Source organism: Caballeronia sp. PC1 (assembly GCF_021353155.1).
Taxonomy (GTDB): domain Bacteria; phylum Pseudomonadota; class Gammaproteobacteria; order Burkholderiales; family Burkholderiaceae; genus Caballeronia; species Caballeronia cordobensis.
Genome location: NZ_JAJUBH010000001.1, coordinates 3,024,318 through 3,080,809, shown reverse-complemented (window position 1 = coordinate 3,080,809; position 56,492 = coordinate 3,024,318). Strand labels below are relative to the sequence as shown.

Sequence of the window (56,492 nt, the reverse complement as noted above, 5' to 3'; positions counted from 1 at the left end):
GAAGGCGCGCAAAAGGCGATGCCGGCCGTTGTGAACGTGTTCTCCAGCAAGGACGGCAATCTGCCGCCCGATCCGCGTGCGAAAGACCCGCTATTCCGCTACTTCTTCGGTGACAAGAACAAACGCAAGAGCGACGAGCCGCCGGCGTCGAATCTCGGCTCCGGTGTCATCGTCAGCTCGGAAGGTTACATTCTAACGAACCAGCATGTGGTCGACGGTGCGGATCAAATCGAAGTCGCCCTGGCCGATGGCCGCACGTCGAGCGCCAAGGTGATCGGCGTCGATCCCGAAACCGACCTCGCCGTGCTCAAAATCAACATGACCAACCTGCCGAGCATCACGCTCGGGCGAATGGACCAGACGCGTGTGGGCGATGTCGTGCTCGCGATCGGCAATCCGTTCGGCGTCGGCCAGACGGTCACGATGGGCATCGTGAGCGCGCTCGGGCGCAATCACCTCGGCATCAACACGTTCGAAAACTTCATCCAGACCGACGCCGCCATCAACCCCGGCAACTCCGGCGGTGCACTGGTGGACGTGAACGGCAACCTCCTCGGCATCAACACCGCGATTTACTCGCGCAGCGGCGGCTCGCTCGGCATCGGCTTCGCGATTCCCGTGTCGACCGCGCGCAGCGTGCTGGAAAGCATCATCACGACCGGCACGGTGACGCGCGGCTGGATCGGCGTGGAACCGCAGGACGTGACGCCGGAAATTGCCGAGTCGTTCGGGCTGGACCAGAAATCCGGCGCGATCGTCGCGGGCGTGCTGCAAGGCGGCCCGGCGGACAAAGCGGGCATCAAGCCGGGCGATATCCTCGTGTCGATCAACGATGACACGATCACCGATACGACGCGTCTTCTGAACGTCGTGGCGCAGATCAAGCCGGGCACGTCCGTGAAGGTTCATCTGATGCGCAAGAACAAGGAGCTCGACGTCAACGTGATGATCGGCAAGCGTCCCGCGCCGCCGCGCGCACCGCAGATGCCGGAAGACGACGGCGATCAGGGCGACCAGAACGACGAGTAATCCGCGAGTCCGGTAAAACAAAAAGGCAGCTTCGATCGCTCGAAGCTGCCTTTTTTCATGCCGAATTCATGCCGCTCGGCGCGACGATTAGCCGCACCCAAGGCCGCTATTCCGCCGCGGCTTCCCCGCTTTTGATCTCTTCCTTGCCGACCACCAGCCGCGCCGCGATGATGCCCAGCTCATAAAGAATGACGAGCGGAATCGCGAGAATGAGCTGCGAGAAAACATCGGGCGGCGTGACGACCGCGGAAATGACAAACGCGCCGACGATCACGTAAGGACGGACCTGCTTCAATTTCGCGATCGACACGACGCCCATGCGCGCGAGCAGCACGACGACGATCGGCACTTCGAAGGTCACGCCAAACGCGATGAACATCGTCAGGACGAAGCTCAGGTAATTGTCGATATCCGTCGTCATTTCCGCGCCGAGCGGCGCGTTGTAGTGCGCCATCACTCGGAAGATCGTCGGGAACACGACGAAATACGCGAACGCCATGCCGCACAGGAACAGCGAATAGCTGCTGAACACGAGCGGCGCGACGAGCTTCTTTTCGTGCTGATACAAGCCCGGCGCGACGAACGCCCAGATCTGATACAGCACGATCGGCAGCGCGATGACGAACGCGACGAGCATCGTGACCTTCATCGGCACGAAGAACGAGCCGGTGACGTCGGTGACGATCATCTTGCCGTCGGCCGGCAGGTTCTGCATCAGCGGGCGGGCCAGCAGCTTGAAGATGTCCGGCGCCCAGTACACCAGCGAGACGAACACGACGATGACCGCAGCGCCCGCGCGAATGATGCGGTCGCGCAATTCGACCAGATGCGATATGAACGTCTCTTCGACGGGCTCTTCTTTGGGTAATTGCGGGTCGCTCACGCCGGCCCTCGGTTATTCATGGAAGGAAATGGGGATGGAAGCGCGGCTCGCTCAAAAGAACTTCGTCTGCCGGCGCAACGTGGCGGGCGTGTGACGCGCGACGCGCGCCGCGCCCGACTGGACCCGGGTGCGGCGCGCGGTCGTGCGCTTGTACCAGTTGGGCAGCGCGCTTTGCTTGACGCGCCAGTTCTTGCGCTTCACTGGCGTCGAGGTCGACGTGCTGGCCCAAGGCTTGTCCGATGCGGCGCCGCCGGCGGAATCCGCCTCGCCGCCCGCAATGCTCGGCGTGACCGACGAGCCTTCCTTGAACGCATCGTTCAACTCCGACTCGTGGCGCTTGAGCGTGTCGTGAATCGACGACTGCACGTTCGTCGCCGCCGTTTCGAACTCGGTGCGCATTTTCTTCAGCTCATCGAGTTCCATTTCGCGCGCGACTTCCGACTTGACGTCGTTGATGTAGCGCTGAGCGCGCCCAAAGAGCGCACCCGCCGTGCGCGCGACGCCCGGCAGGCGCTCCGGCCCGAGGACCACCAGCGCCACGACGCCGATGACCGCCATTTTGGTCAGACCGAGATCGAGCATTGAACGAGAAGTGGATGGTTGCGGTCGGCGGCCGAATTAACGGTAGTCGCCCGAGCGGGACTTGTCCTTTGCCTCGACGTCCACCGCGCCGTTACGCGGCAGTTCGCGCTGGTCGGCTGCGTTCGCCCGATCGGCCGGCGTTTCGCCCTCGCGCATGCCGTCCTTGAAACCCTTCACCGCGCCGCCCAGATCGCCGCCGATATTGCGCAACTTCTTCGTGCCGAAGACGAGCGCCACGATCAACAGAACGATCAACCAATGCCAAATGCTTAACGAACCCATGATGAAAACTCTCCGTGATTCCGCCCCGAATTGGGTACCGGGGACGGAAGATCGGCCTTTCGACCGAGCCGAGGCAGATCGCCTCAGCTTCAACTATCGATTTTGCTCGCCCAATATTTCATTGGAAAGGAGAATGCCGACAAAGAATGCGGCTTACCCCATTCGGCGCCACGGGCGCTCGCCGGCTAACAAATGCGCGTGGATGTGATACACCTCCTGCCCGCCGCCCGGTCCGGTATTAATTACCGTGCGAAAGCCCGTGTCGCCCCCCGTGTAGGACACACCCAGGTCTTTCGCCAACCTTCCGACGAGACTCACCATTCTACCAAGCAGCGGACTGTCACTTTCTGTGCAATGAGAAAGTGTTTCAATATGCTTCCGCGGAATCACCAGCACGTGCACCGGCGCAGCAGGATTGATGTCGTTGAACGCGACAAATTCATCGTCTTCGTAGACTTTTGTGCTCGGAAGCTGTCCGGAAGCGATCCGGCAAAAAATACAGGTGTCTTGGCTCATGGACTTGACGGTTTTCGTTGTCGGATGTGATTAGAACCACGCGGTCGCGTCGAGCGTCTTGCCCTCGTAGAGGAACAGCCAGCCCTTGATGATCCGATAAAGCGTCCAGATCCAGGTCGCACCGATGACCAGAAAGCCGAGGCCGAGCACCCAGATCAGGGCGAAACCGACGACGTGCCCGAGCAGCGACCACCAGAACGTGCGGATCTGCCACGTGAAATGATCTTCGCACGGCGTGCCGACGGCATCGCTGCGCTTGACGTAGTTGAGGATGATGGCGACGAGGCCGGTGAGCCCGCCCGTCAGCCAATAGACGGCGTACAGCGCATAAAGCACATGGGTGAACGTGCGAATATTGCGCAGACGTTCCGGATCGGTCGAATTCTGAATGACAGGCGGATAAGGTTCGTACGGCCGGTTCATGCTTGACCTCCTTCGCAAATGCGAGACGCTCGTCAGCCGCCGTTCTGCTCGCGCTCGCGCGACTTGCGCAGCGCTTTCTCTTCGATTCCCGACAAGCCTTCACGACGTTCGAGTTCGGCGATGACGTCGGCGGGACTCAGATCGAAATGCGACAGCGTCACGAGACAATGAAACCACAAATCGGCGACCTCGCTGACCAGTGCCTTCGGTGCGCCGCCGTGACGCGCGTCCTTCGCGGCGAGCACGACTTCCGTCGCTTCCTCGCCGATCTTCTTCAGGATCGCGTCGTCACCTTTATGAAAGAGTCGGGAAACGTAGGATTGTTCCGGATCGCCGCCCTTGCGGCTGTCGATGATGGAAGCGAGTCGCAACAGCGTGTCCAGCGTGGTGTCTTGCGTCATTTGTAGATGCTTTCTGGGTCTTTCAGCACGGGTTCGACCGCAACCCACTCGCCGCTCTCGGCCGTGCCTTCGAATTTCTGGAAAAAGCAGGAATGGCGGCCCGTGTGGCACGCGATACCCGAGACCTGTTCGACCTTGAGCAGCACGACGTCTTCGTCGCAATCGAGGCGCACGTCGTGCACGTGCTGCACGTGGCCCGATTCCTCGCCCTTGAACCACAGGCGCTGGCGCGAGCGTGAAAAATACACCGCGCGTTTCAGTTCGATGGTTTTCGCGAGCGCCTCGCGATTCATCCACGCGAACATGAGCACGTCGTTGGTCGTGTGTTCCTGCGCGATCACTGGCACAAGGCCGTTCGCGTCCCACTTCACTTTGTCGAGCCAGCCGGCTTCTGCGTTCATCGGCTTACGTCCTTACCGAAATGCCGTGATCGGCCATGAAGCGCTTGGCTTCGCCGACCGTGTGCTCGCCGTAGTGGAAGATGCTCGCGGCGAGCACCGCGTCCGCGTGACCTTCGACGATGCCGTCCGCCAGATGCTGGAGCGACCCGACGCCGCCCGATGCGATCACCGGCACCGGCACCGCGTCCGACACGGCGCGCGTCAGGGCGAGATCGAAGCCGGATTTGGTGCCGTCGCGGTCCATGCTGGTGAGCAGGATTTCGCCCGCGCCGTATTCGGCCATCTTGCACGCCCACTCGATCGCATCGATGCCGGTCGCCTTGCGGCCGCCGTGCGTGAAGACTTCCCAGCGCGGCGTTTCGCCTTCGCCCGACACGCGCTTCGCGTCGATCGCGACGACGATGCATTGCGAACCGTGCTTGTCCGACGCGTCGCGCACGAGCTGCGGATTCGCGACCGCCGACGAATTCATGCTGATCTTGTCCGCGCCCGCGTTGAGCAGCCGCCGTACGTCTTCGACCGCGCGCACGCCACCGCCGACCGTCAGCGGAATGAACACCTGCGACGCCACCGACTCGATAATCGGCAGAATCAGATCGCGTTGATCGGAGGTTGCGGTGATGTCGAGGAAAGTGAGTTCGTCCGCGCCCTGATCGTCGTAGCGCCGCGCGATTTCGACGGGATCGCCCGCGTCGCGCAATTCGACGAAATTGACGCCCTTCACGACGCGGCCAGCGGTCACGTCGAGACAGGGAATGATGCGTTTAGCGAGAGCCATTTTCTGTGGTGTCACGAAGTAGAAGCAGCCGGGCGTGCCCGGCCATGCTCGCGCCGCGAGAATAGTTAAGCGCCGTCCGGTTCGCGCAGCGCGTCGGCACGCGTCTGGGCGGCCGTGAAATCGAGATCGCCGGAGTAGATCGCGCGGCCGCAGATCACGCCTTCGATGCCCTCGCCCTCGACCTCGCAGAGCGATTCGATGTCCGCGATGTTCGACAGCCCGCCGCTCGCGATCACCGGAATCTTCACCGCCTGCGCGAGGCGCACGGTCGCGTCGATGTTGATGCCCTGAAGCATGCCGTCGCGCCCGATGTCGGTGTAGATGATCGATTCGCAGCCGTAGTCCTCGAACTTGCGGGCGAGATCCACGACTTCGTGGCCCGTCAGCTTGCTCCAGCCGTCGGTGGCGACCTTGCCGTCCTTTGCGTCCAGCCCGACGATGATATGCCCGCCGAACGCGCTGCACGCGTCCCGCAGGAAGCCCGGATTCTTCACCGCCGCGGTGCCGATGATCACGAACGACAAACCGTCGTCCAGATAGCGCTCGATAGTTTCCAGATCGCGGATGCCGCCGCCCAACTGCACGGGAATCTCGCTACCCACTTCTTCGATGATCGAGCGGATCGCATCGCCATTTCGCGGTTTGCCGGCGAACGCGCCGTTCAGATCGACCAGATGCAGTCGTCTCGCGCCGCGATCGACCCAATGTCGGGCCATTGCCGCAGGATCTTCTGAAAAAATGGTCGCCTGGTCCATATCGCCCTGCTTGAGGCGCACGCACTGACCGTCCTTAAGATCGATGGCCGGAATGAGCAGCATAGGTATCGCGTAGTTTCTGGGTGGAGTTGATCAAAACGGCGCACGCGCGGTGTTACGCGCCCTTCGCGCCGTCTCGCTAGTGTAGTACAAGTCTTGCAACGGTCATGCGCCGGTCGTAATAGGCGAAAACGCTAGCGGGCGCGCCGTTTCACGGGTTCCAGTGCACGAAATTGCGGTACAGGCGCAATCCGGCATCCGCGCTCTTTTCGGGGTGAAATTGGGTCGCGAAGATATTGTCGCGCGCCACCGCCGATGTGAATGCGCCACCGTACACGGTTTCGCCGGACGTGTGCGCCGGATTCGCCGGCACCACGTAATAGCTGTGCACGAAGTAGAAGAACGCGCCGTCCGCGACGCCGTCCCAGATCGGATGCGCCTGCGTCTGGCGCACGCGGTTCCAGCCCATCTGCGGCACCTTGAAGCGAGATCCGTCGTCCTGAAGCAGACCGTCGAGCTGGAAGCGCACGACCTTGCCCGGCAGCAGGCCGAGGCCTTTCGTGTCGCCTTCCTCGCTCCAGTCGAAGAGCATCTGCTCGCCGACGCATACGCCGAGCATCGGCTTTTCGCGCGCCGCCTGCATCACCGCTTCCTGCAGGCCGGATTCGGTGAGATGGCTCATGCAGTCGCGCATCGCCCCCTGGCCCGGCAGCACGACGCGATCCGCGGCGTGAATGCCCTGCGGCTGATCGACGATCGCCACGTTCGCGTCGGGTGCAGCCTTTTTCAGCGCCTGGTAGACCGAGCGCAGGTTGCCCATTCCGTAATCAACAATCGCAATCGAAGTATTCATTTCAAAGATGGCATCAAGGCCTTCAACCCGTCGACGATGAACTCCACCGCCAGCGCGGACAACATCAAACCCATGAGACGCGTGCCGATATTGATCCCGGTGCGCCCGACCACGCGGGCGATCGGCTCGGCGAGATTCAGCGCGCCGAAGCACAGCCCCGCGATGATCGCGCCCAGCACGACGAGCCCGAAACGGTCATACCAGTGCTGCGCATTGGCCGCATAGACGATCACCGTGCTGATCGAGCCGGGGCCGGTAAGCAGCGGAATCGCGAGCGGCACGACCGCGACGCTGTTGCGCTCCTCGGCCTCCATGCGTTCTTCCGGCGTCGAGCGCGCGTTGCCGACCTGCGCGTTCAACATGCTGATCGCCATGAGCAGCATGATGATGCCGCCGCCCACTTCGAACGACCCGACCGAAATGCCGAAGAACGCGATGATCTGCTGCCCGAGCAGCGCGGTCACGGCGATCACGCAGAACACCGAAATGGACGCGACGCGAATCGTGTTGCGCCGCTCGATGTCGGATTGCTGCGAGGTCAGGCTGAGAAAAAACGGTATCGCGCCGATCGGGTTGATCAGCGCGAGCAGCGATATGAACGACTTGAACAGATCCATCGTGATCCCGACGCGCGTGCTTGAAACAGCGAAAGCGCCGAGCGCCGTTCAGAGACTGCCTTTGGTCGACGGAATCTGCCCCGCCGCGCGTTCATCGACTTCGCAGGCCATGCGCAGCGCGCGGCCGAACGCCTTGAACACGGTTTCGACCTGATGATGCGCGTTGATGCCGCGCAGGTTGTCGATGTGCAGCGTCACGCCCGCGTGATTCACGAAGCCGCGGAAAAATTCGATGGTGAGATCGACGTCGAACGTGCCGATACGCGCGCGCGTGAAAGGCACATGGAATTCGAGCCCGGGCCGGCCGGAAAAATCGATCACGACGCGCGACAGCGCCTCGTCCAGCGGAACATACGAATGCCCGTAGCGGCGAATGCCCTTGCGGTCGCCGATAGCCTTCGCGATGGCCATTCCGAGCGTGATGCCGGTGTCTTCGACCGTGTGGTGATCGTCGATATGGAGGTCGCCGTGCGCTTCGATGTCGAGATCGATGAGCCCGTGACGGGCGATCTGGTCGAGCATGTGATCGAGGAACGGGACGCCGGTGGCGAGCTTCTGCTTGCCGGTGCCGTCCAGATCGAGCTTCACACGGATCTGCGTTTCGCTGGTGTTGCGAACGACTTCCGCAATGCGCATGGTGATTCCTTGAGACTTTTCGAAAAGTGGGGGTCAGTTCGGTGCGAGCTTTTTCAGCGCCGCGACCATCTGCTCGTTTTCCTCGGCCGTGCCGACCGTCAAACGCACGCAGTTAGTGAGCAATGGATGCATTTTACCCACGTTTTTTATCAAAACCCGCGAAGTCAGAAGGGTTTCGAAAGCAACGGCGGCGTCCGGCACGCGCACGAGCAGGAAATTGCCCGCGCTCGGATAGACGGTCATGCCGGGCAGCGCGGCCAGGTCGCGCGCGAGTTTCGTGCGTTGCGCGCGCAGTTCGGCTGCTTGCGCGTCGAGCACGTCGAGGTGATCGAGCAGGAAATCGGCGGTGGCCTGCGTCAGCACGTTGATGTTGTAGGGCGGGCGCACCTTGTCGAACTGCATGATCCACGCGGGCCGACCGGCCATATAGCCTAGCCGGATGCCCGCGAGGCCGAGCTTCGAGACGGTGCGCATCACGACGACATTGTCGAAATCCGCCGCGCGCGGCAACCAGGTCTTTTCCGCGAACGGCTGATACGCCTCGTCGATCACGACGAGACTTTTTCGTGCCGCCGCGATCACGCGTTCGATATCGGCGTCGTCGTAGAGCGTACCGGTCGGATTGTTCGGATACGCGAGATAGACGAGCGCGGGCGCGTGCTCGTCGATGGCGGCAATGAGCGCATCGGCGTCGAGCGTGAAGTCGGCCTTCAGCGGCACGCCGATGAATTCGAGGTGCGCGAACTTCGCCGACATTTCGTACATCACGAAGCCCGGCACCGGCGCCACGACCTTCGCGCCCGGCGTCGAGCACGCGACCGACATCATGGTGATCAACTCGTCGGAGCCGTTGCCGAGCAAAACGTCGCAGGCGTCGGGCACGTGCATCGCGCGTTTGATCTTGGCGAGCAGTTCCGCGGGGCGCGGCGCCGGATACCGATTCAGTGCGACGCCGGCGAGATGGGCGCCCAGGCGTTCGGCGAGATCGGCGGGCAGCGTGTAGGGATTTTCCATCGCGTCGAGCTTGATCAGGCCCGTTGAATCGGGCACGGGATAGCTCGTCATCGCGAGTACGTCGGGACGAATGATGTCTTGGGCTGTCGTCATGATTTCCCGGCGCTCTCCCGCCGGTTTTCAATGGCGGCTCTCAGGCCGCCTCGTTCCGTGGAGTCGGCTTTATCTCAGCCGATGTTTTTCATTCGGTATTCGGCGCTCTTCGCATGCGCCTGCAAGCCTTCGCCGTACGCGAGTTCCGCCGCGATTTCGCCGAGCGTCTGCGCGCCGTCCGCGCTCACTTCGATCACGCTCGAACGCTTCATGAAGTCGTACACGCCGAGCGGCGACGAGAAGCGCGCCGTACGCGACGTAGGCAGCACGTGATTCGGGCCCGCGCAGTAATCGCCGAGGCTTTCGCTCGTATAGCGGCCGAGGAACATCGCGCCCGCGTTGTGGATCTGCGAGGCCCACTGATGCGGATCGAGCGCGGAAATCTCCAGATGCTCCGGCGCGATATCGTTGGCGATCGCGCAGGCTTCAGCCATGTCCTTCACCTTGATGAGCGCGCCGCGATCTTCGAGGGAGCGCTGAATGACTTCGCGGCGCGGCATCGCGGGCAGCAGCTCGACGATCGCATCTTCGACGCGCTGAATGAAGTTGTCGTCGGGGCACAGCAGGATGGATTGCGCGAGCTCGTCATGCTCGGCTTGAGAAAAGAGGTCCATCGCGACCCAGCGCGGATCTGTGGTGGCGTCGCAAATCACGAGGATTTCGGACGGACCGGCGATCATGTCGATGCCGACCGTTCCGAACACGCGGCGCTTCGCCGACGCGACATACGCATTGCCCGGGCCGCAGATCTTGTCGACGGCGGGCACGGTTTGCGTGCCGTACGCGAGCGCGGCCACGGCCTGCGCGCCGCCGATCGTGAACACGCGATCCACGCCGCCGAGCAGCGCCGCCGCGAGCACGAGCGGATTCTTCACGCCGTCGGGCGTCGGCACGACCATCACGATTTCCTTCACGCCTGCGACGCGCGCCGGAATCGCATTCATCAGCACCGACGACGGATACGCCGCCTTGCCGCCCGGCACGTAGATGCCCGCGCGATCGAGCGGCGTAACCTTCTGGCCGAGCACGGTCCCGTCTGCTTCGGTGTAGTGCCAGCTATGGCTGCCGCACTCGATACGCTGCTTTTCGTGATAACCGCGCACGCGCGCCGCAGCCGCTTCGAGCGCCGCGCGCCGTTTGGGTTCGAGCCCTTCGAGCGCGGCTTCCATTTCGGACAGCGGCAGTTCGAGCGCCGCGACGCTCGCAGCCTTCAGGCGATCGAACTTGTTGGTGTATTCGAGCACGGCCTCATCGCCGCGCGCTTTGACATCGGCGAGAATCTGCGCGACCGAGCGCTCGATCGCTTCGTCTTCGCTCGCCTCGAATGCGAGGACCGCGCGCAGCGCCTTTTGGAAACCATCGGTGCTGGAATCGAGTTTGCGAATCTTGATGGACATGCTGGTTTTCCGTTTTGCTTGTGGCGCGCCGCAGTGTGCGGCTCGCCTAATTGCCTGTGCCGGCTCTCTGGGCCGTGGCGCGCTCGAAGGCGTCGAGGTAGGGCGTGAGCGCCGCCCGCTTCAGCTTGAGCGCCGCCTGATTCACGACGAGGCGCGACGAAATCTGCATGATCTCTTCGACTTCGACGAGGTTATTCGCCCGCAGCGTGCCGCCTGAGCTCACCAGATCGACGATTGCATCGGCCAGTCCGACGAGCGGCGCGAGCTCCATCGAACCGTACAGCTTGATCAGGTCGACGTGCACACCCTTCGACGCGAAATGCTGGCGCGCCACCTCGGTGTACTTCGTCGCGACCTTGAGGCGCGCGCCCTGGCGCACCGCGTTCGCGTAATCGAAACCGGCCTTCACGGCCACCGACATCCGGCAACGCGCGATGTCCAGATCGATCGGCTGATACAAGCCGCCGCCGCCATGCTCGATCAGCACGTCCTTGCCCGCGACCCCGAAATCCGCCGCGCCGTATTCGACGTAGGTCGGGACATCGGTTGCGCGCACGATGATCACGCGCAGGTTCGGGTTCGTGGTCGGCAGAATCAGCTTGCGCGAGCTTTCCGGATCTTCGGCCACCTGCACGCCGGCCGCCGCGAGCAGCGGCAGCGTTTCCTCGAAGATACGCCCTTTCGACAGCGCGAGCGTGAGCGGAGCGCGCGGCTCCACCGACGACGACGTCTGCGGCAGCGAACTCATTGCTCGCTCCCGCTGCCCTTGATGCGGCGTACGTTCGCGCCCACGGCGGTCAGCTTCGCTTCCATGCGGTCGTAACCGCGGTCCAGATGGTAGATACGGTCGATGAGCGTTTCGCCGTCGGCGCACATTGCCGCGATCACGAGGCTTGCCGATGCGCGCAGATCCGTCGCCATGACTTTCGCGCCGGAGAGCATCTCGACGCCCGACACGAGCGCGGTGTTGCCGTCGATGGTGATGCGCGCGCCCAGACGGTTCAGCTCCTGCACGTGCATGAAGCGGTTCTCGAAGATCGTCTCGACGACTTGCGACGTGCCGCTCGCGATCGTGTTGAGCGCCATGAACTGCGCCTGCATGTCGGTCGGGAACGCCGGATATTCCGACGTGCGGATGTTCACCGCTTCGGCGCGCTTGCTCATGCGCACGCGCATCCAGTCGTCGCCTTCCTCGATGCTCACGCCCGCTTCGCGCAGCTTGGCCGTCACGGCGTCGAGCAGATGCGAGCTCACACGGCGCAGCATGACATCGCCGCCCGCCGCCGCGACCGCGCACAGGAACGTGCCCGCCTCGATGCGGTCCGGCACGACGTCGTGCTTCGCGCCGTGCAGCTTGTCCACGCCCTGAATCACCAGACGATCCGTGCCGATGCCGTCGATCTTCGCGCCCATCTTCACGAGCAGATGCGCGAGGTCGGAGACTTCCGGCTCGCGCGCCGCGTTCTCGATGACGGTTTCGCCTTCGGCCAGCACCGCCGCCATCAGCAGATTTTCCGTGCCGGTGACGGTGATCATGTCCGTGATGATGCGCGCGCCCTTCAGACGCTTCGCACGCGCCTCGATGAAGCCGTGCTCGATGTTGATCTCGGCGCCCATCGCCTGCAGGCCCTTGATGTGCTGATCGACCGGACGCGCGCCGATCGCGCAGCCGCCGGGCAGCGACACCTTCGCCTCGCCGAAGCGCGCGACGAGCGGCCCGAGCACGAGAATCGACGCGCGCATGGTCTTCACCATTTCGTAAGGCGCGACCAGCTTGTCGACCTTCGACGCATTCAGCGTGACGCGCCCGTCGCCGGACACTTCGCACTGCACGCCCATCTGGCGCAGCAGCTTGAGCATCGTGCGCACGTCCTGGAGATTCGGCACGTTCGACAGATGGACGTCGTCGGCGGTGAGAAGGCTCGCGCAAAGAATGGGCAGAGCCGCGTTCTTCGCGCCCGAGACGGTGATTTCGCCAGAGAGCTTCGCGCCCCCCGTGATGACCAGTTTATCCATGCTTGCTTGTCCTTCTACCGAGCTGCCTGCGGTGCCGTTCTGGGCGCCGCCGTTGTCTTGAATGAATCGCACTCTTTACTGCCTTTGTCTACCGGTGATGCCGGATGTTGCTGAAGATGAGTCGTATGACCTGATTGGCTTCGCCGGGTGGACTCAGGCCGCTTTCCACTCGTCGGGGGTGAGGGTTTTCATGCTGAGCGCATGAATCTCCTCGCGCATGCGCTCGCCGAGCGCTGCATAAACCAGTTGATGACGCGCGATCAGCCGCTTGCCGACGAACGCGTCGCTCACGATGGTCGCGAAAAAATGCTGGCCGTCGCCTTCCACTTCGAGATGCTGGCAGGCGAGACCTTTGGCGATGTAGTCCTTCACTTGCTCCGGAGTCGGCAACATGAAAGTCTCCTTGAATATTAGTGACGCAGCTTGTAGCCGCTCGCGAGCAAACGCACGGCGATCAACGCCAGCACCGCGAGAAATCCGCCGACGATGCCGAGGCTCACCAGCGGATTGACGTCGGACAGGCCGAAAAAGCCGTAACGGAAGCCGTCGATCATGTAGAAGAACGGATTCAGATGCGACACCGCGCGCCACAGCGGCGGCAGCGTATGCGTCGAGTAGAACACGCCGGAAAGAAACGTGAGCGGCATGATCAGGAAGTTTTGAAACGCGGCCAGCTGATCGAATTTGTCCGCCCAGATGCCCGCGATCAAACCGAGCGTGCCGAGAATGCCCGAACCGAGGATCGCGAACGCAATGATGTAGAACGGCGCGGAAAAAGACATCGGGATGAACCATATCGTCACGATGAACACGCCGAGACCGACACTCAGCCCGCGCACGACCGACGCCAGCACATACGCGAAAAACATTTCCCAGTGCGCGATGGGCGGCAGCAGCACGAACACGAGATTGCCCGTGATCTTCGACTGGATCAGCGACGACGAGCTATTCGCGAACGCGTTCTGCAGCACGCTCATCATCACCAGGCCCGGCACGAGGAAGCTCGTGTAGCCGACACCCGGATACACCTGCACGTGCCCCGACAGCGCGTGGCCGAAGATGGTGAGATACAGCAGCGCCGTGACCACCGGCGCGAGCACTGTCTGAAACGAGACCTTCCAGAAGCGCAACAGCTCCTTGTAGAACAACGTCTGGAAACCGCTCATGAAAGTCCCTCGACCACTTCCGGCTCGTTCATCACCTGCACGAATACGTCTTCGAGATCGGCCTTGCGCACTTCGATTTCGTCGAACGTGCAGCCGGCCGCGCGGCATTTCGCGAGAATCGGCTCGACATCGTCGTAGGTCGCGAGACGCAACAAATGCTGCGTGCCCGACACCGCGTGCGGATCGACTTCGAGCGAACGCAGCTCGGCGGGCAGCGCGCCGTTCGACAGCCGCAAATATAACTGCATGCCCGAGAACCGCTGCAGCAACGCGCTCGTGCGCTCCAGCGCCACGACTTCGCCGCGACGGAGCATCGCGAGGCGGTCGCACAGCGATTCGGCTTCTTCCAGATAGTGCGTTGTCAGCACGATCGTGTGGCCTTCGCAATTCAGGCGCGAGATGAACTTCCAGAGCGTCTGGCGCAGTTCGACATCGACGCCGGCGGTGGGCTCGTCGAGCACGATCACAGGCGGCCGATGCACCAGCGCCTGCGCCACGAGCACGCGGCGCTTCATCCCGCCGGAAAGCGCGCGCGTGTTGACGTCGGCTTTCTCGGTGAGATCGAGATTGGCCATGACTTCGTCGATCCAGTCGTCGTTGTTGCGCAAGCCGAAGTAGCCCGACTGGATGCGCAGCGACTCGCGCACGGTGAAGAACGGATCGAAGACGAGCTCCTGCGGCACGACGCCGAGCGCGCGCCGCGCCGCCCGGAAGTCGCTGACGACATCGTGGCCGCGCACGGAGATCGTGCCGCTATCGGCGCGCGCCAGGCCGGCCAGAATGCTGATCAACGTGGTTTTGCCGGCGCCGTTGGGACCGAGCAAGCCGAAGAACTCGCCCTCTTCCACCGTGAGGCTCACGCCTTTGAGCGCCTGGAGATCCTTGTAGCGCTTCCTGACGTTTCGGATTTCTATGGCTGACATGTGGACAGTGCGCGCGCCTCGCACGGCCGCGCCTCGATTGTGCGGAGATTCGCGTGACGATCCCGGCTCAGACAAAAAGGGCCGGGTACGGCCGCGAAAAAAACGTTTGATTATAGGACAAAGCGCTTGACGCCGACTTCGGAGTGATCCCGATTGCAGCGGCGGCGCGCGTCGCCGCCTTCTGCGCTGCGGTCAGAGCAGCATCAATGTCGGAAGGTGAGGAGCGTATCGACGCCGTAGGCTCGCGCGAGACTCGCAAGCCCGGAAGGAAGGTTGACGACGCCGAACGCAGCGCCGCGCGCGGATGCGGCGCGCTGCCATGCGAGCAGCACGGCGAGCGCGGAGGAGTCGAATTGCGTGAGCGGCGCGCAATCGACTTCGGTCGCGCCTGCCGCGATGCGCGACAGACCCGCGTCGAGCGCGGCCTTCGCGCTCTCGTGGGTCAGGGTCGCGGCCGTCTGGAAACGGCCGCCTGTGGCTTGCGTGCTCACGATGCCTTGGCGCCCGCGAGTTGCTGGTTACGCTGCGTCAGGAATTGCAGCAAACCGCCCACGCCGTTCTGCGAGATCTGCTCGTTGAACTGCTGCTGATACGCCTGGATCAGCCACGCGCCGAGCACGTTGATGTCGTACACGCGCCAGCCTTGCGCCGTCTTGTACAGGCGGTAGTCGAGCTCGACCGGCTGACCGTTGTTCATGACGACGGAGCGAACCACGACGTCGGTGTCGTCCGGACTCGCACGGAACGGCTTGTATTGAACCGTCTGGTTGCGCACCTGCGCGAGCGCGCCCGAGTACGTGCGAATCAGCAGAATCTTGAATTGCTCGACGATCTGCTTTTGCTGTTCCGGCGTAGCCGAATTCCAGTTGCGACCCATCACGAGGCGCGTCGTGCGCGTGAAGTCGGTGTACGGCAGGATCTTTTGGTTGACGAGTTCGGTGATCTTCTGAATGTCGCCCGACTGGATCTTCTTGTCCGACTTGATCTCGTCGAGGACTTGCTGCGTGACCGTCTTGATCAGCACGTCGGGCGCGCTGCTATCGACGGCTTGCGCCGACGCCGCGCCGCAAACCGCCATGAACATCGCAAAGAGGGGAAGAAGCAAAAGTTTTTTCATCACAGATCCTGCAAAAGTAGAGGCTTCGGTTTGAGCGCGCCGCCTGAAGCGAGTTCAGGCGGAACAGCAGCCAAAGCGTAAGAAATGTCGTTAGATATGTTACCGCGCGTTAGGAAAAACCCGCTCAACGCAAGCGGAATGAAGGGAATCCCGATGGCGGAACGTACTGATTGCCCGGCACCGTATGGCCCGATCCGCTCGCCGGCGCGGGCGCCGCAGCGCCTGAAGCTGGCGCCACCGGAGCCGTCGCGGATGCGCCTTCCGGTGTCGCCGCGCCGTCCGCGTCGCCGTAATTCGGCAGCGGCGCTTCGCCGTAATCCGGCGCGTTGTCATCGCCGCCGCTGATCAGATATTGACGGCGTTGCAAATACGCATTGCGCACGAACGAATATTTGTCGAGCGCGGCGTCGGAAAGCACATCGGTTGCGCCCAGAAGATTCGCGCGCACGTTAATAAGATTCACGCCATACAGCGCCCAGCTCACAGAATCCGGACTCACGTAAGTCAGCGGGTTGCCGAAATAATCGACGACGAGACCCGAGGAATCGCGTACCGTGCTCGGCCCAAGCAGCGGCAGCACGAGGTACGGACCGGACGGCACGCCATAGTGGCCGAGCGTCAGGCCAAAATCGCCGGCGTGCTTTGGCAGCTTCGCGACCGTTGCGACGTCGAACAGGCCGCCGACGCCGAATAGCGTATTGATCGCGACGCGCATGATGTCCGACACGCCGTCCGCAATCTTCAACTGCAGCAGATTGTTCGCGGCGATGTACACGTCGCCGATATTCGAGAAGAAGTTGGTCACGCTGTTGCGCACCGGCTCCGGCACGGCCCACACGTAACCCTGCGCCACCGGCTTCAACGCGTACTGATCAACCTTGTCGTTGATCGTGAACATCGTCCGGTTGTAGCTCTCGAACGGGTCGCCCTTGGTGGGCGTCGTCACCGTCGCGCAACCGGCGAGCGCAACGACGCTCGCCATGAGGACTGCACGCCGAATCCCGATCGCCTGCATGTGTCTTCTCCTTATTGAGCCGCGCCCGAAGCGCCCGCAGCGCCCGCAGCGCCCATCGCGCTCGCCGCGCCCGGAAACGCGGGCGCCGGTGCGGCAGGCGTTGCCGGCGCCGACGACGACTTCGACGCGCCCGAATCCGCCGCCTTGTTGTAGAGGAACTGGCCAATCAGGTTTTCGAGCACCACGGCCGATTGCGTCATCGTGATGGTGTCGCCGTTCTTGAGCATCTGATCGTCGCCGCCCGGCTCAAGACCGATGTACTGCTCGCCAAGCAGACCCGAAGTCAGGATCTTCGCGGACGAATCTTTCGGAAACTGATACTCCTGATCGATATCGATCGTCACGACGGCCTGATACGTATTCGAATCGAAGCCGATGCCGCCGACGCGCCCCACGGTCACGCCCGCGCTCTTCACCGGCGCACGCGCCTTCAGCCCGCCGATGTTGTCGAACTTGAGTTTCACCGCGTAGGTTTTCTGGAACGACAGCGAGCTCATATTGCCCGCCTTCAGCGCGAGAAACAGCAGCGCCACGAAACCGAGCACCACGAAGAGGCCGACCCAAAAGTCGAGAGCAGTCTTTTTCATCGTCTTCCCAAAGAGAATCTTTGCGCAGATGGCGCGTGGCGGTCTGTGCCGCTCACCACGCCGCGCCGTTACCTGGCGCTTGACGCGCGGTCCATTAGCTGAACATCAGTGCGGTCAGCAGGAAATCGAGCCCGAGCACGGCGAGCGACGCGTAGACGACGGTTTTGGTCGTCGCGCGCGACACGCCTTCCGGCGTCGGCCTCGCCTCATAGCCCTGGAACAACGCGATGAACGTCACCGCGAAGCCGAACACGATACTCTTGATGACGCCGTTGCCGACATCGCGCCACACGTCCACGCCGCCTTGCATCTGCGACCAGAACGCGCCCGGATCGACGCCGATCAGGATCACACCGACGACATAGCCGCCGACGATGCCGACCGCGCTGAAAATGGCGGCCAGCACCGGCATGGCGACGATGCCCGCCCACATGCGCGGCGCGACGACGACTTTCAGCGGATCGACCGCCATCATTTCCATTGCGGTGAGCTGCTCGCCCGCTTTCATGAGGCCGATTTCGGCTGTCAGCGAAGTGCCCGCGCGACCGGCGAAAAGCAGCGCCGTGACCACCGGGCCGAGTTCGCGCACGAGCGAGAGCGCGACGAGCAGGCCGAGCGCCTGTTCGGAACCATAGCGGCTCAGCGTGTAATAGCCCTGAAGCCCAAGCACGAACCCGACGAACAGACCCGACACCGCGATGATGACGAGCGAATAGTTGCCGACGAAATGGATCTGTTTCGTGACGAGGCGCGGGCGGCGCAACAGCGAAAAAAATTCGAACACGAGGCGCAGGAACATGCGCGTCGCGTAGCCTGCGGTGCCGAAACCGTCGAGCACCCAGCGTCCGAGCGCGCTGATCATGCCTGCCCTCCGATGCCGAAATCCGCGGCGAGCGGCGTGCTCGCGTAGTGAAACTTGAAGGGGCCGTCCGGCGTGCCGTCGATGAACTGCCGCACGGTCGGGTCTTCCGATGCGCGCAGTTGCGCGGGCGTGCCTTCGGCGTGAATGCCGCCATTCGCGATGAAGTACACGTAATCCGCGATCGCGAACGATTCGGGCACGTCGTGCGTAACGAGAATGGAGGTGGCGCCGAGCGCGTCGTTGATCGTGCGGATGAGCTGCGCCGTGATGCCGAGCGAAATGGGATCGAGGCCGGCGAACGGCTCGTCGTACATCATGAGTTCGGGATCGAGTGCGATGGCGCGTGCGAGCGCCACACGGCGCGCCATGCCGCCCGAAATTTCCGACGGCGCGAGATCGCGCGCACCGCGCAGACCGACGGCATTGAGCTTCATCAGCACGAGATCGCGGATCAGCGCTTCCGGCAGGTCCGTATGTTCACGCAGCGGAAAAGCCACGTTTTCGAACACGGTCTGGTCCGTGAAGAGCGCGCCGAACTGGAACAGCATGCCCATCTTGCGGCGCAGCGCGTACAGGCCTTCGCGCGTTTGCGCGCCGACGTCCTTTGCGCCGAACAGCACCTGACCGCGGCTCGCTTTCACGAGGCCGCCGACGAGGCGCAAGGTCGTGGTTTTGCCGCAGCCGGAGCCGCCCATGACCGCGACGACCCGCCCACGCGTGAAACGCATGTTCAGATTCGACAGAACGAGCCGGTCGCCGTAGCCGAAATCGACGTCGCGTAGCTCCAGCAGAGTCTCGGAGGAAGCAGGCACTGGGTAAGAGATTCCGTTGACGCAAGACCGCGAATTATAGGGCCTGCGCGCAATCGGTGCTTTGCCTAAGCCTGCGCTCCCTTACATTTCGGAATTTTCACCGTTGACATGCAAACATCTGTCGCAACGAGGAAACCGCCGAGGCCGTGTCCGGCGCTTCGGTCACCGCGCGCACGACCGCCGCGCTGCCGACACCCGTCGCGAGCACGTCGGGCATGACTTTGGCGTCGATTCCTCCGATCGCGACGAGCGGCACGCGGCCCGACAGCAGTTGCACGTAACGGGCGAGCCGCTCAAGGCCTTGCGGCTTGGTCGGCATGACTTTCGTCGTGGTCGGATAGACAGCGCCGAGCGCGAGATAGCTCGGCCTGAAATGCAGCGCGCGCAGCATTTCGAAGTAGCCGTGCGTCGACAGGCCGAGCCGCAGACCGGCCTTCGCGATCGCGGCCAGATCGGCCGTCTGCACGTCTTCCTGACCGAGATGCACGCCGTAAGCGCCCGCGGCGATCGCCTCGCGCCAGTGATCGTTGATGAACAACTGCGCGTCGTGTCGCCGCCCCGCTTCGACCGAGCGTGCGATTTCGCGTTGCAGGTCGGCGGCATCGGCGGTCTTGCGGCGCAATTGCGCGGTACACACGCCGAGATCGAGCACGCGTTCGACCCATTCGGCGCTCGGCAGCACCGGATACAGCCCGAGCCGGTCCGGGCACACGGGGAAACGTCCTTCGAGCGCCGCGGGCAGATCGGCCACGCGCGGGAACGTCGCGAAATCGACGGGCCACGCGTCGGCCTTGTTCTCATCGCCCGCGCGCCAGGCGAGCGCCAGCGTGAGCGCGTCGTGCGGCTCGAAGTTGCAGTCGAGGAACGCGGCGAGCGCAGCCAGCCAATCATCCGACCATTCGCCCTCCAGCGCGAAAATTTCGCCGCCGCGGCGCAGCGTCACGCGCCCGCCGTGCGCGTCCAGCACCGCCGCGCCGCTTTTCGCGAGACGCGCCGTATCGGCGTCATGCGCTTCGGTGAAAACGATCAGATCGGTCGCCGACGGCGCTTCCGGCGCGGTCAGGCAAACGCGCCAGCGCGTTTCCGCCGCGGGCCACGCGCCCAGGCGCGCGCGAATCCGTTCGGCGACTTCGGTCAGTTCATCGGCGGGCGGCCAGAACACTTCGCGATTCAGCATGCTCATGCCGCGCCTCCGTCCTGATGCCAGAACGGCATGCCGACGACCGGCGTGCTCGCCTGCGCGCTGTCGCGCTCTGCCATCGGTCCGGCGAGGAACGCCATGCGCCCCGCTTCGACGCCGAGCGCGAAGGCGCGCGCCATCTGCGGCGGAAACGTCGCCTGCGATACGGCCGTATTGAGCAGCACGCCGTCGAAGCCCCATTCCATCACCTGACACGCGTGCGACGGCACGCCGAGACCCGCATCGACGATCAGCGGCACGTCCGGCAGCCGCTCGCGCAGCGTGCGCAAGCCGTACGGATTCGTCACGCCTTTGCCGGTGCCGATCGGCGCGCCCCACGGCATCAGCGCCTCGCAACCGGCATCGAGCAGACGCCGGCCGATCACGAGATCTTCCGTGCAGTACGGCAGCACTTTGAAGCCGTCGCGGATCAGCTTGCCCGCCGCTTCGACGAGCCCGATGGGGTCGGGTTGCAGCGTGTAGTCGTCGCCGATCAGTTCGAGCTTGATCCACGGCGTCTCGAACACTTCGCGCGCCATGTGAGCGGTGGTCAGCACTTCATCGACGCTCTGGCAACCCGCCGTATTCGGCAAGAGCGCGACGCCGTGGCGCTTGAGCACGTCGAAGAAGCCGGCTTCGCCCGTCTCCGACTGGCGGCGCAGCGCGACCGTCACCATGCCTGGCCGCGCGGCGTCGATGGAGTCGGACAGCGATTGCAGCGACGGATAACGCGACGTGCCGAGCAGCACGCGGCTCGGAAACGCTTCGCCGTAAAGCGTGAGCAGGTCGGCGGTTGGAATGGTCATGGTTCGATCCTTCGGTTCGTGATTCAGCCGCCCGCAACGGGCGACACGACATCGAGCTTGTCGCCGGACGCGAGCGTTTTCGTGGCATGCTCGCCGCGCGCGACGAACTGGCCGTTCAACGCGACGGCGAACGGCGGCTTCGCGCCGAACGCGGCGAGCGCCTCGGTGACGGTGGTCGCATCGGGCAAATCGAAAACGCGCTGATTGATATGGATGTTCATGGTGCTTTCCTGAGTGCTAGAGCGCGGCGACGGCCGTTTCGTCGTGAAGCAGTTCGGGCCAGCGCGCGGCGTCTCGAAATGCCGTGAAGGCGTCGTGGTCGGCAACCTCGCCGGAATTGAGCGCCTGCGCCAGGTGACACGCGCTATCCGCGACTTCCGGCGCGATCATGAAACCGTGCCGGTACAGGCCGTTCACGCGCAAGGTCCGCGCCCCGTCCCAGACAATGGCCGGGCGATGATCGGGCAAGGTCGGCCGGCAGTGCGCATTCAGCTCGAGAATGCGCGCCTCGCCGAAACCCGGATGCACGGCGAACGCCGCGCTCAGCAGTTCGAGCGCGGAACGCACCGTCACCGGCGACATGTCTTCGCCTTCGACCTCCGTCGCGCCGATCACATACACATCGTTCTCCTTGGGCGCGATATAGAGCGGATAGCGCGGATGCAGCAGCCGCACAGGCCGCGACAACCCGATACCCGGCGCGTGCACACGCGCGACTTCACCGCGAATGCCGCGCAGCGCGGGCCACGCGGGCTTGCCGCCGAGCCCCCGGCAATCGATGATCCAGCGCGCGTCCGGCATGGCATCGACGGCCGTATTCCAGTGCGTGCGCACGCCGCGCGCGGCAAGCCCGGCCGCGAGCGCGGCGAGCGCCTGACGATTGTCGAGCTGTCCCTCATTCGGCAACATCCAGCCTTGCGGAAAACGCGTTCCGAGCGCAGGCTCGGCTTGCGCGAGCTGCGCGCCCGCGAGCTTGATGAAACCGCCGTCGAGCAGAGCGGGCGGCGAATTGGCGCGCAACCGGCGCTCGAAAAGCGGCGCCTCGGCGCGATCGGCGCCGTGCCAGACGACGAGCGTGCCGTTGCGCTGAAAGAACACCGGCTCGGGCAATTGCGCGATGAGCTTCGGCCAGCGTTCCAGCGACGCCGCCCCGAGCCCGACGACGAGCGGCTCCGCGCTCGCCGCCTCCGCGAGCGGCGCGAGCATCGCGGCGGCGACCCACGCCGCCGACTGCGTGCCAGCCGCGTCGCCGCGTTCGTAGAGCGCGACGTCATGCCCCGCGCCCGCGAGCTGCCAGGCGACGAGCCGCCCGACGAGCCCGCCGCCCACGACGGCGAATTCCGGCCGGCGCGCGGCGGCGCCCTGTTCGATCCTGTTCAATTCGATGTCTCCTTAGTGCGCCGGTGCGGCAAGAGGAGACGGCGTTCGCGATCTCGACCGTGCGGACATGGCGCCACATCACAAGGACGAAATCAGCGGAGAAAGCGGCTCGGCGTGATTCGGCACGCGCCGGGCGCAAAGGGAGGACTGAAAGAGACGGAAGAAATGGCGCGAACGGTGCGCGATTTCCGGAAACTTCCCTCGCCGGTATTACCCGGATCGGGTGCAAAGGGTCTCTCTCAGCCTCGCCGCGCTGACCGCCATATTGGCCGCCGATGCACGCGAAGCACCCCTGTTTCGTCGAGGATCATTAAAACATGAAAGCCGAACCCGCTGCAAACCGGGATTGCCCGCCTTTTATCGTGCCCCGCGGCACTCTGGCACAATGCCGCGAACACGGTTCGCCGAACCATCGCGTGAAATTAAGCGGGCGTTAAGAGAATCCCGGAACAATTTGCCGAGCCGGAATGGGCCGTCCCATTCGGCCGCGAACGTAAAAATCGGGCGCCTCGATGCGCATCAGCAGGAAGCTCATGACCAACACTCAAATCGAAAACACGCAGCAGAAGGCCGACGAAGTCTCCGCGTGGAGCCTCATCAAGCCCTATTGGATTTCGGAGGAGCGAGGCGTCGCGTGGGGCCTGCTCGTCGCGATCATCGCCATCAACATGACGGTCGTGTGGATCAACGTGCGGCTCAACAGCTGGAACGCCGACTTCTACAACGCGCTGCAAAACAAGAACGTCAAGGATTTTCCGCATCTGCTGCTGATCTTCACCGGCCTCGCGTTCGCGTACATCCTGCTCGCGGTGTACGGCCGATATTTGCGCCAGATGCTCGCGTTCCGCTGGCGGCAGTGGCTCACCAACCGCTTTCTGGAGCAATGGCTCGGCGACAAGGCGTTCTACCGGATCGAGCGCGACCGCCTCGCCGACAACCCCGACCAGCGTATTTCCGACGACCTGCAATCCTTCGCCACGACGACGCTTTCGCTGTCCCTCGACCTGCTTTCGACGCTCGTCACGCTCGTCACCTTCATCACGATTCTCTGGACCATCGCGGGCGCGCTGACGTTTTCGCTCGGCGGCACGCCGATCACCATTCCGGGCTATATGGTGTGGGCCGCCGCGCTCTATGCGATTCTCGGCTCGCTCATCATCCAGAAGGTCGGCCATCCGCTCGTGTCGATCAATTATCAGCAACAGAAGGTGGAGGCGGATTTCCGCTTCGGCCTGATCCGCGTGCGCGAGAACGCCGAGCAGATCGCCTTCTACGACGGCATCTCGACCGAAACCGCCAACGCGAAGACCATCTTCCAGCGCATCCGCGACAACTGGTGGATGATCATGAAGTACACGAAGCGCATGACCTTCGTGCTGAGCTTCTACGGGCAGATCGCGATCATCTTTCCGATCATGGTCGCGGCGCCGCGCTACTTCGCGGGCGCGTTCTCCTTTGGCGTGCTGATGCAGATTTCGTCGGCGTTCGGCACGGTCAGCGATTCGTTTTCCTGGTTCATCAACAGTTATTCGACACTGGTCGAATGGCGCGCCACGGTGAATCGTCTGCGCGAATTCAAGCGCGTAATGCGCTCCACGCATATCCGCGAGGAAACGTCGCCGGCGACGGAACACGGCGGCATCAATCTGCATTACACGAGCACGCCTTCGCTCACGACCAACGGACTCATGCTCGCGCTGCCGAACGGCACGCCGCTCTCGCGTGTGGCGAACGTATCGATCGAGCCGGGATCGCGCTGGCTGGTAGTCGGGCCGTCGGGATCGGGCAAGAGCACGCTGATGCGCGCGCTCGCGGGCCTGTGGCCGTTCGGCGACGGATCGATCGACGCGCCCGTCGACGCGAAGATGATGTTCATTCCGCAAATGAGCTATCTGCCGATCGGCACGCTGCGCGCGGCGCTGTCGTATCCGTCGCCGGGCGGCACGTTCAGCGACGACGAATCGCGCGAAGTGTTGCGTCTGTGCAATCTCGAAGGGTATGCGGACCGGCTGGAAGAAAACGCGCATTGGGCGCGCAGTCTTTCGCCAGGCGAGCAGCAAAGGCTTGCCGCCGCGCGCGTGCTGCTGCACAAGCCGGATTTCGTGTTCCTCGATGAAGCGACCAGCGCGCTCGATGCCGAGAACGAACTGCACATCTACAACACGCTCGTCGAGCGACTGCCGAAGGCGGCGATCCTGAGCGTGGCGCATCGCGAATCCGTGGCGATGTTCCATGACTACAAGATCGAGATCGAGCGGGCGATGGCGGAGGCTTGAAGCGTCCGCGCTGGCGGCGCAGGCAGAAATCAGGAGCGGGCCATGCGTGGCCCGCTTTTCTTTTTGCATGCTGCAAAGGAACTTGTCAGATTTGCCGACAATTTTGCCAATTACCTGTCAGCAAGCTCGCTGAATTCGAAGATGATGCGCGTTTCCCGAGCGCCGGGCACCCGCGCGCGACGCACCATCCGAAGAATTCATGAACCGTATCGAACCCGGAAGCAATGAAAGAGAGCACGTCAAGCTCTCGGCGTGGCAACTCATCAAGCCTTATTGGGTGTCCGAAGAGAAGCATGTCGCGTGGGCGCTGCTCGTCACGATCATCGTCATCAATCTGACGATCGTTTATCTCAACGTCTGGCTGAACGACTGGAACGGCAGGTTCTACGATGCGTTGCAGAACAAGAACGTCCACGACTTTCCGCATCTGCTCCTGAGCTTTTCCGCACTCGCTTTTTGCAGCATCGTGCTCGGCGTCTACGGACGGTATTTGCGGCAAATGCTGCAGTTCCGCTGGCGGCAATGGCTCACGAACCGGTATCTGGAGCAATGGTTCGGGGACCGCGCGTTCTACCGGATCGAGCGCGACCAACTGATCGACAACCCGGACCAGCGCATCAGCGACGATCTCCAATCGTTCACGGATTCGACGCTTTCGCTCTCGCTCGATTTGCTCTCGACGCTCGTCACGCTGATTTCCTTCGTCACGATTCTCTGGACGCTGGCGGGCGCGCTGACGATCACCGTGTTCGGCAAGCCGCTCGTCGTTCCGGGCTATCTCGTGTGGGCGGCGGCGATTTACGCGCAGGCGGGCTCGCTTCTGATCCAGCGGGTCGGACGTCCGCTCGTGGGCCTCAATTACCGGCAGCAGAAGGTCGAGGCGGACTTTCGCTTCGGGCTGATTCGCGTGCGCGAGAACGCCGAGCAGATTGCGTTCTACAACGGCGGCGCACCGGAGACGGGACACGCGCGGCAGACCTTCCACAGCATTCGCGATAACTGGTGGCTCATCATGAAGTTCACCAAGCGCCTCACTTTCTCGACGAGTTTCTACGCGCAGGTCGCGGTCGTCTTTCCGTTCGTCGTGGCGACGCCGCATTATTTCGCCGGTGCATTCACGTTCGGCATGCTGATGAAGATCACGGGCGCGTTCGGCACGGCCAGCGATTCGTTCTCGTGGTTCATCAACAGTTATGGCGCGCTGATCGAATGGCGCGCGACGATCAATCGTCTGCGAGACTTCCAGAGTGTGATGAGCGCGGCGCACCGTCATTCGATGCAGCGCGGCGGCATCACCTTGAATCAGACGAAGGCGCTCGCGCTCTCGACACACGGCGTGACGCTCGCGCGTCCGACCGGCGCGCTGCTTTCGCGCGTTCCGGATGGGTCGGTCGAACCGGGCTCGCGCTGGCTGATCACGGGACCATCGGGCTCGGGCAAGAGCACGCTGATGCGCGCGCTGGCAGGCTTATGGCCGTTCGGCGGCGGTACCGTCGATATTCCCGCCGACGCGAAGATGATGTTCGTCCCGCAGACGAGCTATCTGCCGATCGGTAGTTTGCGCGCGGCGTTGTGCTACCCGTCGGCCGAAGGCGCGTTCAGCGACAACGGAGCGCGCGACGTGCTGCGGCTGTGTCATCTCGACGCGTATGTGGATCGGCTGGGTGAAAACGCGCATTGGGCGCGCTGCCCGTCGCCGGGCGAGCAGCAAAGGCTCGCGGCTGCGCGCGTGCTGCTGCACAAGCCGGATTTCCTGTTCCTCGACGAATCGACCAGCGCGCTCGACCCCGCGAACGAACAACACATCTACACGACGATCGTCGAACGGCTGCCCAATGCGGCGATCGTGAGCGTCGCGCATCGGGAAGCGGTCGCGCGGTTTCATGATCGGCGGCTGGAGATTGGGGTGGGCGAGATGGAGAAAGCGTGAGCCTCACGCAAACAAAAAGGGCGGATGACCTCGCAGTCATCCGCCCTTTTCTTAGCGCCGCCCCTTACCGCGGCAACTCGCTAGACCCCATCAAATACGCATCCACCGACCGAGCGCACTGCCGCCCTTCGCGAATCGCCCACACCACGAGCGATTGTCCGCGGCGCATATCGCCCGCCGTGAACACCTTGTCCACCGACGTGTAATACGCCTTGTCGCCTTCGGTCGCGGCACGCACGTTGCCGCGCGCATCCTTTTCGACGCCGAACGCGTCCAGCACCGGCGACACCGGCTGCGTGAAGCCCATCGCGAGCAGCACGAGATCGGCCTTCATTTCGAATTCGGAGTTCGGCACTTCGACCATCTTGCCGCCCTTCCACTCGACGCGCACCGCGATCAGCTTTTCAACCTTGCCGTTCTTGCCTTCGAAGCGCTTCGTCGCGACCGACCAGTCGCGCTCGCAACCTTCCTCGTGCGACGACGACGTGCGCAGCTTGATCGGCCAGTACGGCCACACGAGCGGCTTGTTCTCTTCCTCGGGCGGCTGCGAGAGCAGCTCGAACTGCGTCACACCCTTCGCGCCATGCCGGTTCGACGTGCCGACGCAATCCGAACCTGTATCGCCGCCGCCGATCACGACGACATGCTTGCCCTTCGCCAGCAGTTGATCCGTGAGCTTGTCGCCCGCGTTGACCTTGTTCTGCTGCGGCAGGAATTCCATCGCGTAATAGATGCCTTCGAGCTCGCGCCCCGGCACCGGCAGATCGCGCGGCGTTTCCGAACCGCCCGCGATCACGACCGCATCGAACTGTTCCTTCAGCTCTTCCGGCGTAATGGTTTCCTTCGCCGTGTTGGCGATGTATTCCGGCAGCGCATCGCGGCCGATGAACACGTTGGTGCGGAACGACACGCCTTCCGCTTCCATCTGGCGCATGCGGCGATCGATCAGCCACTTCTCCAGCTTGAAATCGGGGATGCCGTAGCGCAGCAGACCGCCGATGCGATCGTTCTTCTCGAACACGACGACTTCATGACCCGCACGCCCGAGTTGTTGCGCGGCGGCCAGGCCAGCCGGCCCCGAACCGACGACGGCCACTTTCTTGCCCGTCTTGTGCTTCGGCGGCTGCGGTACGACCCAACCTTCCGCGAACGCCTTGTCGATGATCGCGTGCTCGATCGACTTGATGCCCACCGGATCGTCGTTGATGCCGAGCGTGCACGCCGCTTCGCACGGCGCCGGGCAGATGCGGCCCGTGAACTCGGGGAAGTTGTTGGTCGAGTGCAGCACGTTGATCGCGCTCTTCCAGTCCTGCTGGAACACGAGATCGTTGAAGTCCGGAATGATGTTGTTGACCGGGCAGCCGTTGTTGCAGAACGGAATGCCGCAGTCCATGCAGCGCGCGCCTTGAACCTTCGCGTCTTCATCGGTCAGCGCGGCGACGAATTCCTTGTAATGCTTGACGCGGGTCAGCGGTGCTTCGTACGCCTCGTGGCGGCGTTCGAACTCGAGAAAACCGGTTGCCTTGCCCATTTCTTTCTCTATGTACAGTGAGGGACTCGCTTCCCGATGCGCTCGCATCGGGAAGGCCTTCTATCTTTTAAACCCGGCTTTAAGCCGCGATGGCGTCCTTGGACTTCTTCGCGCCCATCTCCGTGAGCGCGCGCTTGTACTCGGTCGGGAACACCTTGACGAACTGACGGCGCGCCGAATCCCAGTTTTCGAGCAGCGACTTCGCGCGCGGCGAGCCGGTGAACTGGAAGTGACGCTCGACGAGGCCCTTCAACAGCGCTTCGTCCGTCTTGCCGGCGTGCCACAGCGCGCGGTCCACCGTGCGTTCCTGTTCCGCCTGTTGCAGAACCGGATCGAGCGCGACCATCGACTTGTTGCACTTGCCCGCGAATGCGCCGTCCGGGTCGTACACGAACGCGATACCGCCCGACATGCCCGCCGCGAAGTTGCGGCCCGTCTCGCCGAGCACGACCACCGTGCCGCCCGTCATGTATTCGCAGCCGTGATCGCCCGTGCCTTCGACGACCGCCGTCGCGCCCGAGTTGCGCACGCAGAAGCGCTCGCCCGCGACGCCGCGGAAGTACGATTCGCCTTCGATCGCGCCGTACATCACCGTGTTGCCGCAGATGATGTTTTCCTCGGACTTGCCGCGGAAGTCGTTGGTCGGGCGAATGATGATGCGCCCGCCCGAGAGGCCCTTGCCGACGTAGTCGTTGCCGTCGCCGACGAGATCGAGCGTCACGCCCTTCGCGAGGAACGCGCCGAAGCTCTGACCCGCCGTGCCCTTCAACTGGATGTGGATCGAGTCGTCGGGCAGACCGTCGTGGCCGTGCTTCTTCGCGATCAGGCCGGACAGCATCGCGCCGACCGTGCGGTTCACGTTGCGCACCGGCTGAATGAACGACACATGCTCGCCCTTCTCGATCGCCGCCTTCGACTTCTCGATCAGCACGTGATCGAGCGCCTTATCGAGACCGTGGTCCTGCACATCCACATGTTTGCGCGCGACGTCTTCGGCCACCGGCACCTGATAGAAGATGCGCGAGAAGTCGAGACCCTTCGCCTTCCAGTGCTCGATGCCCTTCTTCATGTCGAGCAGATCGACGCGGCCGATCAGATCGTCGAACTTGCGGATGCCGAACTGCGCCATGATTTCGCGCACTTCTTCCGCAACGAAGAAGAAGAAGTTGACGACGTGTTCCGGCTGGCCGGAGAACTTCGCGCGCAGCACCGGATCTTGCGTCGCGACGCCGACCGGGCACGTGTTCAGATGGCACTTGCGCATCATGATGCAGCCTTCGACGACGAGCGGCGCGGTCGCGAAACCGAACTCGTCCGCGCCGAGCAGCGCGCCGATCACGACATCGCGGCCGGTCTTCATCTGACCGTCGGCCTGCACGCGGATACGGCCGCGCAGGCGGTTGAGCACGAGCGTCTGCTGCGTTTCGGCCAGACCCAGTTCCCACGGCGTGCCCGCGTGCTTGAGCGACGAGAGGGGCGACGCGCCCGTGCCGCCGTCATGACCCGCGATCACGACGTGATCCGCCTTCGCCTTCGCGACACCGGCGGCCACCGTGCCGACACCCACTTCCGACACCAGCTTCACCGAAATGCTCGACGACGAATTCACGTTCTTCAGATCGTGAATGAGCTGCGCCAGATCTTCGATCGAATAGATGTCGTGGTGCGGCGGCGGCGAAATGAGACCGACGCCCGGCACCGAATAACGCAGCTTGCCGATGTAATCCGACACCTTGTGGCCCGGCAACTGACCGCCTTCGCCCGGCTTCGCGCCCTGCGCCATCTTGATCTGGATCTGATCCGCCGACGACAGATACTCCGCCGTCACGCCGAAACGGCCGGACGCGACCTGCTTGATCTTCGAGCGCAGCGAATCGCCCTCTTTCAGCGGAATGTCGGTCACGACTTCCTTGCCGATGATCGATTGCAGCGTGTCGCCGTTCTTGATCGGAATACCGCGCAGTTCGTTGCGGTAACGCGTTTCGTCCTCGCCGCCTTCGCCCGTGTTCGACTTGCCGCCGATGCGGTTCATCGCGACGGCCAGCGTGGCGTGCGCTTCGGTCGAAATCGAGCCGAGCGACATCGCGCCGGTCGCAAAGCGCTTGACGATTTCCTTCGCCGATTCCACTTCGTCGAGCGGAATCGCCTTGGTCGGCGCAACCTTGAACTCGAACAGGCCGCGGAACGTCATGTGACGCTTCGTCTGGTCGTTGATGATGTGCGCGTATTCCTTGTACGTCTGATACGAATTGCTGCGCGCCGAGTGTTGCAGCTTGGCGATCGCATCCGGCGTCCACATGTGTTCTTCGCCGCGCACGCGGTACGCGTATTCGCCGCCCGCGTCGAGCATGTTCGCGAGGACCGGGTTGTCGCCGAACGCATCGCGATGCAGGCGAATCGCTTCTTCCGCCACTTCGAAGATGCCGATGCCGCCGACCTTCGACGCCGTGCCCTTGAAATACTTCTCCACGAGTTCCGACGACAGGCCGACCGCTTCGAAAATCTGCGCGCCGGTGTAGGACATGTATGTCGAAATGCCCATCTTCGACATGACCTTCAAGAGGCCCTTGCCGACCGCCTTTGTGAAGTTGTAGATGACCTTGTCAGCCGAGAGATCGCCCTTCAAGCCTTCGGCCATGTTGGCGAGCGTTTCGAGCGCGAGGTACGGGTGAACGGCTTCCGCGCCGTAACCCGCGAGCAGCGCGAAGTGATGCGTCTCGCGCGCCGAGCCCGTTTCCACGACGAGACCCGTGCTCGTGCGCAGGCCGTGCTGCACGAGATGCGAGTGAATCGCGGACGTGGCGAGCAGCGCCGGAATCGCGACGTTGTCGCGGTCCGCCTTGCGGTCCGACACGATCAGGATGTTGTAGCCCGACTTGACCGCATCGACGGCTTCCGCGCACAGCGACGCGATGCGCGCCTCGATGCCTTCCTTGCCCCACGAAGCCGGATAGACGATGTTCAGTTCATAGGAGCTGAACTTGCCGCCCGTGTACTGATCGATCGCGCGGATCTTCGCGATGTCCTTGAAGTCGAGCACGGGCTGCGACACTTCGAGGCGCATCGTCGGGTTGATGTTGGTCGTGTCGAGCAGGTTCGGCTTCGGGCCGATGAACGAGACGAGCGACATGACGAGGTTCTCGCGGATCGGATCGATCGGCGGGTTCGTCACTTGCGCGAACAACTGCTTGAAGTAGTTGTAGAGCGTCTTGTTCTTGTTGGACATGACCGCGAGCGGCGAGTCGTTGCCCATCGAGCCGACGGCCTCTTCGCCCGATTGCGCCATCGGCGCCATCAGGAACTTGAGGTCTTCCTGCGTATAGCCGAACGCCTGCTGACGGTCGAGCAGCGCGGCGGCTTCGCGACGCTGCGTTTCGACGTCTTCCGCCTTCGGCTCGATCTCGTCGAGCTTGATGCGCACGGCTTCGATCCAGCTCTTGTACGGCTTGGCGTTGGACAGGTTGTCCTTCAGTTCCTTGTCCTGGATGATGCGGCCCTGCTCCATGTCGATCAGGAACATCTTGCCCGGCTGCAGACGCCACTTCTGCACGATCTTCGATTCGGGAATCGGCAGCACGCCGGATTCCGATGCGAGGATCACGAGATCGTCGTCGGTGACGAGATAGCGCGCCGGACGCAGGCCGTTACGGTCGAGCGTCGCGCCGATCTGGCGGCCGTCCGTGAACGCGATCGCGGCGGGGCCGTCCCACGGCTCCATCATCGCGGCGTGGTATTCGTAGAACGCGCGGCGGTTGTCGTCCATCAGCGTGTGCTGCTCCCACGCTTCCGGGATCATCATCATCATCGCGTGGACGAGCGGGTAGCCGGCCATCACGAGGAGTTCGAGACAGTTGTCGAACGACGCCGTGTCCGACTGGCCCGGGTAGATCAGCGGCCAGAGCTTCGGCAGATCGTCGCCGAGCACGTAGGAGGCGATCGCGCCAGTACGCGCGTTCAGCCAGTTGACGTTGCCCTTCACAGTGTTGATTTCACCGTTGTGCGCGATCATGCGGTACGGGTGCGCGAGCTCCCACGCCGGGAACGTGTTGGTCGAGAAGCGCTGGTGCACGAGCGCGAGCGCGGAGACGACGCGCTCGTCCTGCAGATCGCGGTAATACACGCCGACCTGACCCGCCAGCAGCAGACCCTTGTAGACGACCGTGCGCGAGGACATCGACGGCACGAAGTATTCCTTGCCGTGCTTGAGCTTGAGCGCCTGAATGCGGTGGCTCGCCGTCTTGCGGATGATGTACAGCTTGCGCTCCAGCGCGTCCGTCACGACGATGTCCTTGCCGCGCCCGATGAAAATCTGGCGGATCAGCGGCTCGCTCGCCTTCACGGTCGGCGAAATGGGCATGTTCGAATCGACGGGCACATCGCGCCAGCCGAGCACGACCTGGCCTTCGGCCTTTACCGTGCGCTCCAGCTCCTGCTCGCACGCGAGACGCGACGCGTGTTCCTTCGGCAGGAAGATCATGCCGACGCCGTATTCGCCAGCCGGCGGTAACGTCACGCCCTGCTTGGCCATTTCTTCGCGATAGAAGCCGTCCGGCACCTGAATCAGGATGCCGGCGCCGTCGCCCATCAGCGGATCGGCGCCGACCGCGCCGCGGTGGTCGAGATTCTCCAGAATCTTGAGACCCTGCTGAATGATCTCGTGGCTCTTTTTCCCCTTGATATGGGCGACGAAGCCGACGCCGCACGCGTCGTGTTCGTTCGCAGGGTCGTACATGCCCTGCGCGGCGGGAAGCGAACCGGCTACCGGCTGCTGATGATCGTTCATGGGGACACCGTCTCTACTGTGAGGGGCCAACTCGGCCGTTGAACCATTTTCTTGTTGCCCGCGACGGATTCTTTCAACTTGATGTGTCACGAAGCACGGTCGTGCGCGGCACGCTGCACCGCGGCAATTGCCGGAGATCGAAATATACGCGACGAATCAAAAAGATGGAAATAAAACTTGAGGATCTGGCGCTAATTATCGTTATGGTGCAAAATAGTCTCAATTAAACGGGGACGCATCAATCTTCGTAAAAAAGAAACGGCGCCCGGTCAAAATCCGAGACGCCGTTTCGTTTGTTGACGCAGCCTTGCCGCCCAGACCTCTATTGAGGCTGTGGGGTTTCGCGAATTTTGCGCGGGCGGCCGCGCGGCAGCGGCGACACCCTGCGATTGGCCGCGTGCGACGCCCATTCGCGATAGGCGTCGCTGCCGAGCACCCAGCCTTTGAGTGTCGCTTGCAGGAGACGGTTGGCCTCGCGCTCGTCGAGCGGCTGTTCGCACAACTCCTTGTAGGCATGCTGGCGTTCGAACGGCGTGTTCCCGAGCGACCAGAAAAGAGGATGGTCGGTGATGAGGCCGTCGAGCGCGAGCCCGACATGATGACGGAAGCTGGACCACTTGTAGTCCTGCGGCACCGCGACGAGTTGCGCGCGCACCGGCGCCATTTCGACGACGCGCGTGGCGAGCAGAAAGTAACGCTCGCCTTCGATGACCGTGGCACGGTAGCGCCCTTCCCAGAGCGTGCCGCGCCGCATGTATCGGCGATTGAAGTGCGCGACGTAGCGACGCCCGACCGCCTGCATCGCTTTGGGCAGGCTGGCTTCGTCGCGTGGCGTGACGAGCAGATGCACCGCTTGCGGCATCAGCGCATAGGCGTGGATGGAGAGGTGGTGATCACGTGAAGCAGTCCTCAAGCAGTCGATGAAGAGCTCGTAGTCCTGGTCGTCGACGAAGGCGGGTTGCTGGTCGAGACCACGCAGGATGACATGCTGCGGCTGTTCGGGAACGTAGAGTCGTGCAAGCCGTGCCATTCTGGATTTTCCGTTGATCGCGTTTGTGTTACCCCATTCGGGGGCCTCTCGGAGCCGTTGCGGCGGCATGGACGAAACACATGCAAGCGCCGTGCAACGAGGCCCCAAAGCCGCTCTTTGCCCTAGGGAAAATGCTCTACGGCACCGCTATGGTTAATGTGAAATGTTGTGTTCATAATGAGCGTGCTTTTTCGGAGGAGCACAAATTGAAAATAAAACAAGTCATCACGGGGATCGCGGCATTAGCGTGTGTGTCAACGGCGGCACATGCGCAATCTGCTGGGTCCATCTACGTAACTGGAGGCTGGTTTCACTTTGCCCCGCAAGACAGCAGCGGTCCGCTCAAAGAAACAAGTGTAGGCGGATCTCCGGTCAATATCGATGTTCCCGGCACGGGCGCCGGCATTTCCAGCGCTGATACCGCCGGCTTCACCGTAGGTTACTTCGCCACCGATCACATCGCCGCGGAACTCGAGATGGGCATTCCGCCCACCTTCGACCTGAAGGGCACCGGCAACCTCGAGCGGTTCGGCACGCTCGGCAGCGCGAAGCAATGGAGCCCGACGCTGCTGTTCAAATACTTCTTCAATGCTCCTCAGGCGAAGTTCCGTCCGTACGTTGGTATTGGCGTGACGCGCACCTGGTTCACCGACGCGCAAATCACGAACCAGCAGTTCGAAGGCTCGGTCCTGCATGGTCCGACCACCGTCGACACGGATAGTTCGTGGGCGCCCGTGTTTAATGTCGGCGCGACGTACAATTTCACAGAACACTGGTTCGCCGGTTTCTCCGTGTCGTTCATTCCGTTGAAGGCCACGGCGAAGTTGAACACGCAGGCGCAAACGCCCGTCGGCACGCTGAATGTCCAGTCGCAAGCGAAAATCACGCTCAACCCGATCGTCACGTATTTGCGCGTAGGCTATCGCTTCTAAATTGAAATTCTTCGCGGGCAACTAGCGTCGATTATTCGTTGCCAGCGCGAAAAGAAAGAAAGCGCCGGCATGATTCATTCATGCCGGCGCTTTGTATTCGCGCCTTGTAAATGTGACCGTCACGGGAAGAAATAGCTTGCAGTTCTTACGTGCCAATATCTGAAACGGCGCGCCACGTTCGCGCTCATAAGGCATTGTGCAATGACGAAGCGTCGGCATCGAATTTGCTGCATGATGAGTTTCCCCGCCGTCATTGTGCGGGCCATCCACGATTCATCCATCGACGGAGCGATCTATGAACGCACTGCCTAATACGCGAGACGCCATCGGAGATTCATGGAGCACGACGAGCCGCCGCGCGCGCCGCATGGCGCGTCATGGCCGTGAAGCAGCCGAGGATATCGGCACCGAACTCCGTACGCTCCTGAGCGAACTCGAGAGCACGCTGGCCGAAGGAACATCGGCCGATGCCGCCGCGCTACGCGCGCAAATCGGCGAACGCCTCGACAGCGCGCGCGCACGACTGAACGACACGCATGCCGCGCTGCGCCAGCGCGCGGGCGCCGTGTTCGAAGACGCCGACGCCTACATCCACGAAAGGCCCTGGCAGACGATCGTGCTCGTCGGCGGGCTGGCGCTCGTCGCGGGCGTGCTGCTCGCGCGCGTGCGCTGACGTTTCAGCCCGGCGGCGCATCCAGAAAGTCCGCGCCGATGATGTCGATGCGATCCGTGCAGATTGCATCGACGCCCCACTGCGCGAGCAGACGCGCGCGCGCCGGATCGTTCACCGTGTAGGCGAGGATACGCAAGCCCGCATCCTTGATTTGCGCGACGAGCGCTTCATCGAGCGCGCGATGGCTCGCGTGCAGCGACACGCACGCCAGCGCCGCCGTCTGCGCGCGCCAGTTCTCGGGAACGCGTTCGTAAAGCATGCCGCGCGGCAGCGTCGGCGCGATATCGCGCGCGGCTTCGAGCGCCGCATACGAAAACGACGACAACAGCGGCGCGGTTTCGGCATCCGCCCACAGGCGCGCCGCCTCGCGCGCTACAAGCACGCCCGTTTCCACGTCGCGACCCTGACTCGGCTTGATCTCGATGTTCGCCGCAAGCCCATGCTGCATGCACCGCTCATGGACTTCGGCGAGCGTCGGCATGCGCGCATTCGCGAATTCCGCACCGAACCACGAGCCCGCGTCGAGCGCGCACAACTGCGCGTAGGTCAGCGCCTTCGCCGCGCCGCGGCCGTTCGACGTGCGATCCACCGCGTCGTCGTGCAACAGGAAGACGACGTCGTCGGCGGAGAGCTTCGCGTCGAACTCGATCATCGTGTGGCCGAAACGCGCGCCCACGTCGATGGCTTCGAGCGTGTTCTCGGGCGCGAGCTTGCCGCCGCCGCGATGCGCGACGATTGCGGGATAAGGCCAGGTTCTCATCGCATCGACTCCTTTGCTTTAGTTCGCGCGCAGGCCGGTGGACGGATCGAAGAAATGCAGATGCCGCGCAGGCAATGACACGCTCAGGCGCTCGCCGCGCTGCGGCCGGTGCTCGTGCGGCAAGCGCGCCGCCACATCGTGCTTGCCCCACTTGCCGTGCGCGAGATTGTCCGCGCCGAGCAGTTCCGCCGAATCGACATCGAGCGTGACGCTTGCCGCGGCATCCGCGCCTGGCGTCATATGTTCCGGGCGAATGCCGATGATCCACTCGCGCCCGTGCAATGCGCTGCTGACGCCGGATAGGGGCAGCGAAGGCCCATCGCCCGCGACGACGAAAGCCGAGCCATCTTCCGACACGCGCCCTTCGAGCAGATTCATGGCGGGCGAACCGATGAAACTCGCGACGAACACCGTCGCCGGACGCTCGTACACTTCGGTCGGCGCGCCGATCTGCTCGGCATGCCCTTTGTTCATGACGATGACGCGCTGCGCCAGCGTCATCGCTTCGATCTGATCGTGCGTGACGTACAGGCTCGTCGTCGCGAGACGCGCATGCAGGCGCTGAATTTCGAGGCGCATCTGCACGCGCAGCTTGGCGTCGAGATTCGAAAGCGGCTCGTCGAACAGGAACACCGCGGGCTCGCGCACGATCGCGCGGCCCATCGCGACGCGCTGGCGCTGGCCGCCCGACAACTCGCGCGGCTTGCGTGCAAGCAGATGTTCGAGTTCGAGGATGCGCGCGGCGTTCGTCACCCGTTCCTCGATGATCTTCTTCTCGAAACCGCCGATTCTGAGCGCGTACGCCATGTTCTGCGCGACACTCATGTGCGGATAGAGCGCGTAGTTCTGAAACACCATCGCGATGTCGCGATCCTTCGGCTCCAGTTTGTTCACGACCTTGCCGCCGATTTCGATGGCGCCGTCGGACACGGACTCTAGACCCGCGACCATGCGCAGCAGCGTGGACTTGCCGCAGCCCGAAGGGCCGACCATCACGACGAACTCGCCGTCTTCGATCGCCACATCGATGCCGTGCAGCACGTAGTTCGTGCCGTCGTACGTTTTCTTGACGCCTTTCAGATTCAACGCAGCCATGTGTTATTTCTCGGAATCGACGAGGCCGCGCACGAACCAGCGCTGCATCGTCAGTACGACGGCAAGCGGCGGCAGCATCGCGAGCAGCGTCGCGGCCATCACGTAATGCCATTCCGTCGCGGTATCGCCCGACGCGATCATGCTCTTGATGCCGACCACCGCCGTTTGCAGCGACACCTGATTGGTGATGAGGATCGGCCAGAGATACTGATTCCAGCCGTAGATGAAGGTGATGACGAAAAGCGCCGCAATGTTCGTCTTCGAAAGCGGCAGCACGACGTCCCAGAAAAAGCGCAGCGGCCCCGCGCCGTCGATGCGCGCCGCTTCCATCAATTCGTCGGGCAACGTCATGAAGAACTGCCGGAAGAGAAACGTGGCGGTCGCGGAGGCGATCAAGGGCAGCGTCAACCCGGCATACGTGTTCGACAGATGCATCGACGAAACGACTTCGACCGTCGGGAAGATACGCACTTCGACCGGCAGCATCAGCGTGATGAAGATGAGCCAGAACGCGAGGTTCTTCATCGGAAAGCGGAAGAAGACGATAGCGTACGCGGAGATGATCGACACCGTGATCTTGCCGATCGAGATCACGAGCGCCATCACGAGGCTGTTCATCAGCATGAGGCCGAACGGCGCCGCCGCATTGCCGCTGCCTCGCGTCCAGATATGCGCGATGTTCTCGAAGAGATGCGAGCTCGGCACGAGCGAAAGCGGCACGCTGAATACTTCCTTCGAGTTCATCGAGGCCGCGCAAAACGCGACGTACACGGGAAACACGATCAGCGCGACGCCCAGCAGCAGCACCGCATGACAGAAGATATCGAAGCCGCGGCGGTTTTCGATCATGAGTATTGCACCCTGCGTTCGACGAAACGGAACTGCACGATCGTCAGCCCGACGACGATCGCCATGAGCACGACGGACTGCGCGCCCGAACTGCCGATGTCGAGCCCCTGGAAACCTTCCGCGAAAATCTTGTAGATGAGCGTCTTGGTCGATTGCGCGGGACCGCCGCCGGTCGCGGCATCGATGACCGGGAAGGTATCGAAGAACGCGTAGACGAGATTCACGACGAGCAAAAAGAAAGACGTCGGCGACAGGAGCGGCAACGCAATGCCGAAGAAGCGCCGCACGGGGCCGGCGCCGTCGATGGCGGCCGCTTCGATCAGCGATTGCGGGATCGCCTGAAGCCCCGCGTAGAAGAACAGGAAGTTGTAGCTAACCTGCTTCCAGACGGAGGCGAGCACGACGAGAAACATCGCCTGCGTGCCGTTGAGCGCGTGATTCCAGACAACGCCCTGCTTCGCGAGCGCGTAAGTCACGAGCCCGATGCTCGGATTGAACAGAAACGACCACAGCACGGCCGCGATCGCAGGCGCGACCGCATACGGCCAGATGAGCAGCGTCTGATACGCCTTCGCCCCGCGCGTCACGCGATCGGCACACGCGGCGAGCAGCAGCGAGATCACGAGCCCCGACACGGTGACGAGCGCGCAGAAGATCATCGTCGTGTTGAACGACGACAGATACAGCGGATCGGCGAAAAGCTGTTTGAAGTTCGCCAACCCGACGAATTCGCTCGACGTGCCGAACGCATCCTGGCTCTGCGTGGCCTGCCAGAGCGCCTCGCCCGCGGGCCACAGAAAGAACAGCGCCGTGATCGCGAGTTGCGGCGCGACGAGCAGATACGGCAAGACGCTCGTATCGAAACGAGAGCGTTTTTCCATGCGCTAGATCCTTAACCGGCGCCCGCGCGGCAAACGCGGGCGCGCGCGTGTTAGTTGCCGGTCTTCTCGAAGCGGCGCAGAAGTTCGTCGCCGCGCTGCACCGATGCATCAAGCGCTTGCTGCGGCGTCTTCTTTTCCGCCCAGACCTGTTCGAGCTCTTCATCGACGATGGTGCGGATCTGCGGCATGTTGCCGAGGCGCAGGCCCTTCGTGTACGGCAGCGGCGGCTTGTTCATCATCTGCTTGATGGCGATGTCCGCGCCCGGATTCTTGTCGTAGAAGCCCTGCTTCTGCGTCAGTTCATACGCGGCCTGCGTGACCGGCAGATAACCCGTGTCCTGATGCCATTTCGCGGCGACTTCCGGCGTTGCCAGATACGCGAGGAACTTCGCGACGCCCTTGTAGACGGCCGGATCCTTGCCCGACAACACCCAAAGGCTCGCGCCGCCGATGATCGCGTTCTGCGGCGCGCCCTTCACGTTCGCGTCGTAAGGCATCATGCCGACACCGTAATCGAACTTGGCGTATTTGGCGATGGTCGCACGCGAGCCCGACGAGTTCGTGATGATTCCGCAGTCGCCGCTATAGAACTTCGACACCGGCTCGTCCTTGCGGCCTACGTATGTGAAGTTGCCTTCCTTCGCCATCTTCTGCAGGAACGTGATGTGCGCGACCTGCAGCGGCTTGTTGAACTCGAGCTTGGCGTCGAGGCCATCGAAGCCGTTGTTCTTCGTTGCGAACGGCGCGGCATGCCACGCGCTGTAGTTTTCGAGCTGAATCCAGCTTTGCCATCCCGACGAATAACCGCACGAGTAACCCGCGGCCTTCAGCTTCTTCGCGTCGGCTTCGACGTCGGCCCAGGTCTTCGGCGGCTGGTTGGGATCGAGACCGGCCTTCTTGAACGCGTCCTTGTTATAGTAGAGAACGGGTGTCGAGCTATTGAACGGCATCGAGATGAGATGGCCGGTCTTCGCGTCGCTGTAATAGCCGGCGATGGTCGGCACGAACGCCTTTTCGTCGAGCGTCACGCCCGCCTGCTTGAAGACATCGGAGACGGGAATGACGGCCTTTTTCGCCTGCATCATCGTCGCGGTGCCGACTTCGTAGACCTGCAGGATCGCGGGCGCATTGCCGCTGCGATAGGCCGCGATGCCCGCCGCGAGCGTCTGGTCATACGTGCCCTTGAACACGGGAACGATCTTGTAATCGCTCTGGGACTTGTTGAAGTCGGTGGCGATGTCGTTCACGCGCTCGCCGAGCGCGGCTTCCATCGCGTGCCAGAACTGGATTTCCGTCGCGGCGTGCGCGGCGGTGGCCGCGCCGAACATGAGAACGGCGGCCGCCGGGATCGAGTGGAACAAGGGCTTGCGGCTCATCGATGAGTCTCCTTTTAGACGATTCGCGCTTCAAAACGCGCGATCTTAGTTGTTGTCGATGACAAACAGGCGTTGATACTCTTTTAATGCATAGCGGTCCGTCATGCCCGCGATGTAATGCGCGATGAGGCGCGCCTGCGAGCTGTCGTGGCTCAATGAGGGCGCATCGTTGGCCGATTCCTCCGCCACCGGCAAACGCGCCTGATACGCCGGCGGCAAGAGGCGCGGGTCGTCGGTGAAGGCTTCGAAAAGGCCCGTCACGACGCGCTTCGCCTTGTTCGCCATGCGCATCACGCGGTAGTGCCGGTACAGGTTCTTGAACAGGAAGCGCTTGAGCTGCGCCGCCTGGGCCGCGACTTCATCGCTGTGCGCAACGAGCGATGGGGCGTTGCGCACGTCGTCCAGCGATTGCGGCGCGACGCGTTCGAGATTGCGGTTCGTCGACTCGATCAGATCGACGATCAGCGTATTGATGATGCGGCGGATCGTTTCGTGAATCAGCCTGCGCCCTTCGATGTTCGGGTAATCGGCGCGCGCGGCGTCGAAATGCGTGTGCCACAGGCTCACTTCGGAAAGCTGTTCGAGCGTGATGAGTCCGGAGCGCAGGCCGTCGTCGACATCGTGATTGTTGTACGCGATCTCATCCGCGACATTCGCAATCTGCGCTTCGAGCGAAGGCTGTTTGCCCGTGAGAAAGCGCTCGCCGAGATCGCCGAGCCGGCGCGCGTTTTCGCGCGAGCAATGCTTGAGAATGCCTTCGCGCGTTTCGAAACACAGGTTCAGGCCGTTGAACGCGCCGTAGTGCTCTTCGAGCTGATCGACCACCGCGAGGCTTTGCAGGTTGTGCTCGAAGCCGCCATGATCGCGCATGCATTCGTGCAGCGCGTCCTGCCCGGCGTGGCCGAACGGCGTGTGGCCGAGATCGTGCGCGAGCGAAATGGCTTCGACGAGATCTTCGTTCAGCCGCAGATTGCGCGCCACCGACCGCGCGATCTGCGCAACTTCGAGACTGTGCGTGAGCCGCGTGCGAAACAGGTCGCCTTCATGATTGACGAAGACCTGCGTCTTGTATTCGAGCCGGCGAAACGCGGTCGAATGCACGATGCGGTCGCGGTCGCGCTGGAACTCGGTGCGCGCGGCGGGCGGCGACTCATGAAAGCGCCGTCCGCGCGATTGCGACGAGTGCGCGGCATACGGCGCGAGATGCGCTTCGAGCGCGAGCGATGACGGCGCGCCTGGCGGAAGTTGCTGTTCTTTTTCGCTCACCGGCTGCTCCGCTTCGTCGTGGTTCTGGCCGCCGCTCGCGCGGATCAGACGCTGGCTGCGAGCGTCGCGCGCACGGCCTGATCGGGCGCGCTCGTGATCTCGGTCGCGCCGAAGCGGGTCAGCAGAATGAATTTGATCTCGCCGGCTTCCGCTTTCTTGTCGACTTTCATCAGATCGACGTAGCGGTCGTCGCCGAGCCTGGGCGCCGTGACCGGCAGCTTCGCCGCTTCGATCACGCGCACGAGACGCTGGCGCGCGGCTTCGTCGAGCTTGCCGAGGCGCACGGACAGATCCGCCGCCATCACCATGCCGCAGCCGACCGCCTCGCCGTGCAGCCATTCGCCGTAGCCGAGGCCCGCCTCGATCGCGTGGCCGAACGTGTGCCCGAAATTGAGGATCGCGCGCTGCCCGCCTTCGCGCTCATCCGACGCCACCACCGACGCCTTGATCTCGCACGAGCGCTTCACCGCGTACGCGAGCGCGTCTTCGTCGAGACGATTGAGCGCGTCGATATTCGCTTCGATCCATTCGAAGAAACCGGCGTCCTTGATCGCGGCCGTCTTGATGACTTCGGCGATGCCCGCGGCCAGTTCGCGCTCCGGCAGCGTGGATAGCGCACCGATATCCGCGATGACGGCTTGCGGCTGATAGAACGCGCCGATCATATTCTTGCCGAGCGGATGATTGATGCCCGTCTTGCCGCCGACCGACGAATCGACTTGCGAAAGCAGCGTGGTCGGCACCTGAATGAAGGGCACGCCGCGCATGTAGCACGCCGCCGCGAAGCCGGTCATATCGCCGACGACGCCACCGCCGAGCGCGATCAGCGTCGTCTTGCGGTCGGCGCGCCCGGTCAGGAGCGCATCGAAGATCGTGTTGAGCGTTTCCCAGTTCTTGTGCGCTTCGCCGTCGGGCAGGACGACCGTCGTCACTTTCTTGCCGAGCGGTTCGAGCGCCGCGCGCAACTGTTGGCCGTAAAGCGGATCGACCGTGGAATTCGTGACGATCGCCACGGAGGCGCCCTTGATATGCGGCGCGAAAAGTTCCGTGCGGCCGATCAGGCCCGCACCGATATGAATGGGATAGGCGCGCTCGCCCAGTTCGACGCTGACTGTATTCATGGCGGACATGTGATCTTCAGGCCGGCTTGACGACGCCGGCCACCTCCAGTTGCATCAGGACCATGTTGACGAGCGCGTTCACGGTCGGCCGCCCCGTTTCGACGACGAAGTGCGCGCATTCGTGATAAAGCGGATCGCGCGTCTTGAAAAGCGCCTCGAGCTTGCCGCGCGGATCTTCGGTCTGCAGCAGCGGGCGATTCTTGTCGCGCCGCGTGCGCTGCCAGAGATCGTGCGGATTCGCGCGCAGATAGATGACGATGCCGCGATTCTTCAGATGTTCGCGGTTCTCCGGGCGCAGCACCGCGCCGCCGCCCGTGGCGAGCACGATGCCGTTTCGCTGCGACAGCTCGTCGATGACGTTCGCCTCGCGCTGGCGAAAGCCCGCCTCGCCTTCGAGTTCCCAGATCACCGGGATGCGGGCGCCCGTGCGCGCCTCGATCTCCAGATCCGAATCGATGAACGAGCGCTGCAGACGGCGCGCAACCGCGCGGCCCACGGTGGTTTTACCCGCCCCCATGAGTCCGACGAAAAAAATGTTCGCGTTCGCGTGCCCTTCCTGCAACTCGGTTTCCTTCCAGTTCGATGCAATTTGTTCGTGCGGCAGCTTAAGGGCAAACCGCCCGCTTTGTCGAGTCGCGCCGCCTGTGCGGCCGGGCTCAACCGCCGCTCGGGAGCACATGCGGCGTAATCAGTATGACGAGCTCGCTTTTCGAGCTGCGCCGCGCGTCGTGACGGAACAGCCAGCCGATCAGCGGCAGTTTCGACAGGCCGGGCACGCCGGTCACGTCGCCGCGCGCGTCGTCGGAATAAATGCCGCCGATCGCGACCGTCCCGCCGTTTTCCACTTCCACGCGCGTCTGCACGTGCTTGGTGTGGATGGCCGGGCCGTTCGCCGTCTGCTCGCCGAGACTGTCTTTCGTAATGTCGAGATCGAGGATGACGTGGCCATGCGGCGTGATCTGCGGCTCGACCTCCAGTTTGAGCGTTGCGCGCCGAAACTGCACGCCCGACATGCCGTTGCCGACCTTCGCCTGATACGGCACCTCCATGCCCTGCTCGACGACCGACTTCACCCTGTCCGCCGTCACGACGCGAGGACGCGAAACGATCTGCCCGCGCCCTTCCGACTCCAGCGCGCTCAGTTCGATGTTGAGCAGCCGCGTGGCCTGCGCGACGAACAGCGTGAGCCCGGCCGTCGCCGCGTCGAAGCCGTTGATCGGCCCCGCCGACAGATCGTATACCACACCGTCCTTGACGCCCGCGAGCCCACGCGCCGGATCGCCCTGCGCCGCGACGCCCAGTTTCACGCCGAGATTGCGCGACAGCCCCGCTTCGCCCTCGACGATTTTCGCCTCGATCATCACCTGCGGCATCGGCTTGTCGAGCAGCGCGATCAGTTCGCCGATCTGCTGGATGCGCGCGTCGAGATCGGTGACGAAGAGCAGATTCGTGCGCGCATCGGCCATCGCCGAGCCGCGCTTGGACGGCACGCGCTGAGTGCCCGAGCCCGTCAGCATCTTGCGGAGATCTTCCGCGCGCGCATAGCGCAGCACGAACGTACGGCTCGCGAGCGGTTCGAGCTCCGCCGCGCGCGCGTGCGCCTCGAAGCGCAGCTTCTCGCGCGCGGCGAGTTCCGCGACGGGCGCGACCCAGATCAGGTTGCCGCGCTGCTCCATCGCCAGGCCGTTGACTTCGAGCAATGTGTCGAAGGCGCGCCGCCACGGCACGGCGACGAGATTCATCGACACCTGCCCACGCACCTTTTCGCTCGCGACGATATTCAGGCCCGTGAAGCGCGCAAACGCATGCAGCGCGGCACTCAGGTCGGCATTCTTCAGGTCGAGCGTGATCGGCTTGCCGTCGTTCGTGGCGTTCTGCTCGCCGCTCAGGCGTTGGGGTTTGGGCAGCGGCACCGGCGGACCTTCGAGCGCGTCCGATGATGCCGCTTCCGACACCGCTTCCGCCGCAGGCTTCCCGGCCGCGGTCAGCGCCGCGGGCGGCGGCGGAGCCGGGTCGATCGCGAGCTGGTCCGCAGGCTGCGCATCGAGCAATGCGGGAAGCGGCGGCAGCGGCGCGATGGCGTTATCGGCAGAGTCGGCGTTTTCGGCGGCCAGCGACGCATGCGCAAGCAACAGCGCCGCCGCTCCCGGCGCGACGACCCTTCGTAAAAACAGCGCGAACCGGCTCACTTGCGATCCTCCGCGAAGCTCAGCTTGCGCGCGACGCCATCGTTGCCGGCGAGTTCGACCTCGCGCGGCACGACGCGCCCGAGCCATTCGTCGCCGATTTTTTGCCCCGGCGCGAAGGCGTCGAAATCGCGGCCGCTTTGCAGCAGCGCGATGGCGCGGCGGCGTCCGACGAAGGTGCCGACGAGCAACAGGTCGCCGCCCTGCATGGCCGCCTCCGCGCCGCCGAACGGATCGACCACGAACGCGTTCGCGCGTGGCGTCGCGGCAGGCGCTACGGCGGGCAGTGTCTCGTAGATGCGCAGCGTCGCTTCGACGGCGAGCGCGGCGGCCTGCCGCCTGATCTGCACGTTCTCGGGCACGACGAGCCGTGGCAGGCCGGCGAGCGCGTCGAGAAAACGTCGCATTTCCCCGAAGGCGCCGTCGGCGCGCAGTTTGAGCGCGCGCTCCGGGAACGGCTCGCGCGCCTTCGGATCGGCGCTCTGGGTCGCGACCGGTTCGATGCTCGTCACGCGCAATCCGTTCTGCGCGGCGAGATCGGCCACGGCACGCAACGCGTCGGCGGCGCTCCAGTGTTCCGGCTCCAGCCGGCCCGATACCGCCCGCGCACGCAACCCGGGCAGCGCTTCGGCGATGCGACCCATGTCCTGCGCTTTCGCTTGCGCCGCCGTCAACGCGGCGCGGCTCGCTTCGAGCTGGCTCGCGTCGGTCATGCGCCACGCTCGCAGCCCGAGGCCGAACACGAGCGCGCCCAATGCGACGGCGACACAAGCGGTTCGAAGCCACGACCATTCGTCGAGCGGACGCATGATGGCGTGCGCGCCGCGCGATGGCTTCCCGGCCGGGAGATTCATCAGCATCGTGCTCATGGCCGGCTCCCCCGCGCGGTCGCCAATAGGGGCCGCGCCTGCCGCACCGCGGCCTGATCCCGCGAACGATCCGACGCGTAACGCACGAGCGCGACGAACTCGAAATGCGCCGGACGCTCATCGGCGGGCGTCGAGGCAACCCGTCTGCCTGAAGCGGCTGCGTCCGCGCGGCGCTTCATCTCGATCACTTCCACCGATTGCACGCCGCTCAGCCCCTCCAGGCGCTTGAGCCAGAGTGCGGCGGCCCGCGAATCCGGCGCGAACGCGGCCAGTTCGACCTCGTTGGTTCGCTGCGACACGCGTTGCAGCGCGATACCGCGCTGCGGCGGCGCGTCCGCCAGCGCTTCGAGGAGCGCGAGAAAACGCGCGCGCGGCAAGGCCAGCGGCTGCGCCGCCTCGCGCCCGCGCCGCCGGTCGGCTTCGGCGCGCAGGAGCCGCGCGTGCTCATCGAGTTGCGCGCCCGATGCGCGCAGCGACGTCTCCAGCGCCACGCGGCGCTCATCCATCCGCGCGCGCTCGAACGCGTCCCAGCCGGCCACGGCGCCGATGGCCGCGCAACCGGCCAGGCTCAGCGCGCCGAGCAATGCGAGCCGCTGACGCCGCATCTCACGGCGTCTCCGCGCGCGATACGGCAGCAGATTGAATCCGTCGAGCATGGCCGCGTTCATTGCATCACCTCGCGCAGAGCAAGGCCGAACGCCACGGCGAAACGCGGCGAATGCTTGTTTGCAGACGAAACGTCGGGCGCGCCGTTGCAATACGGCGCGGCCTCGAAAGGCAGCGCCGGGCAGCCGAAGGTCTTGCCGAGCGCGGGCAGCGGAACGCACGCGTGCGCCAGCAATTCGATCTGCCCGCCCACGTAAATGCAATCGAGCGGCGCGTCCTGGCCGACGAGATCGTGCAGCGCATCGGAGATGCTTCGATGCTCCGGCGCCGGGTAGCGGATCTCGTTTTCGACGCCGCGCGAGCCGACGAGCCAGCCGTGCAAGCCAGTGCTTTCCAGCCAGCAGACGAGATAGCGCGCGTCGGGGTCGAGTTCGGTCGAGGCGGCATGGCGCATCGCGCGCAAGGCGGCGGCCGGCTCTCCGTCGATGGCCGACAGCGCGATGCCCGCTTCCGCCGCCGTTTCGACGCGCGCCTCGACATGCCGCCGCGCCGTGGCCGCGATGGCGATTTGCGCCTCGCCGTCCTCGCGGGCCCGCACGGACCAGTCCACCGCCAGCGCGCCGCGCTCGATGCCGGTCGCGCGTTCCGCCTCCGCGAGCACGGCCGGTTCGAGCAGGCCGCGCGGATCGCCGCCGATGTTGCCTGCGAAGTGATCGTGAACGTCCATCAGGCGGGCGAGCGGAACCCGCGTCGTCAGCGTCGCGGACGCGGACAAGCCCATCGCGCAACGCAGCGCCCGCCACGCGCCGCTTTCCGGCAGGCGCGCGAAGGCCTCGCGCAACGCTCTCACGATGGCCGCGCGATCGACGAAATCGCCGTCGATCACCGCGCCCGAGGGCAATGCCACCGATTCCAGATGCTCGACGCACACCGTCGCATTCGCGCGCAATCGCCTGCTGACGACCGCGATGCGCACGGCGTCCTCGCTCACGTCGATACCCGCCGCATAGCGCCGCGTGACCGTCAGCATCGCGCCGCGCAACGCGTTTTCCTTACTCATGACCGACTCCTTCCATTCAATCGCGCACCGAACCGTTCGGGCGCCTGATCGGAAAGAATTGTCGCGAGCGTCATCCGCTGCGAACACTCAGCCAAACGGCCAGCGCTCGCGAGTTCCGCATGCTTGCGGGCCGGATCGCGCGTATCGTGAAGATAACGGCAGGCACGCGCGACGGCCGCGCGCGCCACAACCCGACCGGAATTGTCCTAAACCCGGGCAGCTATAATCGCGAGATTGTTTTTGGTGGTGCTATGCAATCCTCTTCCCCGACCAACCCGCCGTCCACGCCGCCCGAAGGGCAGAAGAAAGCCAAGCGCCCGTGGTGGGCGCGGCTTCTCCTCGGATTTTTCGTCAGCGTATTCGCCCTCGTCGTCTGCGCGGGTCTCGTGCTCGGCTACGCGCTCGTCGTCGCGATGCCGAACCTGCCTTCACTGGAGGCGCTCACGGACTACAAGCCGAAGGTGCCGCTGCGCATCTATACGGCCGATCACGTTCTGATCGGCGAATTCGGCGAGGAGCGCCGCAGCGTCGTGCGCATTCAGGACGTGCCCGATCATCTGAAAAAAGCCGTCCTCGCGATCGAAGACGCGCGCTTTTACGATCACGGCGGCGTCGATCTCACCGGCATCCTGCGCGCGGGCTCGGTCGCGCTGACCAACGGCCACGCCTCGCAGGGCGCGAGCACGATCACGATGCAGGTCGCGCGCAACTTCTTCCTGTCGAGCGAAAAGACTTACACGCGCAAGATTTACGAGATGCTGCTCGCGTACAAGATCGAGCGCGCGCTGACGAAAGATCAGATTCTCGAGGTGTATATGAATCAGATCTATCTCGGACAACGCGCCTACGGCTTCGCGAGCGCCGCGCGTGTTTATTTCGGCAAGGATCTGAAGGACGTTTCGCTCGCCGAAGCCGCGATGCTCGCGGGCCTGCCGAAAGCGCCTTCCGCGTATAACCCGGTCGTCAATCCGAAGCGTGCGAAGGTGCGGCAGGAGTACATCCTGCAACGCATGCGCGAGCTGAATTTCATCACGCAGGACCAGTACGAGCAGGCGGTGAAGCAGGCGCTCGTCGTGAAGGGACAGGGCCGCGAGTTCAGTGTGCACGCGGAGTACGTCGCGGAAATGGTGCGCCAGATGATGTACGCGCAGTATCGCGAAGAAGCGTACACGCGCGGCCTGAACGTCGTGACGACGATCGATTCCGGCGATCAGGACGCCGCGTATCGTGCAGTGCGCAAGGGCTTGATGGATTACGAGCACCGGCATGGCTATCGTGGGCCGGAAGGCTACATCGATCTGCCCGCGGATGCCGACGACCGCGAGCAAGCCATCGACGACGCGCTCGCCGAGCATCCCGACAACGGCGAGATCGTCGCGGCGGTGGTGACGTCGGCAAGCCCGAAGGAAGTGAAGGCAAGCTTCATCGACGGCAATACGGCGACGATCGCCGGCAACGATCTGCGCTTCGTGCAGTTCGCGCTCAGTACGAAAGCGCAGCCGAACGCGCGCATTCGCCCCGGCGCGATCGTGCGTCTCATGAAGGACGACGGCGGCGACTGGGTCATCACGCAACTGCCGCAAGTCGAAGGCGCGTTCATTTCGATGGTCCCGCAGGACGGCGCGATCCGCGCGCTCGTCGGCGGCTTCGACTTCAACAAGAACAAGTTCAATCACGTCACGCAGGCGTGGCGTCAGCCGGGATCGAGCTTCAAGCCGTTCATCTATTCGGCGTCGCTCGAGAAGGGACTTTCGCCTGCGACAATCATCAACGACGGGCCGCTCTTCTTCAGCGCCGCCGAGACCGGCGGGCAGGCGTGGGAGCCGAAGAACTACGGCGGCGGCTTCGATGGCCCGATGAGCATGCGCTCGGCCCTGCAGCGCTCGAAGAACATGGTGTCGATCCGCATCCTGAACCATATCGGCACGAAGTACGCGCAGCAGTACATCACGCGCTTCGGCTTCGACGCGGACCGTCACCCCGCCTATCTGCCGATGGCGCTCGGCGCGGGTCTCGTCACGCCGCTGCAGATGGCGGCCGGCTATGCGGTGTTCGCGAACGGCGGTTATCGCGTGAATCCGTATCTGATTGCCGATATCACCGATCCGTATGGCCGCGTCGTCTCGCATCCGCAGCCGCTCGTCGCCCAGCAAAGCGCGCCGCTCGCGATCACGCCGCGCAACGCGTTCGTCATGAACAGCCTGTTGCAGAGCGTCGCGCAACACGGCACCGGCGCGAAGACGAATCAGTTGAAGCGCGGCGACCTCGCCGGCAAGACCGGTACGACGAACGATTCGCGCGATGCATGGTTCGCCGGTTATCAGCGCACGCTGGTGGCGATCGCGTGGATCGGCTACGACAACCCGCGCAGTCTCGGCGACAAGGAAACGGGCGGCGGTCTCGCGCTGCCGGTGTGGATGGATTACATGGGCCGCGCGTTGAAGGGCGTGCCCGAATACAAGCCGATGATGCCGCCCGATATCGCGTCGCTTGGCAGCGAACTGTATTACGACGACATGACGCCGGGCCACGGCTTCGTCGCGACGATCGGCGTAAGTCAGGCGCCGCCGCAGGACGGCGTATCCGGCGTGACGGCTCCCGCGCCCGAAGTCGGCGAACAGGAAAAGCAGGACATCATGAATCTGTTCAAGGGGCAGTAAGCGCGCCCTGGCAAGAACCGAAGCGAGCGGGTCGAAAGATCCGCTCGCTTTTTTTACGCCTTGAAGCGGATCGGCTCGCCGGCCTGCTCGGTCGAATACTTGCTCAGCGTGGCGAAGAATTCGCTGTTGTCGCGCGTATCGCGCCAGGCGCCATCGACGTACTTGTAGTGGAATCCGCCCGCCTTTGCGGCGAGCCAGATTTCGTGCTTCGGCGGCTGCAGGTTGACGATCACTTTCGTGCGATTTTCGAATTCGAGCGTGAGCACATTGCCGCTGCGCTCGAATTCGATATCGGCGTCGGCTGCGTCCACCGCGCGCTCGATGGCCGTCAGCGCGGCCTCCGCCAGCGTCAGGTATTCCTGGTCTGTCATGCTAAACTCCATCGATTAAACGTATAGGGACGGTCATGCGAGTCGTTTTCAGGATGAGCGCGATTGTAGCGGCTTTGAGCTTAAGCGCCGCGGCTACAGTCTCACTCGGCGGTTGTGGGCAACGCGGTCCGCTTTATATGCCGTCAGTGCCGCCGCTACCTCAACGTCCCGCCTCTCTCCAGAATACGCCGCCTTCGACTGTCGCTCCGGGCAGCGTGCCGGATACCTCGGGCGAGCCGCTTTCGCTGTCGCCTGAGACGGACCTCAAGACGAGTCCCAACGCTGCATCGGCGCCGAAAGCCGCATCGTCCGCTTATTGATCCGCTAGTCTCAACGCCTCCTGGCGCAACTCGATTCCACGCATGAGTGATTCCGCATTCCACTACGTCGATGGCGTGCTGCACGCCGAGGGCGTCTCTGCCGCGTCGCTCGCGGAGCAGTTCGGCACACCGCTTTACGTCTATTCGCGCGATGCGCTCACGCGCGCGTATCACGCCTACGCCGACGCCTGCGCGGGCCGCAAGGCGACCGTGCATGTCGCGGTGAAGGCGAACAGCAATCTCGCCGTGCTCAACGTGTTCGCGCGCATGGGCGCGGGCTTCGACATCGTGTCGTCGGGCGAACTCGCGCGCGTGCTCGCGGCGGGCGGCAAAGCGGAGAACACCGTGTTTTCCGGCGTCGGCAAGACGGCGGCCGAAATGCGCGAGGCGCTCGAAGCGGGCGTGAAGTGCTTCAACGTCGAATCGATTCCCGAGTTGCACGCGCTGAACGAAGTCGCGAAGTCGCTGGGCAAGAAGGCGCCCGTTTCGCTGCGCGTGAATCCGGACGTCGATGCGAAAACGCATCCGTATATTTCCACGGGCCTGAAGTCGAACAAGTTCGGCGTCGCGTTCGGCGACGCGCGTGCCACGTACCGCGAAGCGCATGCGATGCCCAATCTCGATATCGTCGGCATCGATTGCCATATCGGCTCGCAGATCACGGAAATCAGCCCGTATCTCGATGCCGTCGACAAGCTGCTCGAACTCGTCGAGCAGATCGAAGCCGATGGCATGCGCATTCGTCACGTCGATGTCGGCGGCGGTCTCGGCATTACCTACGACGACGAAACGCCGCCCGATATCGGCGTGTTCGTGAAGACGCTGCTCGATCACATCGAGCAGCGCGGCCACGGCGAGCGCGAAGTGTATTTCGAGCCGGGACGCTCGCTCGTCGGCAATGCGGGCGTGCTGCTCACGCGCGTCGAGTTTCTGAAGCCGGGCGAGGAAAAGAACTTCGCCATCGTCGATGCCGCGATGAACGACCTCGCGCGCCCCGCCATGTACGAGGCGTTTCATCGCATCGTGCCCGTCGAGAAGCGCAACGCCACCGCGCACCAATACGATGTGGTCGGTCCGGTATGCGAAAGCGGCGACTGGCTCGGGCGCGATCGCGAACTGGCAATCGAGCCGGGCGATCTGCTCGCGATCTGCTCGGCGGGCGCATACGGCTTCGTGATGAGCTCGAACTACAACACGCGTCCGCGCGCCGCCGAAATCATGGTCGATGGCGAACGCGCGCGTCTCGTGCGCGAGCGCGAAACGGTTGCGCAGTTGTTCGCCGGGGAATCGATTCTGCCGGACTGAGACTTTCGCGCATCAATGAAAAAAGCGACGCTTGGCATGAACTGCACCCCAAAAGTTGGACACCCGTTCAACGATTTGGGGTGTTTTTTCATGAGCAAGTACAGCGCACGACTCAAGCGCAGAGTCGTTCAAGACTATTTATCAGGCGAGCGCGGCGGTTTCGGAGAGGTGGGGCGTCAACATGGCGTGGGCCGTGGCACGGTGCATAAATGGGTGGCGGCGTGGCGGGCGCATGGCGAGGCGGCGTTTAAGAAGAAGTACAGTTTCTACGACGGCCCATTCAAACTGAAGGTGCTGCAGTTCATGCACACCAAGGCTCTGTCGTGCCGAGAGACGGCCGCGATCTTCGATATCCGCAATCCGAGCGCGATTAATGTCTGGAAGCGCCGGTATGATTCGGGAGGTATGCAGGCCCTTGAGCCGCGCCCCGAGGACGCTCCGTGAAGCAACCCAAGTCATCTGCGCCAGCTGTTTCGTCCAAACCCGACGAGGCCCGCACGAAGGAAGAGCTCCTGAAGGAGCTGAACTATCTGCGCATGGAGAATGCGTACCTAAAAAAACTCGATGCCTTGATCCGCTCGGAAAGCCCTACAGCGCAGCGCAAAAAGCGCAAGTAGTGGCCGGGTTGAGGCATGAGTTTGCGCTCGACGGCCTGCTGAAAGTGGCCGGCCTGGCGCGCAGCACGTTCTACTACCAATGCAAGGCTTCACGCAAGGCGGACAAACACGCGCAGCTCAAGGCGCGTATTCGTTCTGTGTTCGAGCAGCACAAAGGGCGTTATGGCTATCGACGCATTACTCACGCAGTCCGGCATTTGGGCACGGTTGTGAATCACAAGACCGTCCAGCGGTTGATGCACCTCATGAAACTGAAGTCGCTGGTGCGCCCGAAGAAGTTTCAAGCCTTCCGCGGGACGGTGGGACGGGTTGCGCCGAACGTGCTGCAAAGACAGTTCGATGCCGCGGGGCCGAACCAGAAGTGGGTCACCGATATCACTGAATTCCGGGTGGGCGAGCGAAAGCTTTATCTATCGCCGGTGCTGGATCTGTATAACGGCGAGATCATCGCCTACGAGACGGCCACTCGTCCGGCATTCGCGATGGTCGCCAACATGATCAAAAAGGCATTCAGAAGGCTGGAAGTCGATGATCGCCCCTTGGTCCACTCGGATCAAGGCTGGCACTATCAGATGGGCGCTTACCAGGCGTTGCTCTCGCAACGAGCCCTGACGCAAAGCATGTCGCGCAAGGGCAACTGCCACGACAACGCCACCATGGAAAGCTTCTTCGGCACTTTGAAGTCGGAGTTCTTCTACCCCAACCGCTTCGAGAGCATCGAAGCCCTTCAGGCCGGAATCAGACGCTACATTCACTACTACAATCACCACCGCATCAAGCTGAAGCTGAAAGGGCTGAGTCCTGTGATGTACAGAACTCAGCCCTTAGCGGCCTAGCCCAAAACTGTCCAACTTTGCGGGGTCAGTTCAGGCAACGGCGTCGCTTTTTTTATGCGCGCTTGCTTCGCGTTCGAAGCCACGCGATCACGCGCCAGCCGAGCAGCGCGATCACGACGGCGCCGTAAATCTTCGGCAATTCGAGATCGTTCTTGCCTGCCTTCATCCACCAGAAATGCAGGATGGCGAGCGTGGCGATCAGATAGATCGCGCGATGCAGCGTCTGCCAGCGGCGCCCGAGCTTGCGCACCATCGCTTTCGGCGACGTGATCGCCAGTGGAATCAGCAGCACGAACGCCGCAAAGCCCACGGTGATGAACGGCCGCTTGCCGATGTCCTTCACCATCTCGGCGACATCGAACCATTTGTCGAACCAAATGTACGTCGTGAAGTGCAGCACGGCGAAGAAGAACGCGAAGAGGCCGGTCATGCGCCGAAAGCGCGCCAGCGCGTTCACGCCGGTCAGGCGTCGCACGGGCGTGATCGCGAGCGTGATACATAGATAGACGAGCGTCCAAAGTCCCGTCGAGCGCGTGATGAACTCGATCGGATTCGCGCCGAGGCCGCCGTTCACGCCGAGCACGATGAGACGCGCGAGCGGGAACAGCATCGCCACGAAGACGACGATCTTGGCCGGAACGATCCAGCGCGGACCGGACGCGACGCGCGCGCTTTTGATCTGAGATGCGGACGACATCGCTCAGAAGTTCTTCTTCAGATCCATGCCTGAATACAGCGACGCGACCTGATCGCCGTATCCGTTGAACATGAGCGTCTTGCGCTTCGGAGCGAAGAAACCGTCTTCGCCGATGCGCCGCTCCGTCGCCTGACTCCAGCGCGGATGATCGACGTTCGGATTCACGTTCGAATAGAAACCATATTCGCTCGGCGCGTACAGGTTCCAGCTCGTCGGCGGCTGCTTTTCGACGAAACGGATCTTCACGAGCGACTTCGCGCTCTTGAAGCCGTACTTCCACGGCACGACGATGCGCACCGGCGCGCCGTTCTGATTCGGCAGCACTTCGCCGTACAGCCCGACCGTGAGAAGCGTGAGCGGGTTCATCGCTTCGTCCATGCGCAGTCCCTCGGAATAAGGCCATTCGAGAATCGGCGTCGAGAGGCCCGGCATCTGCGACGGGTCCGCGAGCGTGATGAACTGCACGTATTTCGCGTTGCCCGTCGGCTCGGCGCGCTTGATGAGCTCGGACAAGGACACGCCGATCCACGGAATCACCATCGACCAGCCTTCGACGCAGCGCAGCCGGTACACGCGTTCTTCGAGCGGCGCGAGCTTGAGGAGTTCGTCGATGTCGTAGACCTTCGGGTTCTTGATCGCGCCTTCGACCGAAACCTTCCACGGCCGCGGACGCAACGCGCCCGCGTGCTCGGCAGGGTCGCCCTTGTCGGTGCCGAATTCGTAGAAGTTGTTGTAGGTCGTGATGTCCTTGAGCGACGTGGCCTTGTCGAGCGCGACGAACTTCGGGTTGGTCGTCGCGGCGAGCTTCTGGCCTTTCGCATCGGGCGATGTCATCGTCGCGTGCGCGAGGCCCGTCGCGCTCATCATGCTCATCGCGCCGATCGAGCGCAGCACGCGCCGCCGGTTCTCGAACACGTCGCGCGGCGTGATTTCATGAGCCGCTATGTCGTCGCCATAGAGAGGGCGATTTCGTCTGATCCACATGAAGCGTTACTCCTTCGTTCATATACGGGGAAACAGCAGAATGAATGCCCGTATTCCATCGTGCGACGAAAAAAAACCGCCAGCGCAACGCATGGCGGTTTTTTCTGGTTCGACGCGGCTAATTAGAGTTTGCCGTAACTGTGCAAGCCCGACAGGAACATGTTCACGCCGAGGAAGGCGAACGTCGTCACGATCAGGCCCGTCAGCGCCCACCAGGCCGCCGCCGCGCCGCGCAGGCCTTTCATGAGGCGCATGTGCAGCCAGGCCGCGTAGTTCAGCCACACGATCAGCGCCCAGGTTTCCTTCGGGTCCCAGCTCCAGTAGCCGCCCCACGCTTCGGCAGCCCACAGGGCGCCGAGAATCGTCGCGATGGTGAAGAACGCGAAACCGACCGCGATCGACTTGTACATGACGTCGTCGAGCACTTCCAGCGACGGCAGGCGGTCCGACATGAAACCGCGCTGCTTCCCGAGATACGCGACGGAAACCATCGCCGACAGTGCGAAACTGCCGTAACCGATGAAGTTCGCCGGTACGTGGATCTTCATCCACCAGCTCTGCAGCGCAGGCACGAGCGGCTGAATCTGCTGCGCGTCGCGGGCGATGGAATACCACATCAGAAAGCCGACCGCCGCGCTGATCACGAGCAGCACGAACGCGCCCATCGCGCGCGTCGAATAGTGCTGTTCGTAGTAGAGATAGAAGAGCGCCGTGATCAGGCAGAACAGCACGAACACTTCGTAGAGGTTCGAAATCGGAATATGGCCGATGTCCGCGCCGATCATGTACGACTCGTACCAGCGCACCATCAGGCCTGTGAAACCCATCAGCACGGCGACCCACGTCATGCGCGAACCGATCGCGCCGCCCGTCTGCGAGCGCGACACGAGGCCGATCCAGTAGAACAGCGTCGCGAGAATGAACAGCGCGCTCATCCACAGAATCGCGGACTGG

56 protein-coding genes, 1 pseudogene and 1 riboswitch (2 of these 58 cut by a window edge) are annotated in these 56,492 nt (G+C 63.4%); of the genes and pseudogenes, 9 read left to right on the top strand and 48 right to left on the bottom strand.

Annotated elements, in window-relative coordinates:
• Positions 1-1,029: the 3' portion of a S1C family serine protease gene (locus LY284_RS14795; RefSeq protein WP_014192407.1), read on the top strand. It extends 195 nt beyond the left edge of the window; the window shows 1,029 of its 1,224 coding nt (coding positions 196-1,224); its start codon lies beyond the left edge, outside the window; its stop codon occupies positions 1,027-1,029.
• A 106-nt stretch (positions 1,030-1,135) separates the two neighbouring features.
• On the opposite strand, the gene tatC is transcribed toward LY284_RS14795, so the two are convergent.
• The 29 genes from tatC to LY284_RS14650 all read right to left on the bottom strand — a co-directional run bounded on the left by tatC (position 1,136) and on the right by LY284_RS14650 (position 22,524).
• Positions 1,136-1,912: a twin-arginine translocase subunit TatC gene (tatC, locus tag LY284_RS14790; protein ID WP_045451220.1), complete on the bottom strand. Its 777-nt coding sequence runs from the start codon at positions 1,910-1,912 to the stop codon at positions 1,136-1,138.
• A 51-nt stretch (positions 1,913-1,963) separates the two neighbouring features.
• Positions 1,964-2,494, bottom strand: a complete 531-nt coding sequence (gene tatB / locus LY284_RS14785; RefSeq protein WP_045451222.1) for a Sec-independent protein translocase protein TatB — start codon at positions 2,492-2,494, stop codon at positions 1,964-1,966.
• Between the two features lie 36 nt (positions 2,495-2,530).
• On the bottom strand, positions 2,531-2,776 hold the full coding sequence (gene tatA / locus LY284_RS14780) for a Sec-independent protein translocase subunit TatA (RefSeq protein WP_014192410.1): 246 nt from the start codon (positions 2,774-2,776) through the stop codon (positions 2,531-2,533).
• 153 nt (positions 2,777-2,929) lie between these two features.
• Positions 2,930-3,292, bottom strand: a complete 363-nt coding sequence (locus LY284_RS14775; protein WP_041730702.1) for a histidine triad nucleotide-binding protein — start codon at positions 3,290-3,292, stop codon at positions 2,930-2,932.
• A 30-nt stretch (positions 3,293-3,322) separates the two neighbouring features.
• The gene (locus tag LY284_RS14770) at positions 3,323-3,715 is read right to left on the bottom strand and encodes a membrane protein (protein ID WP_045451225.1); all 393 of its coding nucleotides are present in this window, start codon (positions 3,713-3,715) and stop codon (positions 3,323-3,325) included.
• A gap of 32 nt (positions 3,716-3,747) precedes the next feature.
• Positions 3,748-4,116 (bottom strand): phosphoribosyl-ATP diphosphatase, encoded by a 369-nt coding sequence (locus LY284_RS14765; RefSeq protein WP_014192412.1) that lies wholly within the window; start codon positions 4,114-4,116, stop codon positions 3,748-3,750.
• Entirely contained in the window at positions 4,113-4,517 is a 405-nt protein-coding gene (hisI, locus tag LY284_RS14760; protein WP_014192413.1) for a phosphoribosyl-AMP cyclohydrolase, read from the bottom strand. Before hisI ends, LY284_RS14765 begins: the two co-directional genes overlap by 4 nt.
• 4 nt (positions 4,518-4,521) lie before the next feature.
• Entirely contained in the window at positions 4,522-5,295 is a 774-nt protein-coding gene (hisF, locus tag LY284_RS14755; RefSeq protein WP_045451228.1) for an imidazole glycerol phosphate synthase subunit HisF, read from the bottom strand.
• A gap of 65 nt (positions 5,296-5,360) precedes the next feature.
• Positions 5,361-6,113 carry a 1-(5-phosphoribosyl)-5-[(5-phosphoribosylamino)methylideneamino]imidazole-4-carboxamide isomerase gene (gene hisA / locus LY284_RS14750; RefSeq protein ID WP_014192415.1) on the bottom strand — a complete coding sequence of 251 codons (753 nt, stop codon included), beginning with the start codon at positions 6,111-6,113 and terminating at the stop codon, positions 5,361-5,363.
• A gap of 148 nt (positions 6,114-6,261) precedes the next feature.
• The gene (gene hisH / locus LY284_RS14745; protein WP_083972833.1) at positions 6,262-6,903 is read right to left on the bottom strand and encodes an imidazole glycerol phosphate synthase subunit HisH; all 642 of its coding nucleotides are present in this window, start codon (positions 6,901-6,903) and stop codon (positions 6,262-6,264) included.
• On the bottom strand, positions 6,900-7,520 hold the full coding sequence (locus LY284_RS14740) for a YchE family NAAT transporter (protein WP_014192417.1): 621 nt from the start codon (positions 7,518-7,520) through the stop codon (positions 6,900-6,902). Before LY284_RS14740 ends, hisH begins: the two co-directional genes overlap by 4 nt.
• 48 nt (positions 7,521-7,568) lie before the next feature.
• A complete protein-coding gene (gene hisB, locus LY284_RS14735; protein ID WP_008344136.1) occupies positions 7,569-8,156 on the bottom strand; it encodes an imidazoleglycerol-phosphate dehydratase HisB in 588 nt (195 codons plus the stop codon).
• A 33-nt stretch (positions 8,157-8,189) separates the two neighbouring features.
• A complete protein-coding gene (gene hisC / locus LY284_RS14730) occupies positions 8,190-9,263 on the bottom strand; it encodes a histidinol-phosphate transaminase (RefSeq protein WP_045451235.1) in 1,074 nt (357 codons plus the stop codon).
• A 74-nt stretch (positions 9,264-9,337) separates the two neighbouring features.
• The gene (hisD, locus tag LY284_RS14725) at positions 9,338-10,660 is read right to left on the bottom strand and encodes a histidinol dehydrogenase (protein WP_045451237.1); all 1,323 of its coding nucleotides are present in this window, start codon (positions 10,658-10,660) and stop codon (positions 9,338-9,340) included.
• Positions 10,661-10,706: 46 nt separating this feature from the next.
• Positions 10,707-11,408: an ATP phosphoribosyltransferase gene (hisG, locus tag LY284_RS14720; protein WP_014192420.1), complete on the bottom strand. Its 702-nt coding sequence runs from the start codon at positions 11,406-11,408 to the stop codon at positions 10,707-10,709.
• Complete coding sequence (gene murA, locus LY284_RS14715; protein WP_014192421.1) at positions 11,405-12,676, bottom strand: UDP-N-acetylglucosamine 1-carboxyvinyltransferase; 1,272 nt, start codon at positions 12,674-12,676, stop codon at positions 11,405-11,407. Before murA ends, hisG begins: the two co-directional genes overlap by 4 nt.
• 153 nt (positions 12,677-12,829) lie before the next feature.
• A complete protein-coding gene (locus LY284_RS14710; RefSeq protein WP_014192422.1) occupies positions 12,830-13,069 on the bottom strand; it encodes a BolA family protein in 240 nt (79 codons plus the stop codon).
• 17 nt (positions 13,070-13,086) lie between these two features.
• On the bottom strand, positions 13,087-13,842 hold the full coding sequence (locus tag LY284_RS14705; protein ID WP_014192423.1) for an ABC transporter permease: 756 nt from the start codon (positions 13,840-13,842) through the stop codon (positions 13,087-13,089).
• The gene (locus tag LY284_RS14700) at positions 13,839-14,765 is read right to left on the bottom strand and encodes an ABC transporter ATP-binding protein (RefSeq protein WP_045451240.1); all 927 of its coding nucleotides are present in this window, start codon (positions 14,763-14,765) and stop codon (positions 13,839-13,841) included. Before LY284_RS14700 ends, LY284_RS14705 begins: the two co-directional genes overlap by 4 nt.
• A gap of 203 nt (positions 14,766-14,968) precedes the next feature.
• On the bottom strand, positions 14,969-15,256 hold the full coding sequence (locus LY284_RS14695; protein WP_014192425.1) for a lipid asymmetry maintenance protein MlaB: 288 nt from the start codon (positions 15,254-15,256) through the stop codon (positions 14,969-14,971).
• Positions 15,253-15,882, bottom strand: a complete 630-nt coding sequence (locus LY284_RS14690; RefSeq protein WP_045451243.1) for a phospholipid-binding protein MlaC — start codon at positions 15,880-15,882, stop codon at positions 15,253-15,255. The genes LY284_RS14695 and LY284_RS14690 overlap by 4 nt, the downstream gene beginning before the upstream one ends.
• A 124-nt stretch (positions 15,883-16,006) precedes the next feature.
• Positions 16,007-16,897, bottom strand: coding sequence for a VacJ family lipoprotein (locus LY284_RS14685; protein WP_045451245.1), 891 nt, complete (start codon positions 16,895-16,897; stop codon positions 16,007-16,009).
• A gap of 11 nt (positions 16,898-16,908) precedes the next feature.
• A complete protein-coding gene (gene mlaD, locus LY284_RS14680; protein ID WP_045451248.1) occupies positions 16,909-17,484 on the bottom strand; it encodes an outer membrane lipid asymmetry maintenance protein MlaD in 576 nt (191 codons plus the stop codon).
• Positions 17,485-17,578: 94 nt separating this feature from the next.
• The gene (mlaE, locus tag LY284_RS14675) at positions 17,579-18,346 is read right to left on the bottom strand and encodes a lipid asymmetry maintenance ABC transporter permease subunit MlaE (RefSeq protein WP_014192429.1); all 768 of its coding nucleotides are present in this window, start codon (positions 18,344-18,346) and stop codon (positions 17,579-17,581) included.
• A complete protein-coding gene (locus LY284_RS14670; RefSeq protein ID WP_045451251.1) occupies positions 18,343-19,158 on the bottom strand; it encodes an ABC transporter ATP-binding protein in 816 nt (271 codons plus the stop codon). Before LY284_RS14670 ends, mlaE begins: the two co-directional genes overlap by 4 nt.
• A 97-nt stretch (positions 19,159-19,255) precedes the next feature.
• Positions 19,256-20,341: a thiamine phosphate synthase gene (gene thiE / locus LY284_RS14665; RefSeq protein WP_045451254.1), complete on the bottom strand. Its 1,086-nt coding sequence runs from the start codon at positions 20,339-20,341 to the stop codon at positions 19,256-19,258.
• The gene (locus LY284_RS14660) at positions 20,338-21,144 is read right to left on the bottom strand and encodes a thiazole synthase (RefSeq protein ID WP_041730708.1); all 807 of its coding nucleotides are present in this window, start codon (positions 21,142-21,144) and stop codon (positions 20,338-20,340) included. Before LY284_RS14660 ends, thiE begins: the two co-directional genes overlap by 4 nt.
• A gap of 23 nt (positions 21,145-21,167) precedes the next feature.
• A complete protein-coding gene (gene thiS, locus LY284_RS14655; RefSeq protein WP_014192433.1) occupies positions 21,168-21,365 on the bottom strand; it encodes a sulfur carrier protein ThiS in 198 nt (65 codons plus the stop codon).
• A gap of 16 nt (positions 21,366-21,381) precedes the next feature.
• Complete coding sequence (locus LY284_RS14650) at positions 21,382-22,524, bottom strand: FAD-dependent oxidoreductase (RefSeq protein WP_045451256.1); 1,143 nt, start codon at positions 22,522-22,524, stop codon at positions 21,382-21,384.
• Positions 22,525-22,703: 179 nt separating this feature from the next.
• A riboswitch (TPP riboswitch) is annotated at positions 22,704-22,828 on the bottom strand.
• A gap of 229 nt (positions 22,829-23,057) precedes the next feature.
• Between LY284_RS14650 and LY284_RS14645 the strand changes: the two genes are divergently transcribed.
• Positions 23,058-24,800 carry an ABC transporter ATP-binding protein/permease gene (locus LY284_RS14645; protein ID WP_045452227.1) on the top strand — a complete coding sequence of 581 codons (1,743 nt, stop codon included), beginning with the start codon at positions 23,058-23,060 and terminating at the stop codon, positions 24,798-24,800.
• A 199-nt stretch (positions 24,801-24,999) separates the two neighbouring features.
• On the top strand, positions 25,000-26,730 hold the full coding sequence (locus LY284_RS14640; protein WP_233386871.1) for an ABC transporter ATP-binding protein/permease: 1,731 nt from the start codon (positions 25,000-25,002) through the stop codon (positions 26,728-26,730).
• 64 nt (positions 26,731-26,794) lie between these two features.
• Here LY284_RS14640 and LY284_RS14635 read toward each other — a convergent pair whose 3' ends face one another.
• The 3 genes from LY284_RS14635 to LY284_RS14625 form a co-directional block, all read right to left on the bottom strand.
• Positions 26,795-28,261, bottom strand: coding sequence for a glutamate synthase subunit beta (locus tag LY284_RS14635; protein WP_045451261.1), 1,467 nt, complete (start codon positions 28,259-28,261; stop codon positions 26,795-26,797).
• A gap of 79 nt (positions 28,262-28,340) precedes the next feature.
• Positions 28,341-33,044 (bottom strand): glutamate synthase-related protein, encoded by a 4,704-nt coding sequence (locus tag LY284_RS14630; RefSeq protein ID WP_014192439.1) that lies wholly within the window; start codon positions 33,042-33,044, stop codon positions 28,341-28,343.
• Between the two features lie 322 nt (positions 33,045-33,366).
• A complete protein-coding gene (locus LY284_RS14625) occupies positions 33,367-34,074 on the bottom strand; it encodes a transposase (protein WP_045451263.1) in 708 nt (235 codons plus the stop codon).
• 206 nt (positions 34,075-34,280) lie between these two features.
• Here LY284_RS14625 and LY284_RS14620 point away from each other — a divergent pair, with 206 nt between their 5' ends.
• Positions 34,281-35,006, top strand: coding sequence for an OmpW family protein (locus tag LY284_RS14620; RefSeq protein WP_014192441.1), 726 nt, complete (start codon positions 34,281-34,283; stop codon positions 35,004-35,006).
• A gap of 295 nt (positions 35,007-35,301) precedes the next feature.
• Positions 35,302-35,679: a YqjD family protein gene (locus tag LY284_RS14615; protein WP_045451267.1), complete on the top strand. Its 378-nt coding sequence runs from the start codon at positions 35,302-35,304 to the stop codon at positions 35,677-35,679.
• A 4-nt stretch (positions 35,680-35,683) separates the two neighbouring features.
• Here LY284_RS14615 and ugpQ read toward each other — a convergent pair whose 3' ends face one another.
• From ugpQ to pilM, 12 genes are all read right to left on the bottom strand, one after another.
• On the bottom strand, positions 35,684-36,439 hold the full coding sequence (gene ugpQ, locus LY284_RS14605) for a glycerophosphodiester phosphodiesterase (RefSeq protein WP_045451270.1): 756 nt from the start codon (positions 36,437-36,439) through the stop codon (positions 35,684-35,686).
• An 18-nt stretch (positions 36,440-36,457) separates the two neighbouring features.
• Positions 36,458-37,534, bottom strand: coding sequence for a sn-glycerol-3-phosphate import ATP-binding protein UgpC (locus LY284_RS14600; protein WP_045451272.1), 1,077 nt, complete (start codon positions 37,532-37,534; stop codon positions 36,458-36,460).
• A gap of 3 nt (positions 37,535-37,537) precedes the next feature.
• Entirely contained in the window at positions 37,538-38,383 is an 846-nt protein-coding gene (ugpE, locus tag LY284_RS14595; protein ID WP_014192445.1) for a sn-glycerol-3-phosphate ABC transporter permease UgpE, read from the bottom strand.
• The gene (gene ugpA / locus LY284_RS14590) at positions 38,380-39,264 is read right to left on the bottom strand and encodes a sn-glycerol-3-phosphate ABC transporter permease UgpA (protein WP_014192446.1); all 885 of its coding nucleotides are present in this window, start codon (positions 39,262-39,264) and stop codon (positions 38,380-38,382) included. Before ugpA ends, ugpE begins: the two co-directional genes overlap by 4 nt.
• 50 nt (positions 39,265-39,314) lie before the next feature.
• A complete protein-coding gene (ugpB, locus tag LY284_RS14585) occupies positions 39,315-40,640 on the bottom strand; it encodes a sn-glycerol-3-phosphate ABC transporter substrate-binding protein UgpB (protein WP_045451277.1) in 1,326 nt (441 codons plus the stop codon).
• Between the two features lie 45 nt (positions 40,641-40,685).
• On the bottom strand, positions 40,686-41,906 hold the full coding sequence (locus LY284_RS14580) for a deoxyguanosinetriphosphate triphosphohydrolase (protein ID WP_014192448.1): 1,221 nt from the start codon (positions 41,904-41,906) through the stop codon (positions 40,686-40,688).
• Positions 41,907-41,950: 44 nt separating this feature from the next.
• On the bottom strand, positions 41,951-43,027 hold the full coding sequence (gene aroB / locus LY284_RS14575) for a 3-dehydroquinate synthase (protein WP_233387181.1): 1,077 nt from the start codon (positions 43,025-43,027) through the stop codon (positions 41,951-41,953).
• 16 nt (positions 43,028-43,043) lie between these two features.
• Positions 43,044-43,589, bottom strand: coding sequence for a shikimate kinase (locus LY284_RS14570; RefSeq protein ID WP_014192450.1), 546 nt, complete (start codon positions 43,587-43,589; stop codon positions 43,044-43,046).
• A gap of 94 nt (positions 43,590-43,683) precedes the next feature.
• Entirely contained in the window at positions 43,684-45,216 is a 1,533-nt protein-coding gene (locus tag LY284_RS14565) for a type IV pilus secretin PilQ (protein ID WP_045451280.1), read from the bottom strand.
• Positions 45,213-46,082: a type 4a pilus biogenesis protein PilO gene (gene pilO, locus LY284_RS14560; RefSeq protein WP_233386869.1), complete on the bottom strand. Its 870-nt coding sequence runs from the start codon at positions 46,080-46,082 to the stop codon at positions 45,213-45,215. The genes LY284_RS14565 and pilO overlap by 4 nt, the downstream gene beginning before the upstream one ends.
• On the bottom strand, positions 46,079-46,750 hold the full coding sequence (locus LY284_RS14555) for a PilN domain-containing protein (protein WP_045451286.1): 672 nt from the start codon (positions 46,748-46,750) through the stop codon (positions 46,079-46,081). Before LY284_RS14555 ends, pilO begins: the two co-directional genes overlap by 4 nt.
• Positions 46,747-47,748, bottom strand: coding sequence for a type IV pilus biogenesis protein PilM (gene pilM / locus LY284_RS14550; RefSeq protein ID WP_014192454.1), 1,002 nt, complete (start codon positions 47,746-47,748; stop codon positions 46,747-46,749). Before pilM ends, LY284_RS14555 begins: the two co-directional genes overlap by 4 nt.
• 251 nt (positions 47,749-47,999) lie before the next feature.
• Here pilM and LY284_RS14545 point away from each other — a divergent pair, with 251 nt between their 5' ends.
• Positions 48,000-50,408, top strand: a complete 2,409-nt coding sequence (locus tag LY284_RS14545) for a penicillin-binding protein 1A (protein WP_045451288.1) — start codon at positions 48,000-48,002, stop codon at positions 50,406-50,408.
• 53 nt (positions 50,409-50,461) lie between these two features.
• On the opposite strand, the gene cyaY is transcribed toward LY284_RS14545, so the two are convergent.
• Positions 50,462-50,779, bottom strand: a complete 318-nt coding sequence (cyaY, locus tag LY284_RS14540; RefSeq protein ID WP_014192456.1) for an iron donor protein CyaY — start codon at positions 50,777-50,779, stop codon at positions 50,462-50,464.
• 35 nt (positions 50,780-50,814) lie between these two features.
• Here cyaY and LY284_RS14535 point away from each other — a divergent pair, with 35 nt between their 5' ends.
• The 3 genes and pseudogenes from LY284_RS14535 to LY284_RS14525 all read left to right on the top strand — a co-directional run bounded on the left by LY284_RS14535 (position 50,815) and on the right by LY284_RS14525 (position 53,857).
• A complete protein-coding gene (locus LY284_RS14535; RefSeq protein ID WP_083972835.1) occupies positions 50,815-51,099 on the top strand; it encodes a lipoprotein in 285 nt (94 codons plus the stop codon).
• Between the two features lie 42 nt (positions 51,100-51,141).
• Positions 51,142-52,404: a diaminopimelate decarboxylase gene (lysA, locus tag LY284_RS14530; protein WP_045451290.1), complete on the top strand. Its 1,263-nt coding sequence runs from the start codon at positions 51,142-51,144 to the stop codon at positions 52,402-52,404.
• Positions 52,405-52,494: 90 nt separating this feature from the next.
• Positions 52,495-53,857: pseudogene (locus tag LY284_RS14525) on the top strand (IS3 family transposase).
• Positions 53,858-53,909: 52 nt separating this feature from the next.
• On the opposite strand, the gene msrQ reads toward LY284_RS14525, so the two are convergent.
• The 3 genes from msrQ to ccsB form a co-directional block, all read right to left on the bottom strand.
• A complete protein-coding gene (msrQ, locus tag LY284_RS14520) occupies positions 53,910-54,554 on the bottom strand; it encodes a protein-methionine-sulfoxide reductase heme-binding subunit MsrQ (RefSeq protein WP_045451293.1) in 645 nt (214 codons plus the stop codon).
• A 3-nt stretch (positions 54,555-54,557) separates the two neighbouring features.
• Positions 54,558-55,538 (bottom strand): protein-methionine-sulfoxide reductase catalytic subunit MsrP, encoded by a 981-nt coding sequence (gene msrP, locus LY284_RS14515; protein WP_045451296.1) that lies wholly within the window; start codon positions 55,536-55,538, stop codon positions 54,558-54,560.
• Between the two features lie 122 nt (positions 55,539-55,660).
• On the bottom strand, positions 55,661-56,492 hold the 3' portion of the coding sequence (ccsB, locus tag LY284_RS14510) for a c-type cytochrome biogenesis protein CcsB (RefSeq protein ID WP_045451299.1). Its footprint extends 374 nt past the window's final position; the window shows 832 of its 1,206 coding nt (coding positions 375-1,206); the start codon falls outside the window, past its right edge; its stop codon occupies positions 55,661-55,663.

Excerpts from the sequence above, each read along its gene's own strand:
- LY284_RS14700 (WP_045451240.1), bottom strand. The coding sequence starts at position 14,765 with ATGTCAGCCATAGAAATCCGAAACGTCAGGAAGCGCTACAAGGATCTC.
- msrP (WP_045451296.1), bottom strand. The coding sequence starts at position 55,538 with ATGTGGATCAGACGAAATCGCCCTCTCTATGGCGACGACATAGCGGCT.
- LY284_RS14630 (WP_014192439.1), bottom strand. The coding sequence starts at position 33,044 with ATGAACGATCATCAGCAGCCGGTAGCCGGTTCGCTTCCCGCCGCGCAG.
- LY284_RS14710 (WP_014192422.1), bottom strand. The coding sequence starts at position 13,069 with ATGTTGCCGACTCCGGAGCAAGTGAAGGACTACATCGCCAAAGGTCTC.
- LY284_RS14740 (WP_014192417.1), bottom strand. The coding sequence starts at position 7,520 with ATGGATCTGTTCAAGTCGTTCATATCGCTGCTCGCGCTGATCAACCCG.
- thiE (WP_045451254.1), bottom strand. The coding sequence starts at position 20,341 with ATGAGCATGCTGAATCGCGAAGTGTTCTGGCCGCCCGCCGATGAACTG.
- ugpQ (WP_045451270.1), bottom strand. The coding sequence starts at position 36,439 with ATGAGAACCTGGCCTTATCCCGCAATCGTCGCGCATCGCGGCGGCGGC.
- LY284_RS14765 (WP_014192412.1), bottom strand. The coding sequence starts at position 4,116 with ATGACGCAAGACACCACGCTGGACACGCTGTTGCGACTCGCTTCCATC.
- hisF (WP_045451228.1), bottom strand. The coding sequence starts at position 5,295 with ATGGCTCTCGCTAAACGCATCATTCCCTGTCTCGACGTGACCGCTGGC.
- LY284_RS14690 (WP_045451243.1), bottom strand. The coding sequence starts at position 15,882 with ATGAAAAAACTTTTGCTTCTTCCCCTCTTTGCGATGTTCATGGCGGTT.
- LY284_RS14640 (WP_233386871.1), top strand. The coding sequence starts at position 25,000 with ATGAACCGTATCGAACCCGGAAGCAATGAAAGAGAGCACGTCAAGCTC.
- LY284_RS14645 (WP_045452227.1), top strand. The coding sequence starts at position 23,058 with ATGACCAACACTCAAATCGAAAACACGCAGCAGAAGGCCGACGAAGTC.
- LY284_RS14635 (WP_045451261.1), bottom strand. The coding sequence starts at position 28,261 with ATGGGCAAGGCAACCGGTTTTCTCGAGTTCGAACGCCGCCACGAGGCG.
- pilO (WP_233386869.1), bottom strand. The coding sequence starts at position 46,082 with ATGAGCACGATGCTGATGAATCTCCCGGCCGGGAAGCCATCGCGCGGC.
- hisA (WP_014192415.1), bottom strand. The coding sequence starts at position 6,113 with ATGCTGCTCATTCCGGCCATCGATCTTAAGGACGGTCAGTGCGTGCGC.
- LY284_RS14625 (WP_045451263.1), bottom strand. The coding sequence starts at position 34,074 with ATGGCACGGCTTGCACGACTCTACGTTCCCGAACAGCCGCAGCATGTC.
- tatB (WP_045451222.1), bottom strand. The coding sequence starts at position 2,494 with ATGCTCGATCTCGGTCTGACCAAAATGGCGGTCATCGGCGTCGTGGCG.
- LY284_RS14685 (WP_045451245.1), bottom strand. The coding sequence starts at position 16,897 with ATGCAGGCGATCGGGATTCGGCGTGCAGTCCTCATGGCGAGCGTCGTT.
- hisG (WP_014192420.1), bottom strand. The coding sequence starts at position 11,408 with ATGAGTTCGCTGCCGCAGACGTCGTCGTCGGTGGAGCCGCGCGCTCCG.
- hisB (WP_008344136.1), bottom strand. The coding sequence starts at position 8,156 with ATGCGCATTGCGGAAGTCGTTCGCAACACCAGCGAAACGCAGATCCGT.
- thiS (WP_014192433.1), bottom strand. The coding sequence starts at position 21,365 with ATGAACATCCATATCAATCAGCGCGTTTTCGATTTGCCCGATGCGACC.
- pilM (WP_014192454.1), bottom strand. The coding sequence starts at position 47,748 with ATGAGTAAGGAAAACGCGTTGCGCGGCGCGATGCTGACGGTCACGCGG.
- LY284_RS14600 (WP_045451272.1), bottom strand. The coding sequence starts at position 37,534 with ATGGCTGCGTTGAATCTGAAAGGCGTCAAGAAAACGTACGACGGCACG.
- LY284_RS14770 (WP_045451225.1), bottom strand. The coding sequence starts at position 3,715 with ATGAACCGGCCGTACGAACCTTATCCGCCTGTCATTCAGAATTCGACC.
- lysA (WP_045451290.1), top strand. The coding sequence starts at position 51,142 with ATGAGTGATTCCGCATTCCACTACGTCGATGGCGTGCTGCACGCCGAG.
- hisH (WP_083972833.1), bottom strand. The coding sequence starts at position 6,903 with ATGAATACTTCGATTGCGATTGTTGATTACGGAATGGGCAACCTGCGC.
- LY284_RS14775 (WP_041730702.1), bottom strand. The coding sequence starts at position 3,292 with ATGAGCCAAGACACCTGTATTTTTTGCCGGATCGCTTCCGGACAGCTT.
- LY284_RS14615 (WP_045451267.1), top strand. The coding sequence starts at position 35,302 with ATGAACGCACTGCCTAATACGCGAGACGCCATCGGAGATTCATGGAGC.
- murA (WP_014192421.1), bottom strand. The coding sequence starts at position 12,676 with ATGGATAAACTGGTCATCACGGGGGGCGCGAAGCTCTCTGGCGAAATC.
- msrQ (WP_045451293.1), bottom strand. The coding sequence starts at position 54,554 with ATGTCGTCCGCATCTCAGATCAAAAGCGCGCGCGTCGCGTCCGGTCCG.
- ugpB (WP_045451277.1), bottom strand. The coding sequence starts at position 40,640 with ATGAGCCGCAAGCCCTTGTTCCACTCGATCCCGGCGGCCGCCGTTCTC.
- LY284_RS14660 (WP_041730708.1), bottom strand. The coding sequence starts at position 21,144 with ATGACCATTCCAACCGCCGACCTGCTCACGCTTTACGGCGAAGCGTTT.
- hisC (WP_045451235.1), bottom strand. The coding sequence starts at position 9,263 with ATGACGACAGCCCAAGACATCATTCGTCCCGACGTACTCGCGATGACG.
- ugpE (WP_014192445.1), bottom strand. The coding sequence starts at position 38,383 with ATGATCGAAAACCGCCGCGGCTTCGATATCTTCTGTCATGCGGTGCTG.
- LY284_RS14545 (WP_045451288.1), top strand. The coding sequence starts at position 48,000 with ATGCAATCCTCTTCCCCGACCAACCCGCCGTCCACGCCGCCCGAAGGG.
- hisD (WP_045451237.1), bottom strand. The coding sequence starts at position 10,660 with ATGTCCATCAAGATTCGCAAACTCGATTCCAGCACCGATGGTTTCCAA.
- LY284_RS14705 (WP_014192423.1), bottom strand. The coding sequence starts at position 13,842 with ATGAGCGGTTTCCAGACGTTGTTCTACAAGGAGCTGTTGCGCTTCTGG.
- tatA (WP_014192410.1), bottom strand. The coding sequence starts at position 2,776 with ATGGGTTCGTTAAGCATTTGGCATTGGTTGATCGTTCTGTTGATCGTG.
- cyaY (WP_014192456.1), bottom strand. The coding sequence starts at position 50,779 with ATGACAGACCAGGAATACCTGACGCTGGCGGAGGCCGCGCTGACGGCC.
- LY284_RS14555 (WP_045451286.1), bottom strand. The coding sequence starts at position 46,750 with ATGAACGCGGCCATGCTCGACGGATTCAATCTGCTGCCGTATCGCGCG.
- aroB (WP_233387181.1), bottom strand. The coding sequence starts at position 43,027 with ATGAATACAGTCAGCGTCGAACTGGGCGAGCGCGCCTATCCCATTCAT.
- LY284_RS14535 (WP_083972835.1), top strand. The coding sequence starts at position 50,815 with ATGCGAGTCGTTTTCAGGATGAGCGCGATTGTAGCGGCTTTGAGCTTA.
- mlaE (WP_014192429.1), bottom strand. The coding sequence starts at position 18,346 with ATGATCAGCGCGCTCGGACGCTGGGTGCTCGACGGTTTCGGCACCGCA.
- mlaD (WP_045451248.1), bottom strand. The coding sequence starts at position 17,484 with ATGAAAAAGACTGCTCTCGACTTTTGGGTCGGCCTCTTCGTGGTGCTC.
- ugpA (WP_014192446.1), bottom strand. The coding sequence starts at position 39,264 with ATGGAAAAACGCTCTCGTTTCGATACGAGCGTCTTGCCGTATCTGCTC.
- hisI (WP_014192413.1), bottom strand. The coding sequence starts at position 4,517 with ATGAACGCAGAAGCCGGCTGGCTCGACAAAGTGAAGTGGGACGCGAAC.